At 66.5% G+C, this 56,816-nt stretch carries 50 protein-coding genes and 1 pseudogene (1 of these 51 cut by a window edge); 22 read left to right on the forward strand and 29 right to left on the reverse strand.

What is annotated here, in order from left to right; translation table 11 throughout:
• Positions 1–107: 107 nt before the first annotated feature.
• Together C563_RS0104375 and C563_RS0104380 are read left to right on the forward strand one after the other, a co-directional pair.
• Entirely contained in the window at positions 108–719 is a 612-nt protein-coding gene (locus C563_RS0104375; RefSeq protein ID WP_018760818.1) for a phosphoribosylanthranilate isomerase, read from the forward strand.
• Positions 720–790: 71 nt separating this feature from the next.
• A complete protein-coding gene (locus C563_RS0104380; RefSeq protein WP_018760819.1) occupies positions 791–1,192 on the forward strand; it encodes a YccF domain-containing protein in 402 nt (133 codons plus the stop codon).
• A 3-nt stretch (positions 1,193–1,195) separates the two neighbouring features.
• Here C563_RS0104380 and C563_RS0104385 read toward each other — a convergent pair whose 3' ends face one another.
• Both C563_RS0104385 and C563_RS0104390 read right to left on the reverse strand, forming a co-directional pair.
• Complete coding sequence (locus tag C563_RS0104385; RefSeq protein ID WP_018760820.1) at positions 1,196–2,017, reverse strand: 2-phosphosulfolactate phosphatase; 822 nt, start codon at positions 2,015–2,017, stop codon at positions 1,196–1,198.
• The gene (locus C563_RS0104390; protein WP_018760821.1) at positions 2,014–2,883 is read right to left on the reverse strand and encodes a DUF4031 domain-containing protein; all 870 of its coding nucleotides are present in this window, start codon (positions 2,881–2,883) and stop codon (positions 2,014–2,016) included. Before C563_RS0104390 ends, C563_RS0104385 begins: the two co-directional genes overlap by 4 nt.
• Before the next feature lie 140 nt (positions 2,884–3,023).
• On the opposite strand from C563_RS0104390, the gene C563_RS0104395 reads away from it, so the two are divergent.
• From C563_RS0104395 to clpB, 5 genes are all read left to right on the forward strand, one after another.
• On the forward strand, positions 3,024–3,434 hold the full coding sequence (locus C563_RS0104395) for a TOBE domain-containing protein (RefSeq protein ID WP_018760822.1): 411 nt from the start codon (positions 3,024–3,026) through the stop codon (positions 3,432–3,434).
• Complete coding sequence (gene modA / locus C563_RS0104400; protein WP_018760823.1) at positions 3,431–4,267, forward strand: molybdate ABC transporter substrate-binding protein; 837 nt, start codon at positions 3,431–3,433, stop codon at positions 4,265–4,267. Before C563_RS0104395 ends, modA begins: the two co-directional genes overlap by 4 nt.
• A 52-nt stretch (positions 4,268–4,319) precedes the next feature.
• Positions 4,320–5,162 carry an ABC transporter permease gene (locus C563_RS0104405; RefSeq protein WP_018760824.1) on the forward strand — a complete coding sequence of 281 codons (843 nt, stop codon included), beginning with the start codon at positions 4,320–4,322 and terminating at the stop codon, positions 5,160–5,162.
• The gene (locus C563_RS0104410) at positions 5,159–6,301 is read left to right on the forward strand and encodes a sulfate/molybdate ABC transporter ATP-binding protein (RefSeq protein WP_018760825.1); all 1,143 of its coding nucleotides are present in this window, start codon (positions 5,159–5,161) and stop codon (positions 6,299–6,301) included. The genes C563_RS0104405 and C563_RS0104410 overlap by 4 nt, the downstream gene beginning before the upstream one ends.
• 130 nt (positions 6,302–6,431) lie before the next feature.
• Positions 6,432–9,074 (forward strand): ATP-dependent chaperone ClpB, encoded by a 2,643-nt coding sequence (gene clpB / locus C563_RS0104415; protein WP_018760826.1) that lies wholly within the window; start codon positions 6,432–6,434, stop codon positions 9,072–9,074.
• A 45-nt stretch (positions 9,075–9,119) separates the two neighbouring features.
• On the opposite strand, the gene C563_RS0104420 is transcribed toward clpB, so the two are convergent.
• Positions 9,120–9,797, reverse strand: coding sequence for a septum formation family protein (locus C563_RS0104420; protein WP_018760827.1), 678 nt, complete (start codon positions 9,795–9,797; stop codon positions 9,120–9,122).
• A gap of 272 nt (positions 9,798–10,069) precedes the next feature.
• Between C563_RS0104420 and C563_RS22055 the strand changes: the two genes are divergently transcribed.
• Positions 10,070–10,303 carry a DUF3073 domain-containing protein gene (locus C563_RS22055; RefSeq protein WP_018760828.1) on the forward strand — a complete coding sequence of 78 codons (234 nt, stop codon included), beginning with the start codon at positions 10,070–10,072 and terminating at the stop codon, positions 10,301–10,303.
• Between the two features lie 206 nt (positions 10,304–10,509).
• Complete coding sequence (locus C563_RS0104430; protein WP_026264364.1) at positions 10,510–11,280, forward strand: VOC family protein; 771 nt, start codon at positions 10,510–10,512, stop codon at positions 11,278–11,280.
• A 49-nt stretch (positions 11,281–11,329) separates the two neighbouring features.
• Here the strand turns inward: C563_RS0104430 and purM are convergent, their stop codons facing one another.
• From purM to C563_RS0104445, 3 genes are read right to left on the reverse strand one after another with little or no spacing between them, the layout of a single operon-like run.
• Positions 11,330–12,475 (reverse strand): phosphoribosylformylglycinamidine cyclo-ligase, encoded by a 1,146-nt coding sequence (gene purM / locus C563_RS0104435; protein ID WP_018760830.1) that lies wholly within the window; start codon positions 12,473–12,475, stop codon positions 11,330–11,332.
• Positions 12,472–14,142, reverse strand: coding sequence for an amidophosphoribosyltransferase (gene purF / locus C563_RS0104440; protein ID WP_018760831.1), 1,671 nt, complete (start codon positions 14,140–14,142; stop codon positions 12,472–12,474). The genes purM and purF overlap by 4 nt, the downstream gene beginning before the upstream one ends.
• Positions 14,143–14,199: 57 nt before the next feature.
• Complete coding sequence (locus C563_RS0104445) at positions 14,200–14,514, reverse strand: hypothetical protein (protein WP_018760832.1); 315 nt, start codon at positions 14,512–14,514, stop codon at positions 14,200–14,202.
• Between the two features lie 311 nt (positions 14,515–14,825).
• Here C563_RS0104445 and C563_RS0104450 point away from each other — a divergent pair, with 311 nt between their 5' ends.
• The 3 genes from C563_RS0104450 to C563_RS0104460 all read left to right on the forward strand — a co-directional run bounded on the left by C563_RS0104450 (position 14,826) and on the right by C563_RS0104460 (position 19,002).
• Complete coding sequence (locus C563_RS0104450) at positions 14,826–15,932, forward strand: S-(hydroxymethyl)mycothiol dehydrogenase (protein WP_018760833.1); 1,107 nt, start codon at positions 14,826–14,828, stop codon at positions 15,930–15,932.
• The gene (locus C563_RS0104455; protein WP_018760834.1) at positions 15,929–16,549 is read left to right on the forward strand and encodes an MBL fold metallo-hydrolase; all 621 of its coding nucleotides are present in this window, start codon (positions 15,929–15,931) and stop codon (positions 16,547–16,549) included. The genes C563_RS0104450 and C563_RS0104455 overlap by 4 nt, the downstream gene beginning before the upstream one ends.
• A gap of 98 nt (positions 16,550–16,647) precedes the next feature.
• A complete protein-coding gene (locus C563_RS0104460; RefSeq protein ID WP_018760835.1) occupies positions 16,648–19,002 on the forward strand; it encodes an FdhF/YdeP family oxidoreductase in 2,355 nt (784 codons plus the stop codon).
• Between the two features lie 20 nt (positions 19,003–19,022).
• Here the strand turns inward: C563_RS0104460 and C563_RS22995 are convergent.
• Positions 19,023–19,665: pseudogene (locus C563_RS22995) on the reverse strand (HNH endonuclease signature motif containing protein); the annotation flags it as partial.
• A 532-nt stretch (positions 19,666–20,197) separates the two neighbouring features.
• Between C563_RS22995 and C563_RS0104470 the strand changes: the two are divergent.
• The 3 genes from C563_RS0104470 (at position 20,198) to fdhA (ending at position 24,263) form a co-directional block, all read left to right on the forward strand.
• On the forward strand, positions 20,198–21,502 hold the full coding sequence (locus C563_RS0104470) for an aromatic ring-hydroxylating oxygenase subunit alpha (RefSeq protein ID WP_018760837.1): 1,305 nt from the start codon (positions 20,198–20,200) through the stop codon (positions 21,500–21,502).
• On the forward strand, positions 21,499–22,911 hold the full coding sequence (locus tag C563_RS0104475; protein ID WP_018760838.1) for a ferredoxin reductase: 1,413 nt from the start codon (positions 21,499–21,501) through the stop codon (positions 22,909–22,911). Before C563_RS0104470 ends, C563_RS0104475 begins: the two co-directional genes overlap by 4 nt.
• A 137-nt stretch (positions 22,912–23,048) precedes the next feature.
• Complete coding sequence (fdhA, locus tag C563_RS0104480) at positions 23,049–24,263, forward strand: formaldehyde dehydrogenase, glutathione-independent (protein ID WP_018760839.1); 1,215 nt, start codon at positions 23,049–23,051, stop codon at positions 24,261–24,263.
• Between the two features lie 176 nt (positions 24,264–24,439).
• Here the strand turns inward: fdhA and C563_RS0104485 are convergent, their stop codons facing one another.
• The 6 genes from C563_RS0104485 to purU form a co-directional block, all read right to left on the reverse strand.
• Positions 24,440–26,947: a GcvT family protein gene (locus C563_RS0104485; RefSeq protein ID WP_018760840.1), complete on the reverse strand. Its 2,508-nt coding sequence runs from the start codon at positions 26,945–26,947 to the stop codon at positions 24,440–24,442.
• Between the two features lie 238 nt (positions 26,948–27,185).
• A complete protein-coding gene (locus C563_RS0104490; RefSeq protein ID WP_018760841.1) occupies positions 27,186–28,592 on the reverse strand; it encodes an MFS transporter in 1,407 nt (468 codons plus the stop codon).
• 418 nt (positions 28,593–29,010) lie between these two features.
• Complete coding sequence (locus tag C563_RS0104495) at positions 29,011–29,916, reverse strand: bifunctional 5,10-methylenetetrahydrofolate dehydrogenase/5,10-methenyltetrahydrofolate cyclohydrolase (RefSeq protein WP_018760842.1); 906 nt, start codon at positions 29,914–29,916, stop codon at positions 29,011–29,013.
• On the reverse strand, positions 29,913–30,539 hold the full coding sequence (locus tag C563_RS0104500) for a cyclodeaminase/cyclohydrolase family protein (RefSeq protein ID WP_018760843.1): 627 nt from the start codon (positions 30,537–30,539) through the stop codon (positions 29,913–29,915). The genes C563_RS0104495 and C563_RS0104500 overlap by 4 nt, the downstream gene beginning before the upstream one ends.
• A 4-nt stretch (positions 30,540–30,543) precedes the next feature.
• Positions 30,544–33,036, reverse strand: a complete 2,493-nt coding sequence (locus C563_RS0104505) for a GcvT family protein (RefSeq protein WP_018760844.1) — start codon at positions 33,034–33,036, stop codon at positions 30,544–30,546.
• Between the two features lie 50 nt (positions 33,037–33,086).
• Complete coding sequence (gene purU / locus C563_RS0104510) at positions 33,087–33,992, reverse strand: formyltetrahydrofolate deformylase (RefSeq protein WP_018760845.1); 906 nt, start codon at positions 33,990–33,992, stop codon at positions 33,087–33,089.
• A gap of 125 nt (positions 33,993–34,117) precedes the next feature.
• On the opposite strand from purU, the gene C563_RS0104515 reads away from it, so the two are divergent.
• Positions 34,118–34,798, forward strand: a complete 681-nt coding sequence (locus C563_RS0104515) for a GntR family transcriptional regulator (RefSeq protein WP_018760846.1) — start codon at positions 34,118–34,120, stop codon at positions 34,796–34,798.
• Between the two features lie 89 nt (positions 34,799–34,887).
• On the opposite strand, the gene C563_RS0104520 is transcribed toward C563_RS0104515, so the two are convergent.
• From C563_RS0104520 to uraD, 4 genes are all read right to left on the reverse strand, one after another.
• The gene (locus C563_RS0104520) at positions 34,888–36,804 is read right to left on the reverse strand and encodes a BCCT family transporter (RefSeq protein ID WP_018760847.1); all 1,917 of its coding nucleotides are present in this window, start codon (positions 36,802–36,804) and stop codon (positions 34,888–34,890) included.
• 292 nt (positions 36,805–37,096) lie between these two features.
• On the reverse strand, positions 37,097–37,906 hold the full coding sequence (locus C563_RS0104525; protein WP_018760848.1) for an IclR family transcriptional regulator: 810 nt from the start codon (positions 37,904–37,906) through the stop codon (positions 37,097–37,099).
• A 79-nt stretch (positions 37,907–37,985) separates the two neighbouring features.
• Positions 37,986–38,324, reverse strand: a complete 339-nt coding sequence (gene uraH / locus C563_RS0104530; protein ID WP_018760849.1) for a hydroxyisourate hydrolase — start codon at positions 38,322–38,324, stop codon at positions 37,986–37,988.
• A complete protein-coding gene (uraD, locus tag C563_RS0104535) occupies positions 38,321–38,818 on the reverse strand; it encodes a 2-oxo-4-hydroxy-4-carboxy-5-ureidoimidazoline decarboxylase (protein WP_026264365.1) in 498 nt (165 codons plus the stop codon). The genes uraH and uraD overlap by 4 nt, the downstream gene beginning before the upstream one ends.
• Positions 38,819–39,073: 255 nt before the next feature.
• On the opposite strand from uraD, the gene C563_RS0104540 reads away from it, so the two are divergent.
• Positions 39,074–40,300 (forward strand): sensor histidine kinase, encoded by a 1,227-nt coding sequence (locus tag C563_RS0104540; RefSeq protein WP_018760851.1) that lies wholly within the window; start codon positions 39,074–39,076, stop codon positions 40,298–40,300.
• 12 nt (positions 40,301–40,312) lie between these two features.
• Here C563_RS0104540 and C563_RS0104545 read toward each other — a convergent pair whose 3' ends face one another.
• From C563_RS0104545 to C563_RS0104560, 4 genes are read right to left on the reverse strand one after another with little or no spacing between them, the layout of a single operon-like run.
• Positions 40,313–40,738 carry an ATP-binding protein gene (locus C563_RS0104545; RefSeq protein WP_018760852.1) on the reverse strand — a complete coding sequence of 142 codons (426 nt, stop codon included), beginning with the start codon at positions 40,736–40,738 and terminating at the stop codon, positions 40,313–40,315.
• The gene (locus C563_RS0104550; RefSeq protein WP_018760853.1) at positions 40,731–41,063 is read right to left on the reverse strand and encodes an STAS domain-containing protein; all 333 of its coding nucleotides are present in this window, start codon (positions 41,061–41,063) and stop codon (positions 40,731–40,733) included. The genes C563_RS0104545 and C563_RS0104550 overlap by 8 nt, the downstream gene beginning before the upstream one ends.
• The gene (locus C563_RS0104555) at positions 41,063–43,021 is read right to left on the reverse strand and encodes a glycosyltransferase family 2 protein (protein ID WP_018760854.1); all 1,959 of its coding nucleotides are present in this window, start codon (positions 43,019–43,021) and stop codon (positions 41,063–41,065) included. The genes C563_RS0104550 and C563_RS0104555 overlap by 1 nt, the downstream gene beginning before the upstream one ends.
• On the reverse strand, positions 43,018–44,133 hold the full coding sequence (locus C563_RS0104560) for a PP2C family protein-serine/threonine phosphatase (protein WP_018760855.1): 1,116 nt from the start codon (positions 44,131–44,133) through the stop codon (positions 43,018–43,020). The genes C563_RS0104555 and C563_RS0104560 overlap by 4 nt, the downstream gene beginning before the upstream one ends.
• Positions 44,134–44,390: 257 nt before the next feature.
• On the opposite strand from C563_RS0104560, the gene C563_RS0104565 reads away from it, so the two are divergent.
• Entirely contained in the window at positions 44,391–44,672 is a 282-nt protein-coding gene (locus tag C563_RS0104565; RefSeq protein WP_155845097.1) for a hypothetical protein, read from the forward strand.
• A 201-nt stretch (positions 44,673–44,873) separates the two neighbouring features.
• Here the strand turns inward: C563_RS0104565 and C563_RS0104575 are convergent, their stop codons facing one another.
• The 8 genes from C563_RS0104575 to C563_RS0104610 form a co-directional block, all read right to left on the reverse strand.
• Entirely contained in the window at positions 44,874–45,446 is a 573-nt protein-coding gene (locus C563_RS0104575) for a GNAT family N-acetyltransferase (RefSeq protein ID WP_018760858.1), read from the reverse strand.
• Positions 45,447–45,575: 129 nt separating this feature from the next.
• Positions 45,576–46,055 (reverse strand): thioredoxin-dependent thiol peroxidase, encoded by a 480-nt coding sequence (bcp, locus tag C563_RS0104580; RefSeq protein WP_018760859.1) that lies wholly within the window; start codon positions 46,053–46,055, stop codon positions 45,576–45,578.
• 79 nt (positions 46,056–46,134) lie between these two features.
• Positions 46,135–46,785: a winged helix-turn-helix domain-containing protein gene (locus tag C563_RS0104585; RefSeq protein ID WP_018760860.1), complete on the reverse strand. Its 651-nt coding sequence runs from the start codon at positions 46,783–46,785 to the stop codon at positions 46,135–46,137.
• Positions 46,786–46,794: 9 nt separating this feature from the next.
• Positions 46,795–48,138, reverse strand: a complete 1,344-nt coding sequence (gene allB / locus C563_RS0104590) for an allantoinase AllB (RefSeq protein ID WP_018760861.1) — start codon at positions 48,136–48,138, stop codon at positions 46,795–46,797.
• Positions 48,131–49,324, reverse strand: coding sequence for a glycerate kinase (locus C563_RS0104595; RefSeq protein ID WP_018760862.1), 1,194 nt, complete (start codon positions 49,322–49,324; stop codon positions 48,131–48,133). Before C563_RS0104595 ends, allB begins: the two co-directional genes overlap by 8 nt.
• Positions 49,325–49,326: 2 nt before the next feature.
• Positions 49,327–51,117 carry a glyoxylate carboligase gene (gcl, locus tag C563_RS0104600; RefSeq protein WP_018760863.1) on the reverse strand — a complete coding sequence of 597 codons (1,791 nt, stop codon included), beginning with the start codon at positions 51,115–51,117 and terminating at the stop codon, positions 49,327–49,329.
• 158 nt (positions 51,118–51,275) lie between these two features.
• Positions 51,276–52,154, reverse strand: coding sequence for a 2-hydroxy-3-oxopropionate reductase (locus C563_RS0104605; RefSeq protein ID WP_018760864.1), 879 nt, complete (start codon positions 52,152–52,154; stop codon positions 51,276–51,278).
• A gap of 50 nt (positions 52,155–52,204) precedes the next feature.
• On the reverse strand, positions 52,205–53,005 hold the full coding sequence (locus tag C563_RS0104610) for a hydroxypyruvate isomerase family protein (RefSeq protein WP_018760865.1): 801 nt from the start codon (positions 53,003–53,005) through the stop codon (positions 52,205–52,207).
• A gap of 191 nt (positions 53,006–53,196) precedes the next feature.
• On the opposite strand from C563_RS0104610, the gene C563_RS0104615 reads away from it, so the two are divergent.
• The 4 genes from C563_RS0104615 to C563_RS0104630 form a co-directional block, all read left to right on the forward strand.
• Entirely contained in the window at positions 53,197–54,057 is an 861-nt protein-coding gene (locus C563_RS0104615) for a hypothetical protein (protein WP_026264367.1), read from the forward strand.
• Between the two features lie 264 nt (positions 54,058–54,321).
• The gene (locus C563_RS0104620; protein ID WP_018760866.1) at positions 54,322–55,602 is read left to right on the forward strand and encodes an ABC transporter substrate-binding protein; all 1,281 of its coding nucleotides are present in this window, start codon (positions 54,322–54,324) and stop codon (positions 55,600–55,602) included.
• A gap of 66 nt (positions 55,603–55,668) precedes the next feature.
• Complete coding sequence (locus tag C563_RS0104625) at positions 55,669–56,556, forward strand: carbohydrate ABC transporter permease (protein WP_026264368.1); 888 nt, start codon at positions 55,669–55,671, stop codon at positions 56,554–56,556.
• On the forward strand, positions 56,556–56,816 hold the 5' portion of the coding sequence (locus C563_RS0104630; protein ID WP_018760868.1) for a carbohydrate ABC transporter permease. 690 nt of this gene lie beyond the right edge of the window; the window shows 261 of its 951 coding nt (coding positions 1–261); it begins with the start codon at positions 56,556–56,558; its stop codon lies off the right edge, out of view. The genes C563_RS0104625 and C563_RS0104630 overlap by 1 nt, the downstream gene beginning before the upstream one ends.

Genomic DNA, 56,816 nt, shown 5'->3' on the forward strand with positions numbered 1-56,816 from the left:
CCTAGTTCCCAAGCCCGGCAGGTTCAGGGTCCGGCGTCGCAGGTTGCGTCCCGTCCTGCTAATCTCCTCCGGGGGGTCATCACGAAAACAGCCTGAAGGAGCCGGGAATGTTCGTCAAAGTGTGTGGTCTCAGTACGCCCGAATCGGTCCGCGCGGCGGTGGAAGCAGGGGCCGACGCCGTAGGTTTCGTGCTCACCGCCAGCCCCCGGGTGGTCTCGCCCTCCCAGGCCGCCTCCCTCTTGTCGGAGGTGCCCGCTGGAGTTCGCCCGATTGGCGTGTTCCGCGACGAACCCGTGGTGGACGCCGTCGCCATTGCCCGGGCGGCGGGCCTTGAATGGATCCAGCTGCACGGGAACCGTTCCCGGGCGGACGTGGCAACGGTGCATAATGCCGGCATGAAGCTGGTCCGGGCCATCACCATGGGTGCCTCCGACGATGAATTCGAAGACTGGGGCGAGGACCTGCTCCTGATCGATGCGGCGGCGCCGGGCTCCGGCGAGTCCTGGGACTACGCCTCCGTGGCGGCGTTGCCGGTGCTGCAGGGCCGGGACTGGCTGCTTGCCGGCGGCCTGGACGCGGCCAACGTTGGCCGGGCCTCGGCCGCTGCCCAGGCCTGGGGCGTGGACGTCTCCTCGGGCGTCGAAGCGACCCGCGGCGTGAAGGACCTGGCAAAGATCCGCGCCTTCGTGCAGGCCGCCAAGGCAACCGCCGCCGTGTAGTCGCCCGGCTCAGGGCAAGATCAGGGGAGTCCCCTACCTTTTTGCCAGAGGTCCGGGGGCAGAATGGGTGCATGAAGACACTTCTGAACGTTATCTGGCTGGTTTTTGGCGGCTTCTGGCTTGCCCTGGGCTATTTCCTCGCGGGCGTGGTCTGCTGCCTGCTGATCGTCACCATCCCCTGGGGCATCGCGTCCTTCCGGATCGCTGCCTACACGCTCTGGCCCTTCGGCCGGATGGTGGTTGACCGGCCCGGCGGCAACGGTGTCTTCTCGCTGCTGGGCAACGTGATCTGGCTGCTCGTTGCCGGCATCTGGATCGCCATCGGCCATGTGCTCACGGCGTTCGCCATGGCGGTGACCATCGTGGGCATCCCGCTTGCCATCGCCAACCTCAAGCTGATCCCGGTGTCCCTGATGCCGCTGGGCAAGCAGATCGTGCCGTCGAGCAGGCCGTTTGCCAGCAACTACCGCTAAGGGTCAGTGCGCCGGCGGCAGGGGCCGGAACGCCCCGTCCCGCAGGATGGCCACGGACCCGCTGTCGTCCAGTTCGGCCGCGATGTCCACGTCCTCCGTGTAGCCGGCACCTGTCAGTTCGCGGCCGCTGGAACACCGTAACAGCACCTCGCGCAGCCGCGGCTCGGCGGCTTCGAAAACGGCCATCGCCGCCACGGCTTCCGGAGCGTAGCCGTGCCTGCCGTCGCCGGCTTCGTAGCCGCCCTTCCCGGCGGCCGCCAGCCCTGCGATGAAAGCCCCGGCCCCGATCTGGTCTTCCACGGCGGCCCGAAGGGTACGGTCATGCCACCGCTCGCCGGCCGCAACCACCGCCACCACCGCGTCGCCGGGAAGGTTGGCCGTAATCCAGTCCGCCGTGGCCGCGGCGTTGCGGAGGCACACCGCGGCCACCAGTGGAACCTCTCCTGCCAGCTCGTGGCACAGTTCAGAGCCGTTGGGGGATGGCAGGACAATCCGGTCCAGCGTTGCTGCGCTGCGCAGGCTTGCCGGGGAGAGGCTCAGCCCACCGCCGTCGCGGGGGCCTGCCAGCTGGGCGTGGTGGTGGGCGGCGAAGTCTTCGGCCCGGGTATCGCGCCACGGAAAGGGGAAGACCTCCGCGTTCCGGTCCAGCGCCACGCTGACGCAGGTGCTGAAGGACAGGACGTCCACCACCACCGCGATGTCCGCACCCGGGGCCACGGTCCTGGCGCCGTTCAGTCCCCAGTCAAGCCGAACCTCGAACGGGAGCTGCCGGTGCGCGGCGTTCGCTGAGTGCGTGTGCCGCGGCGTGGAACGGGGAGCGTTCATGCCAGTTCGCCTTTCAGGTTGCGGTGCGCGGCGTCCAGCCACAGTTCCTTGGCGCGGCGGTGGCGGAAGAGCGGGTCCAGTTCCAGCAGGTGACGCACGACGGCGGCCCGGCCGGCAGCGAAGTCGGCGTCACCGACGTGCGCGTAGTCCTTCCTGACGGCCGCGACGTAACGGGCGTACTCCTCCGGTTCCCCGCCCAGGACGGACAGGTCCGCGTCGCTCAGGAGGGCGCCGTCGTCGTCACCGGGTTCGGGCCGGTGGTCCGATGTCACCAGGACCAGCCGGACCACCTCTGCCACGTCCGCCTCCGGCAGGCCGGCCGCGGTGAGCCGGTCCTCGGCCAGCCGGGCGGATTCTTCCTCGTCCTGTCCCGCCGTGCCCCGGTACACGGCGTCGTGGAACCACGCTGCCAGCAGCACGGTCCGCGGTGCCCCGGCTGGCTCGGTAAGCAGGTCCAGTGCTTCCAGGACGGAGAGCAGGTGGGTGCAGCCATGGTAGTGGCGGTGGGGTTCGCTCCAGCGGTCCAGCAGGTCCAGGAAGAGGGCATCGTGCCCGGGCATGATGGCTTCCCAGCGGTTCAGCAGCGGAACTTTCAGCGATTTGTTCCGCCGGCGTGCCGGTATCCGCAGTCCGCTGGCGATCAGCTTGCGGACCAGGAGCCTGGCTTCGACCGGGACGGCCCCCGCCGCGATCAGCTCATCGAAGCGGCGCTCCGGCACGTCGTAGTGGTCGCCGTCGAATGCCCGTTCGGGGATTTCCGCGGCGGCAGCGAACGCGTGCAGCTCGTCCAGCGACGTATCGGACACCAGGTGGGAGAAGTGCGTACCGTGTGCAGGCCACAATGGCGGGTCGATGTAGATGGCCATGGAAGGAGTCTAGTGCTGCCACGGGGCGGTCTCCTGCCGGCCCGGCGGTCCAGTTCCTGCCAGCCCGGCGCTCCAGTCGCATTCCTCATTTGCGCAGTAAAGACGTCCCGACGGTTGCATTTGCGGATTAGGATTGCCGCATGGCCCTTATCCGCGTTTCAGAAGCCGCCCGATTCCTGGGCGTGAGCGACGACACCGTCCGCCGGTGGACCGATCACGGAACACTGACGCCGTTCCGCGACGAGTCCGGCCGGCTGGCCGTCGACGGACTGGAGCTCGCCACGCATGCCCGGAAGCTGGCCCAGCTCCCGGATGATCCGCAACGCGGCGGCAGTTCGGCCCGAAACCGGTTCGTCGGCCTCGTCACGAACGTCGTCGCCGACAAGGTCATGGCCCAGGTGGAGCTGCAGTGCGGGCCTTTCCGGGTGGTGTCCCTCATGAGCAGCGAAGCCGTGCGCGATCTTGGGCTGGAGCCCGGTGCCGTCGCCACCGCCGTGGTCAAGGCAACAACAGTCATCATCGAATCCCCGAAAGGCCGGCCCACCGCATGAGCAGGCAAGCTGTCCGCCCCGCCGGCCCCACCGTCCGGGCTGCCGTCCTCCCGCTGGCGGTACTCTTACTGGCCGTCCTCTCCGGCTGCGCGCCGGCAGGCGGACCGGCCGCGGGCACCACTTCCGCTGCGGGCGCAGGCTCCGGTGCGCCAACAGGAACCATCACGGTCTTCGCGGCAGCCTCCCTCAAGGCCACCTTCACCGAAATGGCGCGCACCTTCGAAGCAGGGAATCCCGGAACCACAGTCACGTTGAGCTTCGCGGGATCCTCGGACCTTGCCGGCCAGATCAACCAGGGCGCACCCGCGGACGTCTTTGCCTCGGCGGACACGGCCAACATGAAGAAGCTGCAGGACGCCGGCCTGGTCGACGGCACACCCCGCAACTTCGCCACCAACACCCTGGCCATCGCGGTTCCACCGGGCAATCCGGCCGGCATTGCGGCGCTGAAGGACTTGGCGCGGCCGGGCGTCAAGCTGGTGGTCTGCGCCAAGCAGGTCCCGTGCGGGGCCGCGGCGGCAAAGGTGGCGGGCACGGCAGGGATTACGCTGGCTCCCGTCAGCGAGGAAAATGCCGTCACCGACGTTCTGGGCAAGGTCGCCTCCGGGGAGGCCGACGCGGGCCTGGTGTACGGCACGGACGTCCGGGCGGCCGGCGCCAAGGTGGCGGGCATCGAATTTCCGGAGTCGCAGGGCGCCGTGAATACCTACCCCATCGCCGGCATGGCCAGTGGCCGGAACACGGCGGCCGCGCAGGCCTTCATTGCGCTGGTGACCGGCGCGGAAGGGCAAAAGGTCCTGGCCGGGGCGGGATTTGGACCCGGTGGACAATAGAGGTCTTCCTCAGCGGACCTCGCTGAGGGAGGCATACACGAAAGGTACCAAAGTGGTGGGGCAAGGCTATTCCGGCGTTCCCGGCTGGGTCCGCGCACTGGCTGTTGTTGCCGCCGTCGTCGTGCTGCTCCCGCTGCTCGCCATGGTGCTGCGGGTGGACTGGACCCGGTTTATTCCGCTCGTGACCTCGGACTCGTCCCTGACGGCGCTGGGACTGAGCCTGCGGACCTCCGCGGCCAGCACGCTGCTGTGCATTGTGCTGGGTGTCCCGTTGGCGCTGGTCCTCGCCCGGGATTCTTTCCGGCTGCAGGGGCTGCTGCGTTCGCTGGTGCTCCTGCCGCTGGTGCTTCCGCCCGTGGTGGGCGGCATCGCGCTGCTTTATACGTTCGGCCGCCAGGGCCTGCTGGGGCGGGCCTTCGACATGCTGGGCCTGCAGATTGCTTTCTCCACCACCGCCGTGGTCCTGGCCCAGACGTTCGTGGCGCTGCCCTTCCTGGTGGTCAGCCTGGAGGGGGCCGTGCGCACCTCAGGCTCCCGCTATGAGGCCGTGGCCGCCACCCTCGGCGCGCGCCCGGGCACCGTCTTCCGGCGGGTCACGCTTCCCCTGGTCCTGCCCGGCCTCGCTTCAGGCGCTGTCCTCTCGTTCGCCCGCAGCCTGGGTGAGTTCGGTGCCACACTGACGTTTGCAGGCAGCCTGCAGGGGGTGACCCGCACCCTGCCGCTGGAAATCTACCTGCAGCGGGAAACAGACCCGGACGCGGCCGTCGCCCTGTCGCTGGTGCTGGTGGCCGTCGCCGTGGCGGTGGTGGCGCTCGCGTACCGCCGGCCCGCAGCGCGCAGTGGAGCAGGAAAACGGCCGACGACGCCGGTACCGGCAGGAGGGAACAGCAAGTGACGTTGTCCTTCCAGGCAGCCGTGGCCGGGCGTGGATTCGACGTGTCCCTGACGGTGGGGCCCGGTGAAACCGTCGCCGTGATGGGGCCCAACGGCGCCGGGAAGTCCACCCTGCTCTCCAGTATTGCCGGGCTGTTGCGGCCGGACAGCGGCAGGGCGGAACTCAACGGAAAGACCCTGTTCGACCTCGACGGCGGCAACCGCACCTGGGTGCCGCCGCACCATCGCAGAACCGCCCTGCTCGCCCAGGAACCCTTGCTCTTTCCGCACCTGAGCGCGGTGGACAATGTCTCTTTTGGGCCCCGCAGTGCCGGCATTCCCAAACGGGAAGCCCGGCAGCGTGCCCTGGGCTGGCTGGCTGACGTTGAAGCTGAAGCCCTGGCCGGTCGCCGGCCCGGCGAACTCTCCGGCGGCCAGGCCCAGCGCGTTGCCGTGGCACGCGCGCTTGCCGCGGATCCCTCGCTCCTCCTGCTGGACGAGCCCCTCGCTGCCCTCGACATCCACTCAGCCCCGTTGTTGCGTCGACTGTTCAAGCGCGTCCTCGCGGGGCGGCAGGCCATCATCGTCACCCATGATGTCCTTGATGCGCTGATCCTCGCGGACAGGGTGGTCATCCTGGAGGACGGCAGGATTGCCGAGGACGGTCCAACCCGGGAGGTGCTGGAACGCCCGCGCAGTGCCTTTGCGGCCAGCCTGGCCGGGCTGAACTTCGTCCCCGGAACGTTGGACGGGGCCGCCGTGCGCACGGAGGAAGGCCTGCGGATCGCCGGCCATGGCGGGGATCCGGAAGCCGACGGGCAGCAGGCGGCGCCCGGAAAGCCGGGCGCGCAGCCGGCGGCGCCCGGGCAGCCGGGCAGGTCCGGGGAACCCGCCCCGGTGGCCGGGTCCGGGAGCCCCGGGGTGGCCGTGTTCCCGCCGTCGGCCGTTTCCGTGTTCCTCACCGATGCGCACGGCAGCCCCCGCAATTCCTTCGCCGTTACCATCAGCGACCTTGAGCCGCACGGCGACCAGATCCGCGTCCGGGCCGGAGGCCTGGCCGCCGACATCACGCCGGCCGCGTCCGCGGACCTGGGCCTGGTGCCGGGGCTGGCCGTGCACTTCGTGGTCAAAGCAGCCGCAGTTTCCGTCTACGGGACCTAGCGCGGTGTGGCGGGACCTCCGGCTCTGGACAGCGGTTTCGCCGTGGGCAAACATGGCTTAAGAACCTCGTCCTAAAAAGTTGAGCGTAGTACACTCAACTTAGTTATCAAGCCCCCGAAAGGAGCCCTCTTTGGACGTCAAATTCACCACCAAGAGCCAGGAGGCTCTTTCCGCTGCGGCAATGAATGCCTCCACCGCCGGCAACCCCCAAGTGGAGCCGGCCCACCTGCTCAAGGCGCTGATGGACCAGCGGGAGGGTGTCGCCGTCGCGCTCCTCCGCGCCACCGGTGCCGATCCCGACGCCGTCAGCGTCCAGGCCAGCAGCGCCATCAAGGCCCTGCCCGCCACGTCGGGGGGCTCCAGCCAGCAGGCGCAGCTGAGCAGGCCCGCCCTGCAGGCCATCCAGAATGCGAAAGAGGAGGCGGACCGGCTGGGCGACAGCTTCGTGTCCACCGAGGTGCTGCTGCTGGGCCTCTCGGCCGGCAACGACGCCGCCGCCCGGCTGCTCCGCGACGCCGGCGCCTCCCGTGAGGCACTCCTTGCGGCCTTGCCCGGGGTCCGGGGGGACCGCAAAGTGGACAGCCCCGACCCCGAAAACACTTTCCAGGCCCTCGAAAAATACGGAACGGACCTCACTGCCATGGCCCGGGCCGGGAAGCTTGACCCGGTGATTGGCCGCGACTCCGAGATCCGGCGCGTGGTCCAGGTCTTGTCCCGGCGGACCAAGAACAACCCGGTACTGATCGGCGAACCCGGCGTCGGAAAGACTGCAGTGGTGGAAGGGCTGGCCCAGCGGATGGTGGCGGGCGACGTCCCCGAAAGCCTGCGCGGCAAGACGCTCATCTCCCTGGACCTCGGGTCCATGGTGGCCGGCGCGAAGTACCGTGGTGAGTTCGAGGAGCGGCTCAAGGCTGTCCTTGAGGAGATCAAGGGCTCCGAGGGCCAGATCGTCACCTTCATCGACGAGATCCACACGGTGGTGGGCGCCGGGGCCACCGGCGATTCCTCCATGGATGCGGGCAACATGCTCAAGCCCATGCTGGCCCGTGGCGAACTGCGCCTGATCGGCGCCACCACACTGGACGAATACCGCGAAAACATCGAAAAGGATGCCGCCCTGGAACGCCGCTTCCAGCAGGTCTACGTCGGCGAACCCAGCGTGGAGGACACCATCGGCATCCTCCGCGGTCTCAAGGAGCGCTACGAGGCGCACCACAAGGTGTCCATCGCGGACTCCGCCCTGGTGGCCGCCGCAACCCTGTCCAACCGCTACATTTCGGGCCGCCAGCTGCCGGACAAGGCAATCGACCTGGTGGACGAAGCCGCGTCCCGGCTGCGCATGGAGATCGACTCCGCTCCGGAGGAAATCGACCAGCTGCGTCGCCAGGTGGACCGGCTCACCATGGAGGAGCTTGCGCTGGAGGGCGAGACCGATGCCGCTTCGGTGGAACGGCTCGCCGCGCTCCGTGCCGACAAGGCGGACAAGGAAGAGGAACTCTCGGCGCTGAACGCGCGGTGGGAGGCCGAGAAGGCCGGGCTCAACCGGGTGGGCGACCTGAAGGCCAAGCTGGATGAGTTGCGCTCCGCAGCGGACAAGGCCCAGCGTGAGGGTGACCTGGAGACCGCATCGCGGATCCTGTACGGGGAAATTCCGGCGCTTGAACGCGAGCTGAACGCCGCTGCCGAGGCGGAGGCCGCCGTGACGGACAAACCGGCGCAGATGGTGGCTGAGGAAGTGACGGCGGAGGACATTGCCGAAGTCATCTCGGCCTGGACCGGTATTCCCGCCGGCCGGATGCTCCAGGGCGAAAGCCAGAAGCTGCTCCACATGGAGCAGGAGCTGGGCAGGCGGCTGATCGGCCAGTCCAAGGCCGTGGCTGCCGTCTCCGACGCCGTCCGCCGCGCCCGCGCCGGAATCAGCGATCCCAACCGCCCCACCGGCTCCTTCCTGTTCCTCGGCCCCACCGGCGTGGGCAAGACCGAACTCGCCAAGGCCCTGGCGGACTTCCTGTTCGACGACGAACGCGCCATGGTGCGCATCGACATGTCCGAGTACGGCGAGAAGCACAGCGTGGCCCGGCTGGTCGGAGCGCCTCCGGGCTACGTCGGCTATGAGGAAGGCGGACAGCTCACCGAGGCGGTCCGCCGCCGCCCGTACTCCGTGGTGCTGCTGGACGAGGTGGAGAAGGCGCACCCCGAGGTGTTCGATATCCTCCTGCAGGTGCTCGACGACGGCCGCCTCACCGACGGCCAGGGCCGCACCGTGGACTTCCGGAACGTCATCCTGGTGCTGACCTCCAACCTGGGCAGCCAGTTCCTGGTGGACCAGACCCTGGACCCCGAAGCCAAGCGCCATGCCGTCATGGCCACCGTCAACGCGTCCTTCAAGCCCGAGTTCCTTAACCGGCTCGACGAAGTGGTCCTGTTCGATGCCCTCACGGTGGAGGAGCTCGCCCACATCGTGGAGTTGCACGTGGCCGAACTGGGCCGCCGGCTCTACGAACGCCGGCTCACCCTCGAGGTCACCGACGGCGCCAAGGCGTGGCTGGCCCTGTCCGGTTACGATCCGGCGTACGGTGCCCGCCCGCTGCGCCGGCTGGTGCAGCGCGAGATCGGCGACCGGCTGGCCAAGGCCATCCTGGCCGGGGATATCAGCGACGGCGACACCGTCCTGGTTGATACCGCGGCGGACCTTGGCGAACTGACCGAGGGCGCGGTGGACACGCTGACAGGCGCCCCCAGCTCGGGTTTGTCCGTTCGGCGGAAATACTAGCGGCCAAACTCACGCCCCAGGCGTGCTGCCTAGACGGACGGATCGTCAGGGCAGCACGCTGGCGGTGATCACGTTGCCGGAATCGGCCGTGACGTAGCAGTCCACCCGGCGGTCGCCCGAATCCCAGCTGGTGCTGCTGGGGAAGCTGCGCTGGTAGTTGAGGTGGAACTGGTTGGCTGCCGGACCGAGGGTGGCCGCCTGGCATGCCTCCAGGGCCTTGGCTTTCAGTGGATCAGCCCCCGGGTAGGCGGCTCCGGCGGGGTAGCGGTATGTTGCCACCAGCTGTGCCGAATGGCCGGTATCGCAGGCGACGACGGTGGACGCCAGGGCTTCCGGATCGAAGTCCTTGAAGCAGTCGCCCACCGCATAAGCGGCAGGTGCCACCCCGTTGCGTGGAAGCGGCTGGGGAGTGGCCGGCGCGGTGGCGGTGGTCTCCAGCACTCCGGGCGCGTCGGCCGCGGACTTCTCCGCGCCGGAGGATGAGTTCAACCACACGGCAAGCCATGTCAGTGAGCCGGCGACGGCCGCGATCACGACGATGAGGAACACCTTCCAGGAGGCGGCCCTGTTGGCTGCCCGGCGCTGCGGGGGATCCGGGACCCGCTGGGACCAGGTCACATCTTCCGGGGCGGGCGCCGAACCGCTGCCCCCGCGTGGGGCCGCCGGCAGGCTGCCGGTGCGCGGCGGCGAGGCAGGCTTGGGTGGGATGTCCTGGTGGTTCACGGGTGCGCATCCTCCTGGGTTTGTGTGCCGCGGCTCGCCAACGGCCGGGCGAAACAGCCACTTCTTAAGTGACTCTAGCGAAGAAAAATCCCGTGTTCCTGCGGCTCGAAGTGCATCATGGTACCCCACGCCCCGTCCCGGGGCCCTGGGCGGCAAGCAGGGGCAGCCGAAAGCATGTAATCTAGGTGTACGACAAATTGACCAAACATTCCGGGGCCTCACCGATCGCCAAGGTGACCACCTCCGGTCCAAGTACAAAAGGGGGTCACGCCATGGGGCGCGGCCGTCAAAAGGCAAAAGCTACCAAGCAGGCTCGGGACATCAAGTACTACTCCCCGAACACTGATTACTCGGCACTTCAGCGTGAGCTGACGGGCCCAGGCAGTCGTTCAACGAGCCATTACTCGAATGAACCGGTCGAGCCGGACTATTCGGCTTATGTGGATAAGTACGCGGATGATTTGGATGACGATGACGACGAGGTTGACAGCCGTCGCATCGGCTAGTTGTCGTAAAGCCGCCGTGGCCCCGGATTTCCAGGCCGTACCGCAGCTACGCGCTACAAGCTCCGCAGGTGCCTTCCCGCAGCGTTGGGATGGCACAGGACCTCCTTTTTAGTACCCGTTTTCGGGTGACCGCTGACATGAGGAAGCCCGCTGCTTTCCGGGATACCCGGTGGCAGCGGGCTTTCCCGCGTTGGTACCCTGACCGGATGACTGTTCGGACGACTTACGCCAATGGCGAGCCCTGCTGGGCGGATTTGCAGACCCCCGATGTCGCCGCCGCCAAGGACTTCTACGCCAGGGTGTTCGGCTGGACCTACCAGGACTTTCCTACTCCGGACGGCCGCAGTTACGCGCAGGCCTTCATGAACGGCCGGTTGGTCGCCACCATCGCGCCGCAGGGCCCCCTGCAGCCGCCCGGCACGCCGGCCCGGTGGAACATCTATTTCGCGGCGTCGGACGCCACAACGCTCCTTGACGATGCCGCTTTTGCCGGCGGGACCGTCCAGTTCGGGCCGGAGCAGGTGGGCGCTACCGGCGTGCTGGCGTTCCTCGCCCCGCCCGGCGGCGGCACCACCGGGATCTGGCAGGCCGGAACCCATTACGGGAGCCATCTCTTCAACGAGCCGGGGGCGCTGGCCTGGGCCGAACTGTCCACGCCCGGGCCGCAGGCCGCGGTGGGCTTCTTCCAGCAGCTGTTCGGGCACGAGGTCACCGAATATCCCCAGGACGACGGCGGCAGCTACAGTACGCTGCTTGTCGACGGTGCCGAGGTGGCCGGCGTCGTTCCTGCCGAAGAAGGCGGGGACGCAGCCTGGCAGGTCTACTTTGGCGCCGCGGACGTCCGTGCTGCGGCGGCGGCAACGGTCCAGGCCGGGGGAGAAATCATCGTTGAGCCGGACGAGCATGCCGCTGACGGTTCACTGACCACCATCCGGGACCCGCAGGGCGGCATCCTCAGCCTCATCCAGGTCAGTTAAGACCATGGGGTCCCCACCGTGCGGTGCGGGACCCCAATGGTTGGTGGCTCTAGGCGTAGGCGTTGGCCATGCGGACGGCGCCGCCATCCACGCCCTTGGCGCCCTGGACGTAATCGGGGCCGGACTTGGAAATGGCATCCGAGTCCTCCGTGACCGCGCCCATGATCCAGGACGGCAGGCCCCGGTCGTTCAGGCGCGCCACTGCGGCGTCGGCGGCGTCGGGGGACACGATGGCCACCATCCCCACGCCGAGGTTCAGGGTGCGCTCGAGGTCGGGCAGCGGGACATTTCCCAGTTCGGACACGAGCTTGAAGATCGCGGGCAGTTCCCAGGTGGCGCGGTCCACCGTTGCCACCAGGCCCTGCGGGAGGACCCGGGCCAGGTTGGCGGCCAGGCCGCCGCCGGTGACGTGGCTGAAGCCGTGGACGGCGGCGCCGGCGCTGACCGGGAAGGTGCGGGCCAGGTCCAGGCAATCGGCTGCGTAGACGCGGGTGGGCTCAAGGAGTTCCTCGCCCAGCGTGCGCCCCAGTTCGGATACCTGGCGGTCCAGTGCCCAGCCGGCGTGGTTGATGACGCGGCGGACCAGCGAGTAGCCGTTTGAGTGCAGGCCGGAGGAGGCCATGCCGATCACCACGTCGCCGGCGCGGACGCGGTCCGGGCCGAGGAGGGCGTCGGCTTCCACGACGCCGGTGGCGGCGCCAGCGACGTCGTATTCATGTTCGCCCAGCAGGCCCGGGTGCTCGGCGGTCTCGCCGCCCACCAGGGCAGTGCCGGCCACGGAGCAGGCTGCGGCGATGCCGCGCACGATGTCCGCGATGCGTTCGGGGACCACCTTGCCGCAGGCGATGTAGTCGGTCATGTACAGCGGCTCGGCGCCGACCACCACGATGTCGTCCACCACCATGCCTACCAGGTCGAAGCCGATGGTGTCGTGGATGTCCATGGCCTGGGCGATGGCCACCTTGGTGCCGACGCCGTCCGTGGAGGTGGCCAGCAGCGGCTTCTTGTAGGTCAGGAGCCTGGAGACGTCATAGAGGCCGGCGAAGCCGCCCACCCCGCCGATCACCGAGGAGTTGTGGGTTGCCTTGACGGCATCCTTCATGAGCTCGACGGCGCGGTCCCCGGCTTCAACGTCCACGCCGGCGGAGGCGTAGGTGATGCCGGAGTTTTCTGCGGCGGTGTTGGCGGAAGTCATACGGAGTCCTTCTTGTCGGCGCTGGTGGCGGCGTGTACGTCGGGCACGAGGTCGGCTTCGGTCAGCAGGTTTTCGAATTCGGCGTCCGGTCCGGGATCGCAGCCGGTGGCGCCGGCTTTCTCAGCCGGGTCCTCCGCGGCATCAACGGCCAGGGCGACCGTCTCGCCGGGAAGCGCGGCCGGGGACGGCTTGAGGCCGCCAAGGTCGGTGCGCTCCAGCAGGTTCTTGCCCAACTTGTCGGCGTCCGGCAGCTTGATGGGGTACTTGCCGGTGAAGCAGGCGGTGCAGAGCCGTTCGCGGGGCTGCCGGGTGGCCCCGATCATGCCGTCCTCGGAGATGTAGGCCAGTGAGTCCGCACCGATGGCCTGGGAGATTTCCTCGATGGTGGCGCCGTTGGCGATGAGTTCCGCGCGTGAGGCGAAATCGATGCCGTAGAAGCAGGGCCACTGCACCGGCGGGGAGGAGATTTTGACGTGGACGGCTGCGGCGCCGGCTTCCCGGAGCATCCGCACAATGGCGCGCTGGGTGTTGCCGCGGACGATCGAGTCATCCACCACCACAACCCGCTTGCCGCGGATCACGGACTCGAGGGCGTTGAGCTTGAGGCGGATGCCGAGCTGGCGCAGGGTCTGCGAGGGCTGGATGAACGTGCGGCCCACGTAGGAGTTCTTGACGAAACCGTGCGCAAAGGGGATGCCGGATTCCTCGGCGTAGCCGACGGCGGCGGGGGTACCGGATTCCGGTACGGGAATGACGATGTCCGCCTGCTGCGTGTTTTCCCGGGCCAGCTGGCGGCCCATCTCCACGCGGGACTCGTAGACGGAGCGGCCGGCGATGGCGGCGTCCGGGCGGGCGAGGTAGACGTATTCGAAAACGCAACCGGCCGGCGTCGGCTCCGCGAACCGCTTGGACCGCACGCCGTCCTCGTCGATGGCAATGAACTCGCCCGGCTCGATCTCCCGGATGAAGCTGGCGCCGACGGTGGCCAGGGCGGACTGCTCGGAGGCCACCACCCAGCCGCGCTCCAGCCGGCCGAGGACCAGCGGACGGATCCCGTAGGTGTCGCGTGCGGCGTAGAGGGTTCCTTCGTCCATGAAGACGAAGCAGAAGCCGCCCTTGATCTTGGGCAGGAGTTCCGTGGCGGTTTCTTCGAGGGTCTTGCCCGGCTCGCCTTCAAGCAAAGCGGTGACCAGGGCGGTGTCGGAGGTGTTGCCCTGCTTCATTTCGCCGGTGAGCTGGCCGCCGTTGCGTTCGTTGATCATGGCGTTGAGCTCGGCGGTGTTGGTCAGGTTGCCGTTGTGTGCCAGGGCAACCGTGCCGGTGGAGGTGGCGCCGAGGGTGGGCTGCGCGTTGGCCCAGTGGCTGGCGCCGGTGGTGGAGTAGCGGCAGTGGCCCACGGCCAGGTGCCCGGTCAGGGTGTTCAGGGTGGTCTCGTCGAAGACCTGGGAGACGAGTCCCATGTCCTTGTAGACGTTGATCCGTTTGCCGTCGCTGGTGGCTATGCCAGCCGACTCCTGACCGCGGTGCTGCAGTGCATACAGCCCGTAATAGGTAAGTTTTGCTACTTCTTCGCCTGGTGCCCAAACGCCGAAGACGCCGCAAGCGTCCTGCGGGCCTTTTTCGCCGGGGAGAAGATCATGGGAAAGTTTTCCATCGCCGCGTGCCACTGATCGATTATCGCACGATATGGGGTAGGACTTTTCCGGCTGCCCGATTGTGACCTGCTAGGCCTGGGGGTCGGTATCCGGTTCGGAATCCGGCACGGCTTCCACCACCGCCCGCTGCTGGCGCTTCACGCTGCGGCGGTCCAGCACGAGGGCCAGCCCGGCGCCCAGGATGGCCCCTGCGGCCGCGAACATCACCAGGAAGAAACCGAACACCGCACCGGGGTCGAAGGTGGTGTCCCCCGGCACCCCGTACGCCACCACCGCGGCAGCGACGGCTCCCAGCAGCGCTCCGACCACCAGGAAGGGAACGTACTTGGGTGCCCGGCGGACGGTAACCTCGCGCCGCTCGGCGGGGGTTTCTTCAAAAGACATGCCATCCAGCCTACTGCCCACTGTTTTGCTCCGGGAAACGGGTGTCTGGGGATGCCTGGCGCTCCCGGCCCGGAGAGGCGGGAGTGGCACACTGGTAGGCAACTGCTCGGAGACTGATATATCTATTGACATGGAGTCTTGTCGCTGCCATATTCTGCTGTAGGCACTATGTGCATGCTGTTGTTTATTATGCAACTCATTGCGCTTCGAACGGTGAGGCGCCGTGGTCCCCGGTCCGGGCCTGTCAGTTAGATTGGCAGTTGGTGCCGACTCACGGATCCGGGCGGATCCAGGAAAGGAACACAAGAACCATGGTTCACAAAGTTCAAGCAGTTGTTGTCCGGGAGAAGAACGCCCCTGTGTCGTTGGAGACCATCCTGGTCCCGGATCCCGGGCCGGGGGAGGCGCTGGTGGACATCCTGACCTGCGGTGTCTGCCACACGGATCTGCACTACAAGCAGGGCGGTATCGGTGATGACTTCCCTTACCTGCTCGGGCACGAGGCCACCGGGGTTGTCAGTGCCGTTGGCCCCGATGTGACCCAGGTGGCCCCGGGCGACCGGGTGATCCTGAACTGGCGCGCGGTCTGTGGGGAGTGCCGTGCGTGTGCCAAGGGCCAGCCGCAATACTGCTTCAATACGCACAACGCCACGCAGAAGATGACCCTTGAGGACGGCACCGAGCTTTCGCCTGCCCTGGGCATCGGTGCTTTCGCGGAAAAGACCCTGGTGGCAGCCGGGCAGTGCACCAAGGTGGACCCGGAGGTTGATGCTGCCGCGGTGGGCCTGCTGGGCTGCGGCGTGATGGCAGGCATCGGTGCCGCGATCAACACCGGGGAGGTCAAGCGTGGCGAGTCCGTGGCAGTGATTGGCTGCGGCGGCGTGGGGATTGCCGCGATCGCGGGCGCGAAGCTCGCGGGGGCGACGACGATCATCGCCGTGGACATCGACGACAACAAGATCGGGATGGCCAGGTCCCTCGGTGCAACCCACGGGGTCAACTCCAAGCAGGAGGACGCCGTGGAAGCCATCCGGGCCCTCACCGGAGGCCACGGGGCGGACGTGGTGATAGACGCCGTCGGCCGGCCCGAAACGTACAAGCAGGCCTTCTACGCCCGCGACCTTGCCGGCCGCGTGGTGCTGGTGGGTGTTCCGACGCCGGAGATGACGCTTGAACTGCCGCTGCTGGACGTCTTTGGCCGCGGCGGATCGCTGAAGTCCTCCTGGTACGGCGACTGCCTGCCCTCCCGCGACTTCCCCATGCTCGTCTCGCACTACAAGCAGGGAAACCTGGACCTGGACGCGTTCGTGTCCGAGCGCATCACGATCGACCAGGTGGAAGAGGCCTTCGAGCGGATGCATGGGGGCAAGGTGCTGCGCTCCGTCGTCGAGGTCCAGCCTGCCGGGGCGTCCGCATGAGCGTCACCATCGAGAACCTGGTCACCTCGGGAACTTTTTCGCTCGACGGCGGCACCTGGGACGTTGACAACAACGTCTGGATCGTGGGCAATGACGAGGAATGCATCATCATCGATGCGCCGCACGACGCAGCGGCGATCATCAACCAGGTCCGCAGCCGGAAGGTGAAGGCCATCCTGCTCACCCACGCGCACAACGACCACATCGGTGCCGCGCGTGAGGTGGCGGACGCCCTGGAGGCACCGATCCTGCTGAACCAGGAGGACCTGGTGCTCTGGGAGCAGGTATACCCGGACGCAAAACCGGACCGCTTCCACTCCGACGGTGACGTATTCGAGGTGGGCGGGGCGGCCCTGCGTGCGATCCACACTCCGGGACACTCGCCCGGGTCCACTTGCTTCTACCTGGAAAGCGAGGGAACGGTGTTCACCGGCGACACCCTGTTCAACGGCGGCCCGGGTGCCACCGGGCGGTCCTACAGCGACTACCCCACCATCCTGGCGTCCATCCGTGAACGGCTGCTGACACTGCCCGCCGACACTGTGGTCCGCACCGGCCATGGCGAGGACACCACCATCGCCGCCGAGCAGGAAACGCTGGCGAAGGTTCCGCAGTAACCAGAAGTCAGGAAAGCGCCCGGCGGAGGCGCGCCGGGAGGTTCCGGCGCGCCTCCGCCGGCGATCAATCAGCACAAGCCGGTAAGGACGTTGGAACGATGAAGTTCGGTAAGCAGCCCGCCCCCGTTCGGGACATCAATGAGGACGATCTTTCGGTCCACAAGCCCAAAACGGAGGCGGCCGGGGTCAAGGCCGTCATGGTTGCGCTTGAGCGTGCGGTGGCGCAGGCGGGTGTGGCCCGGACGGCACAGTCGCTGCTGCGGCTGAACCAGCGGGGCGGTTTCGACTGCCCCGGCTGCGCGTGGCCGGAATCGGACAAGAAGCGCAAAGCAGCCGAGTTCTGCGAGAACGGCGCCAAGGCGGTGGCCGAGGAGAACACCCTGCGTACCGTCGGAGCGGAGTTCTGGGCCCAACACTCCATCGCCGAGCTCTCGGAGAAGACCGAGTACTGGCTGGGCAACCAGGGCCGGTTGAGCGAGCCGGTGGTGATCCGCGAAGGGGAGACGCATTACTCGCCGATCTCGTGGGCCGACGCGTTCGAGCTGATCGGCGAACATCTCCGGGCGACCACCCCTGACCGCTGCGTCTTCTACACCTCCGGCCGCACGGCGAACGAGACCGCGTTCCTGTACCAGCTCTTCGCACGGTCCCTGGGCACCAACAACCTCCCCGACTGCTCCAACATGTGCCACGAGTCCTCCGGCTCGGCTTTGAACCCGACCATCGGCATTGGCAAGGGCACGGTGTCCCTGGATGACATCCACGACGCCGAACTGATCTTCGTGGTGGGCCAGAACCCCGGCACCAACCATCCACGGATGCTGTCCGCGTTGAAGGAGTGCAAGGACAAGGGCGGCAAGGTGGTGGCCGTGAACCCGCTGCCCGAGGCCGGCCTGTTCAACTTCAAGGACCCGCAGACCGTTTCCGGGGTGGTGGGCGGCGGGACGCCGTTGGCCGATGAGTACTTGCAGATCAAGGTGGGCGGGGACTTGGCGCTGTTCCAGGCGCTCGGCCACCTGCTGCTGGAGGCCGAGGCAGCCAACCCGGGGACCGTCGTCGACCATTCCTTTATTGCCGCCCAGACGGACGGGTTCGATGCCTACCGCGACGCCCGGCGCACCTTGGACTGGGATGAAACCGAGAAGGCCACCGGCCTCACCCGGGGCCAGATCGAAAAGGTCGCGGCGATGCTGGAGGCGTCCAAGGCCTCGATCTTCTGCTGGGCGCTGGGCGTGACGCAGCAGCCGCATTCGGTGGACACCATCAAGGAAATGGTCAACGTCCTGCTGCTGCAGGGCAATTTCGGCAAGCCCGGCGCCGGCGCCTGCCCTGTCCGCGGGCACTCGAACGTCCAGGGCGACCGGACCATGGGCATCTGGGAGAAACCCAAGGAGTGGCTCCTGCAGGCCTTGGACGCAGAGTTCGGCATCACGTCTCCGCGGCACCACGGCTACGACGCCGTGGAGTCGATGGAGGCATTCGAACGGGACGAGGTGGACGTGTTCGTGTCCATGGGCGGGAATTTCTCGCTCGCCTGCTCTGACACCGAGGCCCTGGAAGCGGGCATGCAGCGTATCGGGCTGACCGTGCACATCAGCACCAAACCCAACCGCTCGCACGTGGTGCACGGCCGCACGTCACTGATCCTGCCCACCTTGGGCCGCACCGACAAGGACGACAAGCATCCCAACGGCGCACAGTTCCTCTCCGTGGAGGACTCGATGTCCGTGGTCCACTCCACCCAAGGCCGCCTCACCCCAGTCTCCGAGCACCTGCTGGCTGAGCCCGTCATCGTGGCACGGATGGCGGAGGCCACCTTTGGCCCGGACCACCCAGTGGACTGGAAGGCAATGGCCGAGGACTACGACGTGATCCGCGACCATATCGCCCGGGTCCTGCCCGGCTTCGAGGACTTCAACGCCCGGGTCCGGACCAAGAACGGGTTCGTGCTCCCCAACCCGCCGCGCGACACCCGCTCCTTCGCCACCGACATCGGCCGCGGCCGGTTCACGGTCAGCCCGCTCGAATACCTCAGTCCGCCACCCGGCCACCTGGTGCTGCAGACCATCCGCAGCCACGACCAGTACAACACCACCTTCTACGGCCTGGACGACCGCTACCGCGGCATCTCCGGCGGCCGCCGCGTGATCCTCATCCACCCTGAGGACCTCGCCGAGCAAGGATTCCAGGACCGGGAACTCGTGGACGTCGTCAGCACCTTCCAGGGCGTGGACCGCCGGGCAGACAAGTTCCGCCTGGTGGCGTACCCCACCGCCAAGGGCTGCGCGGCCGCGTACTTCCCCGAAGCGAACGCACTGGTCCACAAAGAAAACGTGGCCCGCGTATCCAACACCCCCGGCTTCAAGGCCATGTTCGTCAGGTTCGAGCCGCACCGGGGCGAGGCAGCGGTTGCCGGGGAATCTGCAGGGGAGTTGGCAGGGATGCAGGCTTAGCCCGCCGGGGCGGTCAGGCCGGGCCATCGTGGCGGTTCCCAGTCCTGGTGTTCGCTTTGGTAATGGCGGCCTGTGGGTGAGGTCCAGCCGGGTGGTTCGTTTTCGCTGGCGGGTGTTGGTTTCCATCCGGTGGTGTGGCGGAGTTTGTGGTGTTTGGGGCACGGTTGTCCCAGGTTGGTGATTCCGGTGGTGCCGCCCTTGGCCCGGCGAGGATGTGATCGGCATCGTTGTCCAGGGCCCGCGGATCCACCAACACCCGGTAAAACGATCCCGCCCCGTTTGCGACAAGTTGGCGTGCCATGGACGGCGGAATCGGCCCATACCCGTCCAGTACCGCCGGCTCGTCCGTCAGGCCCAGCAGCGAAAACACCGGAACCGTCACCAGCACCTGCGCCCGGACCGGCGACGGCACACGGTCCCGGACAGCGCCCACACGTTCGCTGGAGCTGCCGCCTGCACCCACACGTTCGGTGGAGCTGCCACTTGCACCCTCGGCCAAACCGCCGCTGCCGCTTGCACGGGTGTCGCCGGCGCCGGTGCCGTTGGTGAGGATCGCGTCGGCGAAGGTGTCGGCCCGGAGCTGGGTCAGGTCCTGCCCTCGCCGGGGCCCTGCAGGCTACGGGCGGTCGCCGTGAGCCGGTTCCACCCCGCCAGTGCGGCCTCGACCTCCCGGGCACCGGCCAGAATGTCCAGGCAACCAGCCGCCACACCAGCCAACGGATCGGCCGCAGAAAACGGCTCCAAACCGACCCGTCCACCTCGGCATTCAGCACAGCCAGGGCAGCCCGGATCTCCCCAAACGCCCTCACCACCGCCGATTTCCCCATAACCCATCATGACAAGGGGGTACGACATCCAGACGACTGCCGGGCCTCTCCCCGGCAGTGGGGGGCAGCTAAACATGGGTTCCGGTCCGGGATTCTTTACGTTCGGGGATGGCAGTCCTCCGTGGCATCGACCATGCTTTTTCGTCATATCCGAAATTGATTGACAGTGAGCGTGGCTGGAGTCACACTGTTGCATATGGTGATCGTTGTTGCGTTAGGCGCTTCAGTTTCATTCCGGAGTTGTCGCTTCTGTTGCTGATGAACCTCCCCACATTCGTTGACAGAACGTCTTGAACACCCCTTGTGCCCCACCTGCTCCGTATCCACCCCCAAATCGCCCCATGCCCAGCCCTATCGGGAGGAAACACATGACTACCTCAGTGAATGCGCCCCTCAGCGCACGCGGAAAGCTCGCCTCAACATTGCCTGCCGAGCAGCTGGCCGAAATTACCGAGTTGTTTGCTTTGCGGCGCACCGGCTACTCCCTTGATGCCCCGTTCTACACTGACCCGACAATCTTCAAGCTCGACATGGAAGCCATCTTCGGCCAGCACTGGATCTTTGCCGGCAGCGTTGCCGAGTTGCCGGAGCCGGGCGACTACATCACGGTCGACTACGGACCCTACTCCCTGATCGTGCTGCGCACCGACGAGGGCGGCGTCAATGTCCTGCACAACGTCTGCCGCCACCGCGGTGCCCGCGTCCTGACCGAAGCCGCCGGTTCCACCGGAAACCTGGTCTGCGGCTACCACTCCTGGACGTACTCCCCCGAGGGCAACCTGATCCACGCATCCGCCCCCGGCGAAGCCAAGTTCGACAAGAACTGCTTTGCCCTCAAGCGCGCCCACAGCCGCGAGGTTGCCGGGCTCATTTTCGTCTGCATTGCTGACGAGCCACCCGCAGACTTCGACGAAACCGCCAAGATTTTCGAGCCCTACCTCGCGCCCCACGACCTGTCCAAGACCAAGATTGCCTACCAGCAGAACATCATCGAAGAAGGCAACTGGAAGCTCGTCATGGAGAACAACCGTGAGTGCTACCACTGCGACGGGCACCCGGAACTCGCCTGCTCGCTGTTCCCCACGTGGGGCCTGACCGAGGGTCTGATCCCGACCCACCTCGAGGAAGTATGGGACCGCAACAAGGAAGCCCAGTCCTCCCTCGAGGAGCGGTGCCGCCGCTACGGCCTGCCCTACGAGGTGGTGGAGGAACTCGACACCCGCATTGCCGGTATCCGCATCTCGCGCGAATCCCTGGACGGCGAAGGCGAATCGTTCTCCGCAGACGGCCGCAGGCTCTCCAAGAAGCTGCTCGGCGACCTTCGGGACTTCCGCCTGGGCCGCTGCTCGATGCACTTGCAGCCCAACAGCTGGTTCCACTTCCTGGGTGACCACGTCATCACGTTCGGGGTTTTCCCCATCAACGAGCACCAGTCCTTGGTCCGCACCACCTGGCTGGTGGCTGACGACGCCGAGGAAGGCGTTGACTACGACCTCGAAAAGCTCACCTACACCTGGAAGCAGACCAACCTGCAGGACAAGGCGTTCGTTGAGCTGTGCCAGCAGGGTGCTGCCAGCCCCGCGTACGAGCCCGGCCCTTACATGAAGAGCGAATACCAGGTGGAGGCCTTCATCAATTGGTACGTCCAGCGCGTGCAGGAGCACTTGGCATGATTGACGTCCTCACTCAGGCGCCGGTCCGGGAACCACAGCGCATCCGCGGCCTTGAAATGCCGTGGAACAGGGTGATGGGCAGCATGGAAGGCCCGGCCAGTGCAGCCAAGGCGCTGGGCCCGTGGCATCCGCAGGAGTTCATGGCCGAATGCGTCGAAACCGTTCCCGAAGCCGGCGGCATGATGACCTTCGTCTTCCGCCGCTGCGACGGTGCGCCCCTGGCGTTCCGCGCGGGCCAGTACGTGAATATCGCTTTCCCCGTGAACGGCGAGGACCAGGAACCGGTGGACCGCAGCTACTCGCTGTCCAGTTCACCCACGGAACCGTGGACTTTCAGCGTCACCGTCAAGCGCGACCCGGGCGGACTGGTTTCCCCGTGGGTGCACGGGAACGTCAGGCCCGGAACTGTCCTGGACATGCTGGGACCTGTCGGGGCATTCCACCTGCCTGACGCCGATCGGCGGGCACGGTACCTCTTCCTGGCCGCCGGCGCAGGCATCACCCCCATCATGTCGATGCTGCGCACCATCCACTCGTTGCCCGGAACCGCCGATGTGGTGGTGCTTTACCACGGCGCGGAAGCCGGCGGCTTCGCCTTCCACCGGGAATTGGCCTACATCGCGTCGGTGGACTCGCGCGTCAAGGTCTTCTACGCCCTGGGCGACCGCGGCAGGCCCGAGGACTGGGAGGGCTTCACCGGACGGCTGACGGCGGCCATGATCGACGAGGTGGCGCCGGACGCCAACGGCCGGCAGGTGTACGCCTGCGGACCCGAGGGGTACTTGAACACCGCCACTGAACTGCTCAAGAACGTGGGCGTCGACGATACCTCCATCTACATGGAGTTCTTCTCCGGCGACCGGCAGACCCTCCTCGAATACCAGGCCGAGCTCGCCCTGGCGGCGGACATCGCCGAGGAAATCGCCGACGAGATCGCGGAGTCCGCCGAGGACTACTTCGAGGGCCAGCCGGCGGCGTTCGGGATCTATGAGCCCGGCTACGACGAGGATGGAACCCTGCAGGCCACGGGGCTGGCGCTGGAAGCTGCAGCCCCGGCCTCCGCGGAAGCCGCCTCCGCGGAAGCCGCCGAAGCCGCAACCGAAGCCGCCACCCCGGATGCGTCAAGCTTCGACACCGTGGGAACTGGCAGCCTCACCCTGTCTTTCATGCGCACCGGAATCAATGTGCGGATCGACCCGCAGGAACCCATCCTGGGTGTGGCCCAGCGGGCCGGTGTCCGGATCGGCGCCAACTGCAAGGAGGGCATGTGCGGCTCCTGCAAAGTGGTCAAGCTGTCCGGGGAGATCGACATGAACCACCAGGGTGGAATCCGCAAACGGGAAATCGATGCCGGCAAGTTCCTTCCCTGCTGCTCCACCGCGCGCACCGACATGGTGATCGACGCTTAGCCGCTTCCCTGAGCCGCCGGCACCGCGCGCCGTCCCACGTTTTACCGCAAGTGAAAGTCATAACCACACGGAAGGTCTGATGCAGCCGGCGTCAGGCCTTCCGTGGCAATTGAACCCTAACCATAGGAGCCACGCCCATGTCAGGTAACAAAGCCGTTGCGTACAAGGAGCCCGGGGTTGTCGAGGTCATCGATACCCCGTATCCGTCGTTTGAACTGAAGGCCGGCCCCGGTGTCAATCCCGCCAACGTCGGCCGGAAGGTGCCGCACGGGGTCATCGTGCGCACCGTGAGCACCAACATCTGCGGCTCGGACCAGCACATGGTCCGCGGCCGGACGACGGCCCCTGCCGGCCTCGTCCTGGGCCACGAAATCACCGGCGAAGTCATTGAGACCGGACCCGACGTCGAATTCATCAAGGTGGGGGACATCGTCTCCGTCCCGTTCAATATCTCTTGCGGGCGCTGCCGGAACTGCAAGGAGCGCAAGACCGGGATCTGCCTGAACGTGAACCCGGACCGTCCCGGCTCTGCCTACGGCTATGTCGATATGGGCGGTTGGGTGGGTGGGCAGGCGGAATACGTCCTGGTTCCCTACGCCGATTGGAACCTGTTGCGGTTCCCGGACCGGGACCAGGCCCTGGAAAAGATCATGGACCTGACCATGCTTTCCGACATCCTCCCCACCGGCTTCCACGGCGCAGTCACGGCAGGCGTAGGCGTCGGGTCCACCGTCTACGTTGCCGGTGCCGGCCCCGTCGGGCTTGCCGCGGCCGCCAGCGCCCAACTGCTGGGAGCTGCGGTGGTGATCGTGGGCGACCTCAACGAAGACCGCCTGGCCCAGGCCCGGTCCTTTGGCTGCGAAACCGTCAATGTGGCCAACGGCGACCCGGCAGACCAGATCGAGCAGATCCTCGGCGTCCGGGAGGTCGACTCCGGCATCGACGCCGTCGGCTTCGAGGCACGCGGCCACGGCCACGGCGCCCAGGAAGCACCTGCCACTGTGCTGAACTCGCTGATGGACCTCACCACCGCCGGCGGCTCCGTGGGTATCCCCGGCCTCTACGTCACGGGGGACCCGGGAGCCGCGGATGAAGCCGCACGGAAGGGCAGCCTGTCCCTGTCCCTGGGAACCGGTTGGGCGAAGTCCCTGTCCTTCACCACGGGCCAATGCCCGGTGATGAAGTACAACCGGCAGCTGATGATGGCCATCCTCCATGACCGGATCCAGATCGCCAAGGCGGTCAACGCCAAGGCCATTTCGCTCGACGACGCCCCGCGCGGGTACGCGGAGTTCGACGCCGGCGCGGCAACGAAGTACGTCCTGGACCCGAACGGCTACCTCAACAACTGATGCGCGGTTCCCGTTTGTGAAGAACGGCAAGGTTCCAACGGCGGCGCCCCGCTCAGCAGGGGTGCCGCCGTTGGCATGCCGGGGTGGAACAGCGCGCGCTCCGCGGGCAACAAAAGAGGTGGTTGGGCCTGCCGGTCTCAAGCAGGCCCAACCACCTTTGTGGTGGATGGGGCAGATCAGCCGCGGAGGCGCTCCATGCCCGGGTCAAAGAGCGGCTCGGCGCAGACGGTGGCGGCTACGCGCCGGCCGAAGTACTCGATCTCCACGGCGTCCCCCTCGGACACCGACGAGGGCAGCCAGGCGTAGGCAAGGGGCTTGCCGATGGTGAAGCCATACGCCGCGCTCGTGACGTAACCAGCGGCTTCCCCGGCCACGTACACCGGTTCCTTGCCCAGCACCACTGACGTGCCGTCGTCGACCGTCAGGCAGTGCAGCATCTTCGCCGCCGGCTGCTCGCGGAGCGACGCCAGGGCCTTGGCGCCCACGAATCCGGTCTTGTCCTTGGCCACGGAGAAACCGAGGCCCGCTTGGTACGGGTGGTGCTCGGACGTCATGTCCGTGCCCCACAGCCGGTAGCCCTTCTCAAGGCGCATGCTGTTGAAGGCGCCGCGGCCGGCAGCGATGATGCCGTGCTCCTGGCCCGCCTCGAACAGCAGGTCCCAGAGCTTCAAACCGTACTCGGCGGTGGTGTAGAGCTCCCAGCCGAGTTCGCCGACGTAGGAGAGCCGCATGGCCGTGACGGGGATGCCGCCCACGGAGATCTCCTTGGTCCGGAAGTACTTCAGGCCGTCATTGGTGAGGTCGTCGGTGCTGACCTTGCCAATCACCTCGCGGGCCAGCGGACCCCACAAACCGATGCAGCAGGTGCTGCCGGTGATGTCGGTGACGTGGACCCACTGGCCGGGGTCGGCGGCGGACTGCCGGCGGGCTTCCACCCGGAGGTAGTCGAAGTCGACGTTGCTGTTGACGCCCAGCTGGAACTCCTCCTCGGCCAGCCTTGCCACGGTCACGTCACTGCGGATGCCGCCGTCGTCCGCCAGCAGCAGGCAATAGGTCACGGCACCCGGCTTCTTGGCGATGTTGCCCGTGCTGAGCCGGTGCAGGAGTGCCTGCGCGCCCGGGCCGGCGACGGAGAGGCGCTTCAGCGGCGTCATGTCGTAAAGTCCGACGGCGGTGCGCGTCTTCCACGCTTCGGCTGCGGAGATGGGGGAGTGGAACATTGCGGACCAGGAGTCCCGCTCCGGGGTCTGCCATTCGGCCGGAAGTTCTTCGAGGAGCGCGCGGTTGGCTTCGAACCAGTGCGGGCGTTCCCAGCCGGCGGATTCCAGGAAGAACGCGCCCAGCTCCTTTTGGCGGACGTTGAAGGGGCTGACCCGCAGGTCGCGCGGGGATTCTCGCGGCTGCAGCGGGTGCATGACATCGTAGATCTCCACGAAGTTCTGTTGCGAGGTTTCGCTGACGTAGGCGTCCGAGGTCTGCACCTTCTCGAAACGGGTCAGTTCGCAGCCGTGCAGGTCTGTCTGCGGCTGGCCGTCGATGATCAGCTCTGCCATGGCCTTCGCAACGCCGGCGGAGTGCGTGACCCACACGGCTTCGGCCACGAAGAAGCCCTCGAGGTCCGGTGCTTCGCCCATGAGCGGGCCGCCGTCGGGGGTAAAGGAGAAGATGCCGTTGAAGCCATCCTGGATTTCGGTGCTGCGCAGTGCCGGCAGCAGGTCCTGGCTGTCCTCCCACGCGGGAACGAAGTCTTCCAGGGTGAAGTCCAGCCGGGAGGGCATGCGGTGGTCGGACATCTCCCCGGCCGGGACCTTCGGCAGTGCGGACATGTCCACCGGCATCGGCCGGTGGGCGTAGCTGCCGATGCCGATGCGGTCGCCCCATTCGCGGTAGTACAGGTCCTTGTCCTGGTAGCGAAGGATGGGCTTGCCGGCGCCGTTGGGAAGCTCGTTGACGCCCTCAAGTTCGGCGAGGGGCGTGGTGACCACGTACTGGTGGGCCAGCGGCAGCAGCGGCACCTCCAGGCCCACCAACTTGCCGAGCTCACGGCCCCAGAACCCTGCGCAGGACACCACGATATCGGCAGGAATGAGTCCGGCGGAGGTCTCGACGCCGGTGACCTTGCCGCCCTCACGGGCGATGCCGGTGACGGTGGTGGACCCGCGGTAGGTGACGCCGTGTTCGCGCGTGCGCTCGATCAGCAGCTGGACGGCGCGGGCCGCCAGGGCGAGGCCGTCGGTGGGGATGAGCAGGCCGCCCAGGACTTCCCGGCCGCCGCTGAGCTTCCCCGTGGTCAGCAGGGGGTAGATCTTTTCGCACTCGTCGGCATCCACGATCCGGCTTTCGACGCCCCAGGAGGTCATCACGCCCATCTTGCGTTTAAGGTCCGCCAGGCGCTCCGGAGTCGTTGCCAGTTCAAGGCCGCCCACCTGATTGAAGCAGGACTGGCCATCCTTGCCCAGGGCGAGCAGCTTGTTGACGGTGTAGGTCGCGAATTCCGTCATGGTCCTGGACGGGTTGTTCTGGAATACGAGGCCCGGAGCGTGCGACGTGGAGCCGCCTGCCAGCTCCAGCGGGCCCTGTTCGACGACGGTGATGTCATTCCAGCCGCGGCTTGCCAGCTCGTCGGCGAGGTTGGTGCCGACAATGCCGGCTCCGATGATGACGACGCGGGGTGATGCGCTCATGGTTCGTGGTTCTCCTGGTTGGTGCGTGGCTCCGCGCTTCGCTATAAGCAACGCGCAGCACTATATGCAACACGGTGGCGTAGCTCACAAGGAATGTCAAGGGTTTCCGGCATTGTTGCTGCGGCTGCCGTCACTGTTTCAGCGGGTCCAGGCTGGCTCCGGGAAGGGCGGGCATGACGGAGGCCTCCGCCGCTGGTGCGGCGAAGGCCTCCTGTGGGTTGCGGCCGGTTGCCCGGTGTCAGTGCGAGAAGTTGGTTGAGATCTCGGCGAGGGTGCGCCCCTTCGTCTCAGGCGCGAGCCATTGCGAGAGTATTGCGCCGATTAATGCGACGGCGGCTGCCACGACCATGCTTGGGCCCATGCCGATGTTGCTGATCGCCCACGGCAGGGCGAAGGTGCCGAGTGCAGCTCCGATGCGGCTGAAGGCCGCGGCGAAGCCCATGCCGATGCCGCGCAGGTCGCCGGGGAATACCTCGGCCGGATAGACCTGGGTCAAGGTGGTGTAGCCGGCATTGAAGAAGGAGAAGGCGAGGAACAGGGCCAGCACCAGGATCGCCGGCGCGTCAGCCCAGACCCCGATGACCAGCAGGATGCCTGCGCAGAGCCACTGCCCGGGCACGGTGAGGATCCGGCGGCCGAGCCTGTCAATCAGAAGCACGCTGGTGACGACACCCGCGGCCGCAAGAGCGGACAAGCCCACTCCACCGGCCCAGCCGCCGCCGAAGCCGAACTGCGTGAGCACGTCGTCGGCGAAGGTCGCGATCGCGAAGTATGGAGTGACCGCGCAGAACCAAAAACCGGAAGTGAAGACGGTGGCGCGCCAGTGTTCCTTCGAGAACAGCATTCCGAAGGAGGCGTTCTTGATTTTGGTCCTGCCCTTTGCGGCTTGGGCCTCCTGGATCATCCGCAGGTCGATCTCCTCGGTGATGCTGTCGTGCATCTGCGGCGATTCGACATACTTGTGGGCAATCGCCAGTGCTTCGTCACGCCGTCCCTTGGTGATGAGCCAGCTTGGCGATTCGGGGAGGCCGATGCGGGCGAGGAACAGGACGAACGCGAGGATGGTGCTCGTCCCGATGACGAGGCGCCAGGGGGTGCCGGCCTCATGCAGGAGCGTGCCGATGATGAATGCCATCATGAAACCGACGTACCAGGCGATCAGGGTCAGCCCGAGCAACCGCCCGCGGAGCTTTGGAGGAGAGAACTCCGACAACAAGGGGCCGCCGATCGAGTACTCGCCGCCGATAGCGACACCCATCATGAACCGGATGATGGCCAGCTGGATCACGGCACCGTCTCCGGAGGTTACGAAGAACTGGGCCGCTGAGGCAACCAGGAACAGGCCCATGTCCACGAGGAACATGGGCTTGCGTCCGAACTTGTCAGTAGCCCAGCCGGCCAGCGGGGAGCCGACGAAGATACCGGCCAGCGGGCCTGCGGCGATCATGCCCAGGGACAGTGCGTCGAGCTGGAGGTCTGACCGCATGGGGCCGGTGACGGGTCCGATGATTCCGAGGATGTAGCCGTCGAGGAACATCCCGCCGATGAAGACAGCGACGAGCCGCACCATGAAGCGGCGTTTGAACTTCGAGCTGGTCCCTTCGGCACTGCTTTGATCGATGGTGCTGGCACCTTTGATAGTCATAAACAGTTTCCTTTAGTGATCTGGCGCTGCCGCGTGGATGCGGCAGCGTGTGCGGCCGAGTTGCGGGCCGGGCTCCCCCTCGGATCGGCCTTCATAAATTCTGTCCGGCTGCTTCCATGCCATCGCGGGTGGCCTCGGAAGGGCGGGAGGAGCATATCCAGGAGATTTACGTTCCGTGATGATCAACAACGTTCGCTGTATGCAACAAAATCGTGCGCTAGCCCACACCCAATGTCAAGAGTGTGTCCTGAGAAAGACGTAGCCCGTAAGCGTTCCTGTTGCGCGCTCCGGGCACGGCTGTTGCGGGGTCCCGTTTTCCGAAAACGGTGCTTCGATGAGGAATACCTCCCCAGGTCTTAGGCCCATCGAAGCACCTTTCACGGAGAACGGGACGCCCGTTGCCAACGCTGTGGCGTTCCTAGCCTGCGGCTTCCAGGACCTGGAGCTCCGGGGCCTCGGGCGCCAGCGGCGGGGATGACACTTGCCTGCGTGCTGCCTCTACGGTGTGAAGGAGCAGCAAAACCGTGGTCACTGAGCCCACGCCGCCGGGAACCGGAGTGAGCGCTGCTGCTGTCCCGGTGACGCTGGCTTCGTCTACGTCACCCACCAGCGAGCCGTCGGGAAGGACGTTCGTGCCGACGTCGACCACCACTGTTTGGGAGGAGACGTCGCTGCCTCCCAGAAGTCCGGCGCGGCCGGCGGCGACCACCACCACATCGGCATCCTTCGTATAGCGCGCCAGCGGCCCGGACCTGGAATGGCAGACCGTCACGGCGGCGTCGCGTGCCAGCAGCAGGAGGGACAATGGTTTGCCCACCACGGCGGACCGGCCCACCACCACAACGCCCTTGCCCGCCAGCGGAATCCGGTAATGCTCCAGGATTTCGACGACGGAGCGCGCGGTAGCCGGTGCAAAGGCCGGCTGGCCGACGGCAAGGCGTCCCAGGCTCAGTGGATTGGCGCCGTCAATGTCCTTTTCCGGGGCGATGAGGCCCACCAAGTTGTCGGTCCGGACTCCCGGAGGCAGCGGTGTTTGCAGGATGATGCCGTTGACGGAGGGTTCGGCGCTGAGGTCCCGCAGGACGCCGGCCAGGACCGGCTCCGTTGCGTCGTGTCCCAGGTCGATGATCCGGCAGCCGACTCCGGCGCGCTCTGCTGCCCGCTCGATGGAACGGACGTACCAGTGCGTTGATTCGTCGCCGGTTGCCATGACCACTGCCACGACCGGGCGGACGCCCTCAACTTCCAGCGACCTGACCTGTGCCTGGACCTCCTGGTGGAACAAACCGGCCAACGGCTTCCCGGAAAGTACTGTGGTGCTCAACCAAGGATCCTTTCGCGCACGCGGGCCGAGAGGGCATCTGCCGCCAAGACCACCTTTTCCTCAATGCCGTCCGTCTGCCGCGCAAGCCGGGCGCGTGCCTCCGGATCCTTGACTGCCACAACGTTGATGTCGATGTTCACCCGTGCAGTAGTGGCGGCTGCCCTGGCGGCATCTGCGGCCGCTGCCACGTCGCTGATGACGTTGGCGTTGGCGACGTCGTACAGCTCCGTGGCCAGGTCCACGATCTCGCCGGACAACGTGACCAGCCGGGCGGGTGTTTCAGCCGCCTGGATGAGTGCTGACTGGATCACGGCTGCGCGGGCGGCCTTGAGCTCAGCCGTGCCGGACGGCAGTTTGTAGGAATCGATGACTGCCTGGAAGGCCACTTCGTCCGCCTCGGCCAGGTGCAGCGCTTCGTCGATAAGGCCGTCGGCTGCCGTCGTAATGCGCTGCACCAGGGGTGCGTGCGGCTCATACTTGGCGCCGGTGGTGTAGCGCGCCACCATGGCCACCAACGCTGCACCCTGGGCCGCGTGCAGCGCCGCGGCAGCACCGCCGCCAGGCGTCGGCTGCCTGGCGGCCAGCCTAGTGAGGTAGCTGCCGATTGACTCCGAGCTGATCATGGCCCTACCCGCGGAGCCGGGTCATGGTGGGGTCGTACAGGGGGTCCTGCGTGACCGTGGCGACGATCCGGCGCCCGAAGTATTCGATCTCCACGGAATCGCCGATCGAAACGTCGGCGGGCAGGTAGGAGTAGGCGATCGGTTTCCTGACCGAGTAGCCGTAGGCGGCGCTGGTCACGTAGCCAACTGCCTGGTCCTTGTAGAACACCGGTTCCTTGCCAAGCACCAGGCTGCGGCCGTCGTCGACCGTGAGGCAGCGCAGGCGACGCGCTGAGTTCTCCTCGGTGCGGCCTTCCAGGGCGGCCTTCCCGACGAAGTAGTCCTTGGCCATCTTCACCGCGAATCCCAGGCCGGCCTCGAAGGGGTCGTGCTCGGTGGTCATGTCCGTGCCCCAGGAACGGTAGCCCTTTTCCAGGCGGAGCGAGCTGAACGCTGCCCGCCCGGCTGCGATGACGCCGAACGGCCGGCCCGCCTTCCACAGTGCATCCCAGAGCCGCTGGCCGTTGTCGGCGCTGGTGTACAGCTCCCAGCCCAGTTCACCGACGTAGGACAGGCGCATGGCGGTGACCGGCACGCCGCCGATGACCACTTTCTTGGCGCGGAAATACTTCAGGCCGTCGTTGGTGAAGTCGTCGCTGCTGACGGTGCTGACCAAGTCCCGGGCCAGCGGACCCCACAGGCCGATGCAGCAGGTGCCGCCGGTGGTGTCGCGGACCTGGACCCAATCGCCGGCGCCGCCGCCTTCGGTCTGGTGCCTGGCGGCGCGTTCGAAGTAGGCGGTGTCGATGTTGCCGTTGGCGCCCAGCTGGAAGGTGTCCTCGGACAGGCGGGCCACGGTGATGTCGCTGCGGATGCCGCCGGCATGGTCAAGCAGCAGCGTGTAGGTGACCGCCCCGGGTTTCTTGTTCAGCTCGGCGGTGGTGAGCTCCTGCAGGAGTTTCAGGGCGCCGGGGCCGGATATTTCGAGGCGCTTCAGGGGCGTCATGTCGTACATGGCGACGGCGGTCCGCGTCTTCCAGGCCTCGGCTGCGGCGATGGGGGAGCTGAACATCCCGGACCAGGCATCGCGTGCCGGAGGCTGCCAGTCCGCGGGCATTTCCTTGAGCAATTCGGCATTGGCCTCGAACCAGTAGGGCCGTTCCCAGCCGGCGCCTTCGAGGAAATAGCCGCCGAGTTCCCTGTGGCGGGCGTGGAAGGGGGACACACGCAGGTTGCGTGGGGAGAGCTTGGGCTGCAGCGGGTGGAGGACGTCGTAGATCTCCACGAAGTTCTGCTGCGAGGTTTCGCTGACGTATTCGGGCGTCAGCTGAACATCCTCGAAGCGGTGGATGTCGCAGTCGCCCAGGTCGATGGAGGACTTGCCGTCCACCAGGAGTTCGGCCACAGCGCGCGCGATGCCGGCGGAGTGGGTCACCCAGACGGCTTCGGCAACGAAGAAGCCGTCGAGTTCCCTGGACTCGCCAACGAGGGAGCCGCCGTCGGGAGTGAAGGAGAAAATGCCGTTGAAGCCGTCCTCGATTTCGCTTTGGCGCAGGGCGGGGAGCAGCTGCTTGGTGGCCTCCCAGGCGGGGAGGAAGTCCTCCACCGTGAAGTCCAGCCGGGACGGCATGTTGTGCTCGCTGATTTCGTCCGGCTTGAAGGTGCCGAGTTCGTCCAGGTCTACGGGCATGGGCTTGTGGGCGTAGGAACCGATGCCGTACCGGTCCCCGTGCTCGCGGTAGTAGAGGTCCTGGTCCTGGTAGCGCAGGATGGGCAGCCGGGCGCCGTTGGGCAGCTCGTTCTTGCCCTGCTGATCCGGGACCGGGGTGGTCTTGACGTACTGGTGGGCCAGCGGGAGCAGCGGGACGGTCATGCCGATCATTTCGCCGATCTTTGCACCCCAGAAGCCGGCGCAGGAGACCACGATGTCTGCCGGGACCACCCCGTCGGAGGTCTGGACGCCAGTGACGCGGCGGCCGGACTGTTCGATGCCGGTGACGGTGGTGTTGCCTTGGTACTTCACGCCGGCAGCCTCGGTGCGCTTGATCAGCAGCTGCACGGCCCGCGCCGCGCTGGCCAGGCCGTCGCTGGGGACGTGCAGGCCACCCAGGATCTCCTCCTCGTTAATGAGGGGGTACAGTTCCTTGCACTCCGCCGGGGAGAGGATCCGGCCGTCGATGCCCCAGGCGGAGGCGTAACCGAGCTTGCGCTTCAGGTCCGAGAGGCGGGTTTCGGTGGTGGCAACTTCCAGGCCGCCCACCTGGTTGAAGCAGCTGGTGCCGTCCTCGGTCAGGGACAGCAACTTTTCCACGGTGTACTTGGCGAACAGGGCCATGGACTTGGAGGGATTGGTCTGGAAGACCAGTCCCGGGGCGTGCGAGGTGGAGCCGCCGGGCATGGTGAGGGGCCCCTGGTCCAGGACGGTGATGTTGTTCCAGCCCCGCGTGACGAGTTCATCCGCGAGGTTGGTGCCGACGATGCCGGCTCCGATAATGACAATGCGTGGCGACGATTCCAAGGTAGTCTCTCCTGCTGCTTTACGGATTGTGCCTGGGTAAGGGCCGGTGCTCACCGGAACACCACGGTGCTGGTCTGGTCCAGCAGCACACGGTGCTGGCAGTGCCAGCGGACGGCGCGGGAGAGGGCCAGCGCTTCGGCGTCCTGGCCCACGGTGGACAGTTGCGCCGGACCATAGGTGTGGTCCACGCGGATGACTTCCTGCTCGATGATCGGACCCTCATCCAGGTCCGCCGTGACGTAGTGGGCGGTGGCACCCACCAGTTTGACGCCGCGGTCGTAGGCCTGGTGGTAGGGGCGTGCGCCCTTGAAACCGGGGAGGAACGAGTGGTGGATGTTGATGGCCCGTCCCTCCAGTGCCCGGCAAAGGTCGTCCGAGAGCACCTGCATGTAGCGGGCCAGGACCACGAGGTCGGCGTTGTACTCATCCACCAGGTCCAGGAGCCGGCGCTCGGCATCGGCCTTCGTGTCCGGGGTGACAGGGACATGGATGAAGGGCAGTCCGGCGGCTTCCGCCATGGCGCGGTGGGTTTCGTGGTTGGAAACGACCGCCACCAGCTCTGCGCCGAGGCTGCCGCCGCGCCAGCGGAAGATGAGGTCGTTCAGGCAGTGGCCGAACTTGGACACCATGACCAGGACCCGCTTGGGGGTCTGGTCGTGGAAGCTGGATTTCATGTCGAAGCGGCTGGCGATGCCGGCGAACTCTTCTTCGAGCATCGCCGACGTGTAGTCGTGGGAGCCGGAGAACGCGGTGCGCAGGTGGAGTGTCTCACGCAGGCTGTCATCGAACTGCTGGTGTTCGTCGATGTTGAAGCCACGCTCAAAGAGGAATGTGGTCACGGCCTGCACGATTCCGGCCTGCTCCCGGCAGGACAAGGTCAGAACGAACTTCCGTGCCGGCTCTTCCTTGAGCGCTGGCAGGGTAGCGGTTGCTGAAGCTGTTGCGATGAGGGTCATGTCCCTCCTCCTTCTACTAGATATATTCAAAAGCTGCGGACTGATATATTAGATTGGATGCCAGCGTATACTGGGCCATAGGCGAGGTCAATAGTTTTTCCCAAGTTGCGAAGAAGGGGCTCAGCATGGCAATTGGAGCTTTGGCGGTGGGGGACGACGACGGCAGGAAGTCGCTGGCAGATGTCGCCTATGAGAGCATCCGCGACTGGTTGCTTATGCTGGAAATCAAACCCGGCGAGCTGCTCAACGACGAACTCCTTGCCAAAAACCTGGGCATGGGGCGGACTCCGGTGCGCGAAGCCCTGAAGCGGCTGGAGCTGGACCGGCTGGTGAAGACCTACCCGCGGCGGGGCACTTTCGCCACCCGGGTGGACGTGACGGACCTTTCCTTCATCTCGGAGATCCGTGCCCAGCTTGAGCCCCTTGCGGCCGCCCGGGCCGCACGGGTGGCCTCCCCTGCGGTCCGGGACGGGTTGCGGGCCACGCTCGAGAAGGTCGAGGCGTTCGACGTTGCCGCGGCAACCGTAACCGAGACGCTGCAGCTGGATGCCCGGGTGCACCAAGGCATCTATGCCGCCGCCGCCAACCCGCACCTGGAGGACATCCTGATCCGGTACGACAACCTGGCAACGCGGATCTGGTGCATGGTGATCGACCGCCTGCCGGACCTGTCGCACCACGTGCGCGAACACCTCGATCTGCTCCGGGCCGTTATCGACGGCGACGAGGACCGGGCTTCCGAGCTTGCCAAGGTGCACGTGAGCGGATTCGAACATGCGGTGCGCGAGGCACTCTTCAACGCCTAGCTTCTCGGTGGCCGCAGAGTCCCACCAGCAGGGCCAGTGAAGGATTGGCCCCGGCGCATGCTGCGCCGGGGCCAAATTCGGGTGTTTCCCTACGGTGCGGCTGCCTTCTCCAGATCCGGCCCCTTGCCTTGGCACGGCTGGCCGTCGGCGCATCCGTCCGGGCACTCGTGCTTTGTCACAAAGTCGAACTGCGCGCCCCGGTGTTGCTCCACTCCGGTCCGGATAGCCCGCTCCACCACAGAGTCCGCCAGCCGGCGGCGCAGGGAAAGGGGGTCTCTGCGCAGGTCCTTGGTGAGGGCGAAGCAGAGCAGCAGCATCACGATGACAAAGGGCAGGGCCGCGACGATGGTGATCCGCTGCAGGCCCGACAATGCTTCGGAGGGTTGGTCGCCGCCGGCCAAAAGCATGACGGCGGCCACGGCGCCGGTGAGGGCACCCCAGAAGATGACCAGGGCACGTTTGGGTTCGGAGCTGCCGTTGGAGCTCAGCGACGCCATGATCAGGGAGGCGGAGTCGGCGCCGGTAATGAAGAAGATTGCAACCAGGACCATGGCCAGGACAATCACGGCCGCAATCATCCACCCCGGCAGGGGGAGATTCTTCACCAGGTTGAACAAGGCCCCATCAAAATCGATGGTTGCTTTGCCGTCGGTGACGGTCATCAGGCCCGGCGTACCGGCTTTGTCGGCTTCCTGCTGGATGTGGAAGGCCGTCCCTCCGAAGATGCCGAACCAGATGACACTGACGAGGCTGGGCACCAGCAGAACGCCGGTGACGAATTGCCGGATGGTCCGGCCGCGGCTGATCCGTGCGATGAACATGCCCACGAAGGGCGTCCACGAAATCCACCAGGCCCAGTAGAAGATCGTCCAGCCGGACATCCAGGTCCGCAGCGCCTCGTCGCCGACGGCCTCGGTGCGGGAGGACATCTCGGCCAGGTCGCGCAGGTAGTCGCCAATCGCCGAGGGGATGAGGTTAAGGATGAAGAGAGTGGGGCCCGCCACGAACACGATGACGGCGAGGACCACGGCAAGGACCATGTTGACGTTGGACAGCCACTGGATTCCGCGGCTGATGCCGGATACGGCGGAAGCGATAAAGCATGCTGTCAGGATCGCCACGATGGCCACGAGTACAGGTGTTCCGACCTCGCCTGTCCAGCCGTTCGACGTGAAGCCGCTGCCAATTTGCAGGGCGCCGAGACCCAGTGACGCGGCCGTGCCAAAGAGCGTAGCGAAGATGGCAAGGATGTTGATGACCTTTCCCACCGGCCCCTCAACGGTCCTGATGCCGAACAGCGAGGTGAAGGCGGCGGAGATCAGTTGCCTGCGTCCCAGCCGGTAGGTGCCGTAGGCCATGGCAATGCCCACCACTGCATACATGGCCCAAGGGTGCAGGGTCCAGTGGAAGATGGAGGTGGCCATGGCCGTCTGGATGGCTGCGGGGGTACGCCCGTCAACGGTTCCGGGCGGCGGCGAGACGAAGTGGTACAGCGGCTCGGCCACCCCGTAGAACATCAGGCCGATGCCCATTCCGGCGGCGAACATCATGGCGATCCATGACACCGTGCGGAACTCGGGTTTTTCGCCGTCCTTGCCCAACGGAATGTTGCCAAACTTGCCCAGGGCCAGCCACAGGACAAACACGACGAACAGGGACGCGAGGACCATAAAGAGCCAGCCGGTGTATTCCATGACCCAGGCCAGGGCGTCTTTGGACGTGGTGGCCAGGCTGTCCTTGTCGGCAAATCCCCACACCACGAAGGCGAGGGCGATGGCGCCGGTGATGCCGAACGTGGCCTTGTCCAGCGTCAGCTTCCGGTCGCGGCGCTGGGAGACGGCCTGCTCCCTGTTACTCTGCCGCAGTTCCTCCAGTATCTGCTGGTGTTCGTTGACGGCGGGAAGGGCCGTCGATTCCTCGTGCCCGGCGCCCGGAGGCTCGGCGGGAATTCCATCGGAAGGCGGCACTTTTGGCTTGGCGGAGGTGAGATCACTGTTAATGGCCACGAAAGCGGGTCCTTTGGCTAGTCCATGGGCTTGCGTTCAGTGCTGGGCATCGGGCAGCGCAATCCGGGGATGAATCGCCGCCTGGCCGTTGGCCAGCGGTGGCAGGGCATTGGGCCCTGTGGGGAGGTGTTCCGCAAAGATCAACAGAGTTCGCGCTAAGCAACAAGAGTGCTGTACGTCACTTTGAAAGTCAAGGGTGTTACGGGGTGCGGAGTCGCTGCTCACCAGGCGAAGCGAGGGACCCGTTGCATAAAAAAATGACCCCCGGTCCAGCCGGGGGTCACCCATTTTCTTAGTGGCCGTGGTAGCCCATGTTGGCGCTGACCTTATGGCCTGCTTCCTTCAATGTATCCAGCAGGCCTGGAATCCCCTCCGGGTCGAAGCGGAATGCCGGCCCCGAAATACTGATGGCGCCAATCACGGTTCCCTGGTGGTTGCGCACGGGAACCGCAACGGCATTCAGGCCGATCTCGAACTCCTCGCGCACCACGGCATACCCGTCGGCCGCTGCTTTGAGCAACTGAGCGTCCAGTTCCTTGCGGCTGGTGATGGTCCGGGCGGTCCGGGCGGCCAGGCCGGTCTCCTTCAGGATGCGGTCCCGGTCGTCGGCCTCCAGCGCGGCCAGGAGGACCTTGCCGCTGGACGTGGCGTGCAGCGGCGTCAGGCTCCCCACCCAGTCGTGGGTGGCCAGCGTTGAGGGTCCCATGGCCTGGTCAACGTTAACGGCGTAATTCGAACGCAGTACCGCCAGGTTGACGGTCTCCTTGAACTCGTCCGCAAGGCTTTCCAGGACCGGCCTTGCCTCGTGGACCAGGCTCAGCCGCCCGGGAATGGAGCTGGCCAGCCGGAGGATCCCGAAGCCAAGCTGGTACTTGCCCCGTTCGCTGTTCTGGTGGACCATCTGGCGGGTCACGAGCGAACCCATCAGCCTCGAGACGGTGGACTTATGGATCCCCATTTCCTCGGCGATCTCGCTCACGCCCGCATGGCCGTCCCGGGCCAGGATCTCCAGCACGGTCAGGGCGCGCTCCACGGATTGCACCCCGCCGGACTGGCCGCCCTCGGCGTCGGTATCGGATTCCGGGTCTCTATTCGAAGCCATACCTCCAGATCCTATGCCGGAACTGTGACCGCCGTGACATTCGGTTTACCTGCTTGACACGCCGGCCCTGACGTCCGCGCTAGCTCCCGCGGTACGTTGAGTAGGCAAACGGGCTCAGGAGCAGGGGGACGTGGTAGTGCTCAGGGCCGGTCACTTCGAAGACCAGGTCAACCTCGGGGAAGAAGGTGGCTGTCTGCAGCCCGGCGTAGTACTCTCCCGTGGCGAAGTTCAGTTTGTACTGCCCGGGTTCCAGCTGCTCGGGGCCCAGGTCCTTTGCCCGGCCGTCGGCGTCGGTGCTGGAGGCCGCCAGCTCGCGCCAGGTGCCGGCGTCGTTCTTTGAAAGGACGACGGCGACCCCCGCCGCCGGGCGTCCGGCGCCGGTGTCAAGGATGTGGGTGGTGACGTGGGAAACGCTCATTCGCTGATCAGTCCTTCAAGCCGCAGCACGGCAATCTCGCGCAGCTGCTGGGCCACGATGGTGTCTTCTTCTTCGGGGGAGTTGGCGAGCCGCCGGTTCAGTGCCTGCAGGATTTCCGGTGCGGTGCGTCCGGCGGCCCGGATCAGGAAGACCCGGCCGAATTTTTCCTCGTACTCCCGGTTCCCCCTGGCGAGGGCCTCTGCGGCGTCGGTATCTGCCGGGTCAACCCCGGCCTGCTCGGAACGGGACATGGACGCCTCGGTGCCGGCCGTCGTCGGGCGTTCCCCGATCCGCGGGTGGTGGGCCATGGCGGCTTCGACTTCGGCGGGAGTGAACGGCTTGGCTGCGTCCGCGGCGAACGCCAGGAGCCCGTCCCGGCTGGCGAACGGCCGGGCTGCAGCCACGGCCTCCACCCAGCGGGTGACGTCGATGCAGGGCCGGAGGGTGGCCTGGGCCGTGGCGGGCTCCGCGGTGTTGAATTCGGCAAGCTTCATGCTGGCGTATTCCTTGGTGGTCATGCTGGCATCCATGGTGACGGCTATGCGGATGCCGGTTGACCCGGCGCCGATCGTCCGAGCGGCTTCCGCATCATGGAACTGTTATTTCAGCATACGTAATATCTAAGGACAGGCCGGCGCCCGTGTCAAGAGCGTACATCAGCCATTTGGGCCAGCCGGTAGGATCGCGGAAGGGCCACGGGCCCACGCTGATGATACTGGGGGCACAAGGGAATTATGGACGGGGCGGCTATGCAAGTGCTGACCGATCAGGATGCAGGACGCGACGCGGGCCTGCGGGCCTATGGACTACTGCCATTGGCAGCGGGGGACACAGCGGGCCTGATTGATGACGGGGCGCAGGAGGCGCTCGAGAACCTGGTCCGCCTCGCCGCCTCCCTGTGCGGGGTGCCCTACAGCGTGGTCAACATCATCACGTCCAGTGAACAGGTCCAGATTGCTGCGTATGGCATCGACCCCGGGGTCTGCGCCCGCGAGGATTCCATGTGCGCCGTGGTCTTCCTCGACCACAGCACCACGGTGGTCCGGGACGCTTCCCGGGATCCCCGGTTCGCCGCCAACCCGTTCGTCACCGGCCGCATCGCCGACGTCCGCTTCTACGCATCCGTGCCGTTGGAGACATCCTCGGGACTGGTCCTTGGGTCACTGTGCGTGTTCTCCGATGAGGCGAAACTCCCTGCTCCGGAGCAAATCGAACTGCTGGAGGTGTTGGCCCACCAGGTGGTCGAACTCCTGGAACTGCAGCACCGAACCCTCCAGCTCAACGACGCCCTGGCCGAACTGCGGCGCAGCAACGATTTGCTCTCCGAATTCGCCGGCCGGGTCAGCCATGACCTTCGCACTCCACTGACCACCATCCTGGGATATGTGGAGCTGGCACAGGATGATCCCGGAATCACGCCGTCAGACCCATCCGCGGAATACCTGGACCTGATTGGCACCGGCGGCCGGCGCATGCTGGGCATGCTGGAAGAGGTGCTGTCCTATGCCAGGGTGGACGGCGAAATCCGTCCGGAACGGGTATCCCTGCTGGCTGTCACCGCCGAGGCCGCGCAGGACCTGGGGGTGGATCTGGGCTACGGCAGCGGCATCTCGTGCGAGGACGCGGAAATCTTCGCGGACCGGGCCCAGTTGCGGACGCTGGTGCAGAACCTGTTGGCGAATTCCTTGAACTATGGCCGCGCCGACCGTGCACTGCGAATAACCGTCGGCGCCAGCGAAGGACCCCAAGGCGCCACCCTTACCGTGGCCGACAACGGCAAGGGGATCCTGCCCGCGGACCGGGAACGGGCGGTCCAGCCGTTGGTCCGCCTGAACCGCCCCGGCGACGGGCCCGGGACCGGGCTGGGGCTGGCGACGTCCCGGCGCATCGCCCAGGCGCACGGCGGCGAACTCGCCATTGGTGACACACCAGGCGGTGGCGCGACGGTATCGGTGCTGTTCCCCGCCCGGCCTTAGCCGGCCCCGAACCTAGTCCTGGGAGGACGTCCGGGACAGCACCCACGTGTTGGTGCCGTCCTGGCGTTCAAACGTCACGGTGGTCACCAACGCTTCGATCAGCGCCAGGCCCCGCCCTGATTCGGCGTCCTCGTCCGGGGTGGAAGCCTCCATCGGACCGAACGGCGGCTTGGCGTAATAGGCACTGACGCGGGCCTGCAGCAGCGCGGGCTGCACGGTGGTTTCCACGCCCAGCTCCACGTCCCGTTCACCGGCGGGCTGGGCGTGCTGGACGATGTTGGACGCAGATTCGATCACCGCGGTGGTGAACGTCATCTGGTCCATGTCGTTGACGAATGGAACATCCAGCCACAGGCTGTCGAGGTCGTTGTGGACCGCTTCGATGGCATCCTCGGCGGCCGCCCCCCGGAAGCTGCGCGAGGCCAGGACCTCAGTCATTGCCGAACGCCTCTTCGGCCGTGGTGTACGCCGTGAGGACCTTGTCCATGCTGGTCAGCTTCAGGACCATGTTCACCTGCGGCTGCACCGCGGCGATCCGGAGGTCGCCGCCTGCCTGCCGTGCCGCCTTCAGGCACCCGATCAGCGCGCCAAGGCCCGAGGAGTCCATGAACGCCGTGTTCTCCAGGTTGACCACGATCCGGTTCGACCCACCGGCGATCACGTCGGTGACGAACTCGCGCAGCTTCGGGGCGGAGACCATGTTCAGCCGTCCGTCCGCTTTGACCTCCGCGTATGAGTCCTTGACCTCATAACTGAACTCCATCAGGATTCCTCTCTTGTTGCAGGTTCTGCGGCCGGTTCGTACCCCTTGTAGAGCACGGCGCGGACCAGGATGCTCATGACCACCAGGTCAAAGACCACCCAGATGACATTGACCAGGGTGCCCAGCGGTTCCGCCAGCCCGGTGGCCAGGCGGATGATGCCGACGACGGCGGCGACGGCCAGCAGGACGGACACCACGATCTGGGGCCGGATCAGGCTCCAGCTCGGTCCGCCGGTTTGGCGCGCCTTGGGGGTGACCGCAAACCCGAGGGGACGGCCGAACCATACGTTGCGCGCCGCCGTCGTGCATGCCTTGATCCACGTGGGGAACAAGGCAAGGCTGTACTGCTGGCCGCGCCAGGTGGGGATGCCACGGCCGGCCACCGCGAACAGCAGCTGGTTGACCACCATGAACGGGATGAACCGGATGAAAAAGTCCCAGCTCAGGCTGCTCACCGGCAGGATGCCCAGCAGCAGGTAGATGATGGGGGCGGCGAAGTAGATGACGGCTGCGAACCCGCTCAGGTACGTCCACATGGTGGCGAAGTACATCAGGCGCTGGCCCAGCTTCAGGCCCTTCTGCACCAGCGGGTTTTCACGGAGCAGCACCTGGATCGTTCCCTGCGCCCAGCGCAGCCGCTGGGTGAGCATGGTTTTCAGGTCCTCCGGAGCCAGGCCATAGGCCAGGATTTCGTGGTGGTAGACGCTCTCCCAGCCCATCGCGTGCATGCGCATGGCGGTGGCCATGTCCTCGGTCACGGAAATGGTGGCCAGCGGCATTACCGGCTGGGCCTCGCCGGTCCGCTCCACGGTCAGGGCGTCCAGCACGGCCTGGACAGATTCCAGCGCGCCCAGCGGCGACCAGTCGCGGGCGGACATGCGCTGGACAGCGTCGTCCGCCACCACGGGCACGCCGGACTCACCCACGTGCGCAAGCTCCATGGCGGCGATCTCTTCGAGGTCTGCTTGCAGCGCCGCGACGTCGGCCTGGACCAGGGTCTGCACCGCGGCGTCCACCCGGCGGCGTACCCGGTAGGTGACTTCGGCCAGGGGCTGGCCGGCGTCCACTTCCTGCTGGGCTTCCCGGGTGGCGGCCTCCACTTCGTCCAGCACCTCGGCCACCAACGGCGAGTCGATATCAGTGGACTTGCGGGCCTGCCGGATGGCTGCGCGCGATGCGGCCAGGGCGCGGCGGATGCTCTTTTCGGTTTCCTTGACGTAGCCCACCAAGCCCAGCTGCATCAGGGCTTCGCGGCGGAGGATCGCGTTGGAGCCGCAGAAGAACGCGGCGTTCCAGCCGTCCTTGCCTTGCTGGATGGGGCCGTAGAACAGGGGCGCCTGGCTGCCCAGGGGGTCGCTGGCCGGGACGTTGCTGAAGTACTGGGGAGTCTGGACCAGGGCCACGCGCCGGTTGTTGAAGTAGCCCAGGGTCTTTTCCAGGATGTCCGGTTCGGGGATCTGGTCCGCATCCAGGATCAGCAGGAATTCGCCGTCGGTGACCATCAGCGCGTTGTTGAGGTTTCCTGCCTTGGCATGGCGGGGGAGGTCCTTGGTCCAGTCCTCGCTGCGGGTGACGTAGCCCAGGCCGTGCTGTTCGCACAGGGCCTTGAGCTCGGGCCGGGCGCCGTCGTCCAGGATCCAGGTGCTGTGCGGGTGGCGGATCTTCTGGGCCGCCAGCGCCGTGGTCAGGACCATGTCCAGGTCCTCGTTGTACGTGGTGATGAAGACGTCCACGGTGGCGTCATGGGGCGGTTCGGGGGCGCCCTTGCGGATCTTCAGGTTCCACACGGTCATCCCGAAGAGCATGACGTCGATGAGGCTGTAGGTTTCTGCGGCCACCAGCGGCAGCGCGATCCACCACGCGTCCCAGTTCAGGGAGGACATCCAGCGCCAGGCGATGTAGTTCAGGCCTGTCAGGACGGTGAGGACCACCACCAGGCGGGTCCAGAAACGGGTCATGCGGCCGCGTCCTCTGCGGGCAGCCGACGGACCACAACCACAGTGACGTCATCCTCTGCGGTGTCGGCCGGCGCCAGGGCCAGGATGGCGTTGCTGGCCTCATGCGCGGAGCCGGCGGACTGCGTGGCCGCCCGGACGGCGTCGGTGAAGTCCTCCACCGATGCGAAGACGTCCAGGACGCCGTCACTGACCACCACCAGGGTGTCCCCGGGGGCCAGCTCCAGTTCCGCATGCGGCCACTGTGTCCCGGGCCATGCGCCCACCGGTGGTCCGCCGGAAGGAAGGCGTGCCGCAGGCCCGACGGGCTGGACGTGCAGCGCCAGGCCGTGTCCGGCGTCGACGTAGCTGACCTTTCCGGAGGATGCGTCGAGCCGGGCATGGAACAGGGTCACGAATGAGTTGGAGGAATCCAGGTCCGTGGCGATCGCCTTGCTGGCGGAGGCGAAACCGGCGTCGAGGTCCTGCCGCTGGCCGGTGGAGCGCATGACGGCCCGGACGGTGGCCGCGATCAGGGCGGCGCCCATCCCCTTGCCCATGGCGTCCGCGAACGTCAGGTGGAGACCTTCGGGCGTCTGGTACCAGTCGTAAAAGTCGCCGCCCACGTTGCGCGAGGGGCGGAAGATGCCGGCCACGTCATAGCCGTCCATCCGGATGTCCTCCTTGGGCAGCAGGCTCTGCTGTACCTCGGTGGCGCGTTCCAGCTCGCCCCGGGCCGCGGATTCGGCGGCAGCGGAGGGCCGGCGCCGGAACAGTGCGTTGATGCGGGACTGCAGCTCCCGCGGGCTGAACGGCTTGCTGATGTATTCATCGGCGCCGTTGTCCAGGCCTGTCAGCTTGTCCAGTTCGTCGGCCCGTGCCGTGAGCATCACGATGAATGCGTCGGAGAATTCGCGCAGGAGTTTGCACACTTCCAGACCGTCGAGGTCGGGGAGGTTCAGGTCCAGGGTCACCAGATCGGGCTTGCGGAGGCGGACTTCTTCCACCCCCGGCAGGCCGGCTCCGGCGTGGGTGACATCGAAGCCCTGCTTCGCCAGGACACGGACCAGCAGGCCGCGAATGTCCGGGTCATCTTCGATGACCACCGCACGGCGGGATTCGGAGGGAGAGACCATAGCTCTACTTAACCGTATTAAGCCGCACAGGGCATGTCTTATGCTTCACAGTTTCCGGTGACTTGGCTGACAGGGCGGTTTCCGGTCCTTCCGCCCAGCCGCGGGGCACCCAGCAGATCTTGCGGAAATCTTGGCACCTGCTTGCCCAGACGTTGAGGAAGCCCGCGCACACTCGAAGGAACGCAGCAGCTTCCGGGCATCAGGATACGACGACGACCGCGCGGAGACTGTATAGCTTGCGGAAGGCGGGGAAGCCCATGGAAGACGTCAGGAACAGAGGGGCGGACAAGGCCAGGGCCCTGATCCGCCTGTACTTCCACGCACGGAAAGTGCGGGCCGCGGCAAAGGACCTGGAGCACGCGCTCGCCGAATCGCGGGAAGTTTCGAGCTGGCCCGGCGACCGCCTCCCCGTGGGGGAGGAGATGTCCCGGCACGTGGAGAAGCTGACCCGGCGGCTCAAGGTGGAGACCGAGGCCCACAGCAGGTTCGCGAATCTTTTAAAGACTGCGGGAAGCGGGCATTCCTTAGCGGCGCTGTAGGTGCCAGACTTAGCAGCAATCGATTGGCTGGGGATAGTCAGGAGATTGCAGTGGGCGTGTTGGCAGGCTGGGCGTACCTTTTGGCGGGACTCATGACCATGGACGCGCTGTTGTTGGCGTTGTGGGCCATGGAGGTTGACTGGGGGAAGTACTGGCGCCGCAAGTAGCACCTGCCACTTCCGGGTCCCGGGCCGGGAAGGTTCAGGGCAGCGCCAGCCTCATCAGGACACGAGGGAAGCCATTGAGCACCGAGTCCGTTTCCGCGGCCTTGGCGAACCCGGCGTCTTCGAAGAGTTTGCGGGTGCCCACGTAGGCCATGGTGAGGTCCACTTTGCTGCCGCCGTTGTCCACCGGATACCCCTCAATGGCCGGCGCGCCGTAGGAGCGGGCCATTTCCACCGCCCCGGCCAGGAGGACGTGCGAGATGCCCTTGCCGCGGTGTCCGGGACGGACTCGCAGGCACCACACGGACCAGGCGTCCAGTCCGTCCACGTGCGGAATTTTCCGGTTCCGGGCGAAGCTGGTGTCCGCACGGGGGTGGACCGCGGCCCATCCAACCACCTCGCCGCCGTCGTACGCCAGGACCCCCGGCGGCGGGTCCTGGGCCACCAATTCCTTAACCAGCGCGCCACGTTCCTCAGCGCGCAGCGCGACGTTCTGCTGGGACGGGATCCGGTAGCTCAGGCACCAGCAGACCGTCGCGTCAGGGCGCTTGGGCCCCACCATGGTCCTGACGTCCTCGAAAACCGTTGCCGGGCGTACCTCGATGGCCATCCCGCCATCCTTCCACCGGCTGCCGGCCGCAGGCAACGCACCCGGGGAAGTGCCGTCCCGGGAACGCCGAACGCCCTTGCACCACGTGCAGGGGCGTTCGGGAAACAGCTGCGGGAAGCGGAGGCAGGTCTAGATGCCGAGGGCTTCCTTCAGGCGGGCGACGTGCCCGTCGGCCTGCACCTGGTATTGGGCCAGGGTGACCTTGCCTTCGGGGTCCACCACTACGGTGGAGCGGACGATTCCTTCGTGGATTTCGCCGTTGACCAGCTTCTCGCCCCAGGCTCCGTAGGCCAGGGCGACAGTGTGGTCGGGGTCTGAGAGCAGGGGGAAGGTCAGGGAGAAATCACCGGTGAAGCCGGCCAGGGCCTCCTGGGCGTCGGGGGAGACGCCGACAACCTCGTAGCCCTTGCCCTGCAGGGAGGACAGGCTGTCGCGGAAGTCGCAGGCCTCGGTGGTGCAGCCGGGAGTGGCGGCTTTGGGGTAGAAGTACACGATGACGTTCTTGCCACGGTAATCGGCCAACGAGGTCTCCCGGCCTTGGGCGTCCCGGAGGGTGAACTCAGGAGCCGGCGTGCCGGGCTGAAGCTTGGTGGTCAGGGTGGGGCTCATGGCGTTCCTTTGTAAGACTGGTCAGTGATGGCCAAACATCCAGTGAAGCGGTTTGCCGCTTGGTGATACAACTCCTGCGTCATATGCAGTATTCCGCCGGACCCCGAACGGTTGCGTGCGGACCGGCAACAAACTGGTAGCCGCCGCCGCGAACGGTGGCCACGGCATGGCGGGCATTGCCCAGTTTCCTGCGGATCCTCCCCACGTACACGTCGATGGACCGTGCAGTGGCGCCGGGAAAGGCCAGGGACTCCAGGAACTGTTGCAGTTCCTCCCGGCCTACCGTGCGGGACAGGTGGGTCACCAGGTAGTGCAGCACCTTGTATTCGACGCCGGTGAGGGCCACCGGCGTCCCGTCCAGCAGGACGGCATCGGCCGCGAGGTCAACGGCCACCCGGCTGACGGGCCCGGCCGACGGCGGGAGCAGGGTGCCGTCGTCGTCCCCCGGCTGTGCCGGGCACGGGTCCTCCGCCGCGGAGGGAGTGCGGGAGGAGTGGTTTGCGGCTCCCTCCGCGGCGGACGTGGGGGCTCCGGCGGCAGGCCAATGGACTTCCGCCTCCGGAGCAGTTTGCAGGGCTTTGGCGAGGACCATGCGGGCGGCGTGGCGCAGGAGTTCCGGGCTCGCGCCCTCAGCTGGAACCACCCACAGGGCCAGCCCGTAAGCGGTGGCCCGCCTGGCTGGAACCTGGTGCGCGGCAGCCGGCCGCGGATGATGGGCTTCCACTGCCATGGCCGGTCCTTATACGCCGCCGCGGCGGATCAGCTTGCCCGTGGGGGTCTGGCCGTCCACCACGGCGCCGCGGAGGAAGGTCTTGCGGACCACGCCGGACAGGGCCTTGCCGTCATAGGGAGTGATGGGGTTCTTGTGCTTGAGCTTGGAGACGTCCACCACGAAAGCCTCGTCCGGGGCGAAGACGGCGAAGTCGGCGTCGTAGCCAAGGGCCAGCTGGCCCTTGTTGCCGAGGCGGGCCAGGTTGGCGGGCTTTTCAGCCATCCAGGACACTACCTGCTCCAGCGGGATGCCGCGCTGCCGCGCCTCGGTCCAGATCAGGGACAGGCCCAGCTGCAGCGAGGAGACGCCGCCCCAGGCGACGGCGAAGTCGCCGTTCTCCAGGTCCTTCAGGTCCAGGGTGGAGGGGGAGTGGTCAGAGACGATGCAGTCGATGGTGCCGTCCTGCAGCCCCTCCCAGAGCAGCTCGCGGTTGGAGGCCTCGCGGATGGGCGGGCAGCACTTATAGGCGGTGGCGCCGTCCGGGATTTCCTCCGCCATCAGGGTCAGGTAGTGCGGGCACGTCTCCACGGTGAGCTTGACGCCGTCGCGCTTGGCGGAGGCGATCATGGGCAGGGCATCCGACGACGACAGGTGCAGGATGTGCGCCCGGGCTCCGGTCCAGCGGGCCCGTTCGATGACCTCCGCGATGGCCTTGTTCTCGGCGCCGCGGGGGCGCGAGGCAAGGAACGTTGAGTAGTGGTCGCCGCCGGGGTGCGGGGCACGGTCGATGGCGTGCGAGTCCTCGGCGTGGACGATCATGAGCGAGTCGAAGGACTTGAGTTCGGCCATGTCCTCTTCCATCTCGTCCGCGTCCAGGTGCGGGAACTCGTCCACGCCGGAGTGCAGGAGGAAGCACTTGAAGCCGAAGACGCCCTCATCATGCAGGGGGCGCAGGTCGGCCTTGTTGCCGGGGATGGCGCCACCCCAGAATCCGACGTCGATGAACGCCTGGTCCTCGGCCACCTCGCGCTTGAGCTTGAGGTTTTCCACCGTGGTGGTGGGCGGGACGGAGTTCAGCGGCATGTCGATGATGGTGGTCACCCCGCCGGCTGCCGCGGCCCGGGTGGCGGACGCGAAGCCCTCCCATTCGGTGCGGCCGGGCTCGTTGACGTGGACGTGCGTGTCCACCAGGCCCGGGAGCAGCGTTTCGTCGTCGGCGAGTTCGATGACTTCGGAGCCGGCAAGGCCGTTGCCGAGCGGTTCGAGGGCCACGATCCTGCCGTTGCGGACGCCCACCTCGCGTGGGGCAATCCCGGCGGTGGTCAGGATGCGCCGGCCCCGGATGACGAGGTCAAAACGTTCTTCAGACACGGAGGTCCTCCTTGGTACTTGCGGTGGCAGGCCTGTTGGCCGCCAGCCCCGCACTGATTTGGGTGCCCAGCTGCTCCAGCAGCGGCCCTGCCTCTGCTATGCACCTGTTTACATCTGATTCGAGCGCCGTCAAAGCGTAAACATCGTCGAATCCTGCGGCCGACGCCTGCCCGTGGTCCAGGGTGGTCCGGCCGCAGACGGCGACGACCGGAACGCCTTGCGCCGCCGCGGCCCGGGCAACACCCATGGGGGTCTTGCCGAGCAGGCTTTGTTCGTCCAGGCTGCCCTCGCCGGTAATGACCAGGTCGGCGCCGGCCAGGCGGTCCGCCAGTTCCGTGAATTCGAGGACGACGTCGATGCCCGGCCGCCGCGTTGCGGCCAGGACGGCGATGGCGGCGTAGCCCACGCCGCCGGCCGCCCCGGCTCCGGGAGCCTCGGCGGCCTTGACGGCGCGGAATCCGATTTCCCTGGCCAGGACTTCGACAAACCTGGCCAGGGCGGCGTCGAGCATGCCGACGTCTTGTGGGGTGGCACCCTTTTGCGGGCCGAAGACCGCCGCGGCGCCCTGGGCGCCCAGCAGCGGGTTGTCGACGTCGGATGCCAGCACGAAGCGGGTGTCCGCCAAGCGCGGTTCAAAGTGGGTGAAATCGATGCTGTGCAGGTTGGCGAGGGCTGCGCCGCCGGGTGGGAGTTCGTTGTTCCTGCTGTCCAGGAGACGGGCGCCGAGTCCCTGCAGGAGTCCCGCGCCGCCGTCGGTATTCGCGCTGCCCCCAACGCCGAGTACGATGCGGCGGCAGCCGGCGTCCAATGCTGCCCGGATCAGCTGGCCGGTCCCCAGGGACGTCGCCGTGGTGGCTGCTGCCGCGTCCGGCCGGGCGCCCTTGCTGGTCCGCGGTACCAGGGCGAGCCCGGATGCGGTGGCCATCTCAATGACCGCTTCGTGCCCGCGGACGGCGAAGTCCGCTTCCACCGGCTGGCCGGTGGGACCGGTGACCGTTGCCGTCCGGCGGGTGAAGCCGGAGCCGACGGCGGCGTCGAGGGTGCCCTCGCCGCCGTCGGCCACCGGAATCCGGACGACGTCAAGGTTGCCGCCTGTGCCTCGCTGCAGGCCCTTTTCGAGGAACCTGCACACCTCCGGGGCGGACAGGGATCCCTTGAACTTGTCCGGGGCAATCACGATCCGCATGGTTACGCCTGCAGTGCCAGGATGGCGGTGGGGGCGTCGGCGGCGGTCTCGGCCAGTTCCTCGAACTCGTTCACGGCGTTGATTTCCACGCCCATGGAGATGTTGGTGACCTTTTCCAGGATCACTTCCACCACCACGGGAACCTGGAACTCGCCCATCAGGGCCTTGGCCTTGTCGAAGGCGGCGGCGAGGTCGCTGGGGTCCTCCACGCGGACGGCCTTGCAACCCAGTCCTTCGGCCACCTTGAGGTGGTCCACGCCGTAGCCGCGGGTGTCCTCGGACAGGTGCGCGCTGTTGATGTTCTCGAACGCCAGGGACACGTTCTGCTCCATGTTGAAGCCGCGCTGCGACTGCCGGATCAGGCCCAGGTAGGAGTTGTTCACCACCACGTGGATGTACGGGAGGTTGAACTGCGCGCCCACGGCCAGTTCCTCGATCATGAACTGGAAGTCGTAGTCGCCGGACAGGGCCACCACGGTCTGCTGCGGGTTGGAACGGGCGACGCCGAGGGCTGCCGGGGCGGTCCAGCCCAGGGGCCCTGCCTGGCCGGCGTTGATCCACTTGCGCGGGCCGAACACGTGCAGCATCTGCGCGCCGGCGATCTGCGAAAGCCCGATGGTGGATACGTAGACGGTGTCGCGGCCGAAAGACTTGTTCATCTCCTCGTACACGCGCTGCGGCTTGATGGGGATGTTCTCGAAGTGCGTCTTGCGGTGCAGGGAGGCCTTGCGGTCCTGGCACTCGGCAACCCAGGCGCTGTAGTCCGGCAGGGACCCGGCGGCCTTGCGCTCCTTGGCGAGCTCAACCAGCCCGGCCAGCGCCGCACCGGCGTCGGACGCGATGCCCAGGTCAGGGGAGAATACGCGGCCGATCTGGGTGGGCTCGATGTCGATGTGCACGAACGTGCGGCCGGCGGTGTAGGTTTCCAGGCCGCCGGTGTGGCGGTTGGCCCAGCGGTTGCCGATGCCGATCACGAAGTCGCTCTGCAGGTAGTTCTCGTTGCCGTAGCGGTGGCTGGTCTGCAGGCCCACCATGCCGGCCATCAGCTGGTGGTCATCCGGAATGGTGCCCCAGCCCATCAGGGTGGGGATGACCGGCACATTCAGGGTTTCCGCCAGCTCCACCAGCTGCGCGGAGGCGCCGGCGTTGATGATGCCGCCGCCGGCCACGATCAGCGGGTGCTTGGCGGCGAGGAGCATGTCAAGGGCCTTTTCCAGCTGCTTGCGGGAGGCCTTCGGCTTCTCGACAGGCAGCGGCTCGTAGGTATCGATGTCGAACTCGATCTCGGCCATTTGCACGTCGATGGGCAAGTCCAGGAGAACCGGGCCGGGGCGGCCGGAGCGCATCAGCTGGAAGGCCTTCTGAAAGGCGCCCGGAACCTGGCCGGGCTCCAGGATGGTCATGGCCATCTTGGTGACGGGCTTGGCGATGGACTCGATGTCCACGGCCTGGAAATCTTCCTTGTGCAGCTTGGCCACGGGTGCCTGGCCGGTGATGCAGAGCATGGGGATGGAGTCGGCCCAGGCGGCGTAGAGGCCGGTGACCATGTCGGTGCCGGCGGGGCCGGAGGTGCCGATGCAGATGCCGATGTTGCCGTCCTTGGCGCGGCTGAAGCCGTCGGCCATGTGGCTGGCGCCTTCGACGTGGCGGGCCAGGGTGTGGCGGATGCCGCCGTGGGCGCGCATGGCCGAGTAGAAGGGGTTGATGGCAGCGCCTGGCAGGCCGAACGCCTCGATGGCGCCTTCCTTTTCCAGGATGGCTACCGCTGCATCAACGGTACGCATCTTGCTCATGGGGTGCTCCTTGAAAGCTTGTGGTCGGGCCCGGTGGTTGAGCCTGTCGAAACCTGTTTTTGGGTGTGGCGGGGGGACCGCCGTCGTAATCCACGACGGCGGGCTCCCTGCTTAAGTGCTTGTTTCCGCGCTTTTTGTCCCGGCTGCGCGGGGAGTGGCTACTTCCGGCCGCTGAGCTGGAGGACCTGCTTGAAGAGTCCGGAGTGGTCCAGTGCGCCGTCGCCCTGGTTGACGGTGGCGGCGACGAGCTGGGCGGCGATGGCGCCGAGCGGGATGGCCACGTTGGCTTCGCGGGCGGCGGAGGTGACGATGCCCAGGTCCTTGTGGTGCAGGGCCAGGCGGAAGCCGGGGTCGAAGTTGCGGTCCAGCATCTTCTGGCCCTTCTGCTCCAGGACCTTGGAGCCGGCCAGGCCGCCGCCGAGGACCTTGAGGGCGGCGTCGGTGTCCACGCCGTAGGCCTCGAGGAAGGCGATGGCTTCGCCGAGGACCTCGATGTTGACCGCGACGATCAGCTGGTTTGCAGCTTTGACGGTCTGGCCGGAGCCGGAGGGTCCCACGTGCACGATGGTCTTGCCGACGGCGTTCAGGACGTCCTGGGCGTCGTCGAAGTCTGCCTTGTCGCCGCCCACCATGATGGAGAGGACGGCGTCGATGGCGCCCTGTTCGCCGCCGGAGACCGGGGCGTCGAGGGGGCGGATGCCGGCTTCCTTGGCGTCTGCGGCGAGGCGGACGGCGACGTCGGGACGGATGCTGGAGGCGTCGATCCACAGGGCGCCCTGCTTGGCGTTGGCGAAGACGCCGTCCTTGCCGCTGACCACACCTTCAACGTCGGGGGAGTCCGGCACCATGGTGATGACGACGTCGGCATCCTTGACGGCGTCCGCGATGCTCGAGGCGCCCGTGCCGCCCTCGGAGACCAGTTTGTCGATCTTGTCCTGGCTGCGGTTGAAACCGGTGACGGAGTGGCCGGCCTTGACCAGGTTGATGGCCATGGGCAGGCCCATGATTCCGAGTCCGATGACTGCGACGTTGCTCATGATGGTTCTCTTTCTGAAGTCTTGGGGGTCTTGCGTGTGTGCGGCGGTGGTTACCGGGCGACGTGTTCGCGGATGGCCCAGCTGAAGGCGGTTTCCTGTGGTTCCTTGTACTCGAGGCCGATGTACCCCCGGTATCCGAGTTCGCGGCTGCGGGCGATCCATTCCCCCAAGGGGAGGGTGCCGGTGCCCGGGGCGCCACGGCCGGGGTTGTCAGCGATTTGGATGTGGCCGAAGTCCTTGGCGTGCTTTTCGATGACGGATTCGACGTCGTCGCCGTTGACGGCCAGGTGGTAGAAGTCGGCGAGGAGCTTGATGTTCCCGGCGCCGGTCTCTTCCTTGACGCGGGAGATGACGTTGAGTGCGTCGTTGGCGGTGAGGAGCGGGTATTTGGGTGCGCCGCTGACCGGTTCGAGGAGGACGGTGCCGCCGATCCGGGCGACCCCTTGGGCTGCCGCCGCCAGGTTCTTGACGGCGAGCTCGTCCTGCTCCTCAGGGGTGAATTCGTCCTGCCGGTTGCCATAGAGGGCGTTGAAGGCCTTGCAGCCCAGGCGTTCGCCGATGCCGGTGACGACGTCGATGTTGTCCTTGAACTCGGAGCAGCGTCCCTTCCAGGAAACCAGGCCGCGGTCACCGGCGGGCATGTTGCCGGCGTTGAAGTTCAGGCCGGTGAGTTGGACGCCGGCATCCGTGATGGCGTTCTCGAACTTCGTGATCTCGCTGTCGGCCGGGACGGAGGTTTCGAAGGGCCACCAGAATTCGACGGCGTCGAAGCCGGCTGCCTTGGCGGCCGCCGGGCGCTCGAGCAGGGGCAGCTCCGTAAGGAGGATGGAGCAGTTCACTGTGTACGTCATCGTAGGTCCTTCCGAGGAGGGGCTTTGATCTATCTTCCCTTGCTTCCCGGCTTTCACGGTTTCCGCTTTGTGGAATTTAGATTCTGCTTTATGAAAAGTGTAGGGATTCTGGGGTGGAGTAGTCAAGGGGCGCCATGGTCAGGACACTGGAGGGAGGTAAGCCCGCTCCTCAGGGATGGAGTCAATCGATCATGGCCGGTGCCCGCCTGCGCGTTTTGGCTTGGGTGGTCGCCCTGGCCGGATTCCTTGCGGCCTGCACGCCGACGACGGGCCTTCCGGAGGCGGCTACGGAGCCTGTGTCAACGGCTGCGCCATCCGGAACGGCGTCTGCCGGCCTGGCGGTGGCGGAGGCCGGCGATGCCCTGACTCCGCCGCCTGCGCCCGCGACGGCATCGACGCCTGGTTCTTCACCGGCTGCCGAGCCGACCCCGGCTCCGCCTGCACCGGCTCCGCAGCCCTTCGCCCTGAACCTGTACCGGGAAGGTGACTTCGTTCCCCAGTACACCTTCGACTGGTGTGTTGCCGCGAGCATCCAGATGGCCCATAACCTCATCGACGACACCGGGGGAAGCGGCTGGGCTGACAGGGCGCAGCAAAGCGATTTGTGGGAGATGGCCCGCGCCCGCTTGTCCGACTCGTTCAATGGCGCCAACCCCTATGGCTGGGCGCAAGTGCTGACCGAATCGGGAATGGGTCCCTATCGGGTGGTCAGCATCCCGGACTATGGCGAGGCGCTCCGCACTGCCGCGCGCGCCATGGCCGAGACGGGAAGGCCGGTGGGGCTGGTCATGTGGAGTGGCCGCCATGCTTGGGTGATGAGCGGCTTTGAGTCGCTGGGCGACCCCCGGCAGTTCGCCGACTTCTCCGTCACGGGCATCCACGTCCTTGATCCCCTCTATCCCTACGGCAGTACGCAGTGGGGGCCATCGCCGGCGCCCAACAGCCTGCTCAGTCCCGAGCAGCTGGCGACGCAGTTCGTGATCCGCGAGCCGCGGCGCTGGAGCAGCGGGCTGCCGGCCGGATACCTCCTCGTGTTGCCGGTCGCTGCCTGACGGAGCTTCCATGTGGCGCGTCTCTGGTAGTTGACGCGCGCTGCAGCCGTCCTGCCAACGCGCGCCAAAACGATTCTTCTCGGCAGTGAGAACCACACCAGGTCCGGATCCCGAGCTGCGTCAATGGCCGAATTTCCAGCTGGTGTGACACTTGACACTCCACGGAATGGGGTCCTACAGTGTTGCCAAGTCGTTTTGGCAAAACGATTTTTCACCCCAAGCTCATTCTCACCATTCCGTTCGAGAGAAAGTGAGTCGACAGCGATGTCCACTCGTAAATTCATCAACAGGCTCGCCATCGGCGGCATCTGCACCGCTGTCGCCCTGGTCGCCTCCGGGTGCGGCGCAGGGGGCCCGGCCGCCACGTCGGGAAGTGCCGGCACCAACACGGTCAACGTCCTGGTCGAAGCCGGCGGCCACGCCGAGCTGACCGGCGTCGCCGAACAGTGCAAGAAGGAAGCCGGCGTCGACGTCAACTTCGTCGAACTGCCCTATGACGGCATGTTCAACCGGCTCTCCAGCGAATTTTCCTCCGGCAACGTTTCCTTCGACGTCGCCGCCCTGGACTCAGTCTGGCTCCCCAGCTTCAAGGACGCGGTCCAGCCCATCGACGAACTCTTTACCGATGAAGCCAAAAAGGATATCTTCCCGGCCTTGGTGAAGGAAGCCAACGTTGACGGCCACTTCATCGGCATGCCCGCTTGGACGAACGCCGAGATCATCCTTTACCGCAAGGATCTTTTCGAAGATGCCAAGAACAAGGCCGATTTCAAAGCGAGGTACGGTTACGACCTGGCGGCTCCCACCACCTGGAAGCAGTACCAGGACATTTCCGCGTTCTTCACCAAGGACGGCATGTTCGGTACGGACGTGAAGGGCGGCGTGGAAACCGAATGGCTCGCCCACGTGCTGCAGGCCGGCTCGCCCATGGTGCTGGACGCTAACAACAAGGTGGTCATCGACAACGCCGCCCACAAGGAAGCCCTGGACTTCTACACCAGCCTGGTCAAGGACGCCCCGTCCGGGGCCGCCCAGGTGGACTGGGCTGCCGCGCAAAACCTGTTCAACCAGGGCAAGACCGCCATGACCCGGTTCTGGGCCCACGCCTACCGCCAGATCCCCAAGGACTCCCCGGTTGCAGGCAAGGTTGGCGCTGCCCCGATGATCGCCGGCTCGGCCGGCATCGGCGGCGTCCCCGGACCCTGGTACCTGACCGTCCCGAAGGCCACCAAGAACGCGGACGCCGCCAAGAAATTCGTGAAGTGCGCCTACGACTACAACGACAAAGGCATCGAATCCAACCTGGGCCTGGCCGCGCGCATCTCTGCCTTCGAGAAGTACCAGGACATGCCCGGCTACGAGAGCTTCAAGCCACTGATTGAAACCCTCAACGGCAAGGCCACTGCCACGCGACCTGCTACCGAGAAGTGGCAGCAGATCGTGGACACCGTTCTGGTTCCCATGCTTCAGAAGGCTGTTGCCGGTGGTGACTCCGCAACCCTCCTCGCCGATGCCAAGAAGCAGATCGAGGATCTCCTTAAGTAAGACCCCCGCGGCCGGCGCCTGAACTACCGGCGCCGGCCGCGGCCCCAACCAGCGGAAGAGAAAACCGTGCGTATCTCCGATCGCCGCTTCGCATTGTTCCTGATGACACCAGCGGCGCTGTTCCTGGCAGTTTTTGTTGCCTTCCCGCTGTTCCGCCTTGTCGCGGACAGCTTTTTCAAGATCTCCCCGATCGCCGGCGGCCCCCGCGAATTTGTGGGCCTGGACAACTACGTCCGGGCCTTCGCCTCCGAGGCCTTTACCGGCGCCGGATGGCGGACGCTGGCCTACACGCTGGTTGTGGTCACGCTCGAATTCGCACTTGGCCTTGGCATGGCACTGCTCTTCACCATGCTGGGCAGGAGCTCCCAGATTTGGCGGACCGTATTCATGTATCCGCTCATGATCGCCCCGATCGTGGCCGGCCTGCTGTGGAAGTTCCTGATGATCGACAACTTCGGGCTCATTGGCACCCTCCTGCACCAAGCCGGCATCCTCTCCGACCCCAACCAGATCGGCTGGCTGTCGGACCCAAACATCGTGCTCTTTTCGGTGGCGATCCCGGACATCTGGCTCACCACGTCGTTCATGTGCCTGGTGCTCTTCGCCGGACTGCAGAACATTCCGGGGGACCTCATCGAGGCGGCCCGGCTGGACGGTGCCCGCGCCCCCGCGCTCCTGTTCCGGATCATCCTTCCCCTCCTCCGGCCGGTCATCGCCGTGGCTCTCGTGGTCCGGGGCATTGACGCTGCCCGGGCCTTCGACACCATCCTCATCCAGACCAACGGCGGCCCGCAGTCGGCCTCCGAGACCATGAGCCTGTTGATCTACCGCACCATGATCCGCTTTGGCGATCCGGGCCTGGCCAGTGCCATGGGCACCATCTACCTGCTGGCGATGCTCGCCATCGCATTCTTCGCGGTGGCCACCATCTGGCGGCCCGGAAAGGACACCTGATGAGCACCGCAGAACGAACCACGTACGACGGCGGAACGCGGCACAAGGCGGCGCCGGCACCTTCGGCGCAGACCGGCACCGTCCAGCCCCGCAAACGGCGCGGCGTCAACCGGGAAGGACTGGAAGCCGGCAGGCGAGGGACCCGCACCCTGCTCTGGATCCTGCTCGCGGCGGCCATGGTGCTGTACGGCTTCCCCTTCCTGTATCTGCTGTTCACGTCGTTCAAGACCCCCATCGACACCATTGCGGTTCCACCCACG

Source organism: Arthrobacter sp. 135MFCol5.1 (assembly GCF_000374865.1).
Classification (GTDB): Bacteria; Actinomycetota; Actinomycetes; order Actinomycetales; family Micrococcaceae; genus Arthrobacter.

Excerpts from the sequence above, each read along its gene's own strand:
- C563_RS0104375 (WP_018760818.1), top strand. The coding sequence starts at position 108 with ATGTTCGTCAAAGTGTGTGGTCTCAGTACGCCCGAATCGGTCCGCGCG.
- C563_RS0104380 (WP_018760819.1), top strand. The coding sequence starts at position 791 with ATGAAGACACTTCTGAACGTTATCTGGCTGGTTTTTGGCGGCTTCTGG.
- C563_RS0104385 (WP_018760820.1), bottom strand. The coding sequence starts at position 2,017 with ATGAACGCTCCCCGTTCCACGCCGCGGCACACGCACTCAGCGAACGCC.
- C563_RS0104390 (WP_018760821.1), bottom strand. The coding sequence starts at position 2,883 with ATGGCCATCTACATCGACCCGCCATTGTGGCCTGCACACGGTACGCAC.
- C563_RS0104395 (WP_018760822.1), top strand. The coding sequence starts at position 3,024 with ATGGCCCTTATCCGCGTTTCAGAAGCCGCCCGATTCCTGGGCGTGAGC.
- modA (WP_018760823.1), top strand. The coding sequence starts at position 3,431 with ATGAGCAGGCAAGCTGTCCGCCCCGCCGGCCCCACCGTCCGGGCTGCC.
- C563_RS22055 (WP_018760828.1), top strand. The coding sequence starts at position 10,070 with ATGGGGCGCGGCCGTCAAAAGGCAAAAGCTACCAAGCAGGCTCGGGAC.
- C563_RS0104430 (WP_026264364.1), top strand. The coding sequence starts at position 10,510 with ATGACTGTTCGGACGACTTACGCCAATGGCGAGCCCTGCTGGGCGGAT.
- purM (WP_018760830.1), bottom strand. The coding sequence starts at position 12,475 with ATGACTTCCGCCAACACCGCCGCAGAAAACTCCGGCATCACCTACGCC.
- C563_RS0104445 (WP_018760832.1), bottom strand. The coding sequence starts at position 14,514 with ATGTCTTTTGAAGAAACCCCCGCCGAGCGGCGCGAGGTTACCGTCCGC.
- C563_RS0104450 (WP_018760833.1), top strand. The coding sequence starts at position 14,826 with ATGGTTCACAAAGTTCAAGCAGTTGTTGTCCGGGAGAAGAACGCCCCT.
- C563_RS0104455 (WP_018760834.1), top strand. The coding sequence starts at position 15,929 with ATGAGCGTCACCATCGAGAACCTGGTCACCTCGGGAACTTTTTCGCTC.
- C563_RS0104460 (WP_018760835.1), top strand. The coding sequence starts at position 16,648 with ATGAAGTTCGGTAAGCAGCCCGCCCCCGTTCGGGACATCAATGAGGAC.
- C563_RS0104470 (WP_018760837.1), top strand. The coding sequence starts at position 20,198 with ATGACTACCTCAGTGAATGCGCCCCTCAGCGCACGCGGAAAGCTCGCC.
- C563_RS0104475 (WP_018760838.1), top strand. The coding sequence starts at position 21,499 with ATGATTGACGTCCTCACTCAGGCGCCGGTCCGGGAACCACAGCGCATC.
- fdhA (WP_018760839.1), top strand. The coding sequence starts at position 23,049 with ATGTCAGGTAACAAAGCCGTTGCGTACAAGGAGCCCGGGGTTGTCGAG.
- C563_RS0104485 (WP_018760840.1), bottom strand. The coding sequence starts at position 26,947 with ATGAGCGCATCACCCCGCGTCGTCATCATCGGAGCCGGCATTGTCGGC.
- C563_RS0104490 (WP_018760841.1), bottom strand. The coding sequence starts at position 28,592 with ATGACTATCAAAGGTGCCAGCACCATCGATCAAAGCAGTGCCGAAGGG.
- C563_RS0104500 (WP_018760843.1), bottom strand. The coding sequence starts at position 30,539 with ATGATCAGCTCGGAGTCAATCGGCAGCTACCTCACTAGGCTGGCCGCC.
- purU (WP_018760845.1), bottom strand. The coding sequence starts at position 33,992 with ATGACCCTCATCGCAACAGCTTCAGCAACCGCTACCCTGCCAGCGCTC.
- C563_RS0104515 (WP_018760846.1), top strand. The coding sequence starts at position 34,118 with ATGGCAATTGGAGCTTTGGCGGTGGGGGACGACGACGGCAGGAAGTCG.
- C563_RS0104525 (WP_018760848.1), bottom strand. The coding sequence starts at position 37,906 with ATGGCTTCGAATAGAGACCCGGAATCCGATACCGACGCCGAGGGCGGC.
- uraH (WP_018760849.1), bottom strand. The coding sequence starts at position 38,324 with ATGAGCGTTTCCCACGTCACCACCCACATCCTTGACACCGGCGCCGGA.
- uraD (WP_026264365.1), bottom strand. The coding sequence starts at position 38,818 with ATGAAGCTTGCCGAATTCAACACCGCGGAGCCCGCCACGGCCCAGGCC.
- C563_RS0104540 (WP_018760851.1), top strand. The coding sequence starts at position 39,074 with ATGCAAGTGCTGACCGATCAGGATGCAGGACGCGACGCGGGCCTGCGG.
- C563_RS0104545 (WP_018760852.1), bottom strand. The coding sequence starts at position 40,738 with ATGACTGAGGTCCTGGCCTCGCGCAGCTTCCGGGGGGCGGCCGCCGAG.
- C563_RS0104550 (WP_018760853.1), bottom strand. The coding sequence starts at position 41,063 with ATGGAGTTCAGTTATGAGGTCAAGGACTCATACGCGGAGGTCAAAGCG.
- C563_RS0104555 (WP_018760854.1), bottom strand. The coding sequence starts at position 43,021 with ATGACCCGTTTCTGGACCCGCCTGGTGGTGGTCCTCACCGTCCTGACA.
- C563_RS0104560 (WP_018760855.1), bottom strand. The coding sequence starts at position 44,133 with ATGGTCTCTCCCTCCGAATCCCGCCGTGCGGTGGTCATCGAAGATGAC.
- C563_RS0104565 (WP_155845097.1), top strand. The coding sequence starts at position 44,391 with ATGGAAGACGTCAGGAACAGAGGGGCGGACAAGGCCAGGGCCCTGATC.
- C563_RS0104575 (WP_018760858.1), bottom strand. The coding sequence starts at position 45,446 with ATGGCCATCGAGGTACGCCCGGCAACGGTTTTCGAGGACGTCAGGACC.
- bcp (WP_018760859.1), bottom strand. The coding sequence starts at position 46,055 with ATGAGCCCCACCCTGACCACCAAGCTTCAGCCCGGCACGCCGGCTCCT.
- C563_RS0104585 (WP_018760860.1), bottom strand. The coding sequence starts at position 46,785 with ATGGCAGTGGAAGCCCATCATCCGCGGCCGGCTGCCGCGCACCAGGTT.
- C563_RS0104595 (WP_018760862.1), bottom strand. The coding sequence starts at position 49,324 with ATGCGGATCGTGATTGCCCCGGACAAGTTCAAGGGATCCCTGTCCGCC.
- gcl (WP_018760863.1), bottom strand. The coding sequence starts at position 51,117 with ATGAGCAAGATGCGTACCGTTGATGCAGCGGTAGCCATCCTGGAAAAG.
- C563_RS0104605 (WP_018760864.1), bottom strand. The coding sequence starts at position 52,154 with ATGAGCAACGTCGCAGTCATCGGACTCGGAATCATGGGCCTGCCCATG.
- C563_RS0104610 (WP_018760865.1), bottom strand. The coding sequence starts at position 53,005 with ATGACGTACACAGTGAACTGCTCCATCCTCCTTACGGAGCTGCCCCTG.
- C563_RS0104615 (WP_026264367.1), top strand. The coding sequence starts at position 53,197 with ATGGCCGGTGCCCGCCTGCGCGTTTTGGCTTGGGTGGTCGCCCTGGCC.
- C563_RS0104620 (WP_018760866.1), top strand. The coding sequence starts at position 54,322 with ATGTCCACTCGTAAATTCATCAACAGGCTCGCCATCGGCGGCATCTGC.